Annotated in this window: 53 protein-coding genes and 1 tRNA gene (2 of these 54 running past the window's edge); 29 read left to right on the forward strand and 25 right to left on the reverse strand. The window is 61.0% G+C overall.

Annotation, left to right across the window (positions count from 1 at the left end):
• On the forward strand, positions 1-1,585 hold the 3' portion of the coding sequence (locus ACIP8I_RS06790; RefSeq protein ID WP_096796873.1) for a U32 family peptidase. It extends 404 nt beyond the left edge of the window; only the last 1,585 of its 1,989 coding nucleotides appear in the window; its start codon lies beyond the left edge, outside the window; the stop codon is at positions 1,583-1,585.
• Between the two features lie 27 nt (positions 1,586-1,612).
• Here the strand turns inward: ACIP8I_RS06790 and ACIP8I_RS06795 are convergent, their stop codons facing one another.
• From ACIP8I_RS06795 to ACIP8I_RS06820, 6 genes are all read right to left on the reverse strand, one after another.
• Complete coding sequence (locus tag ACIP8I_RS06795; RefSeq protein ID WP_400759689.1) at positions 1,613-2,575, reverse strand: Dyp-type peroxidase; 963 nt, start codon at positions 2,573-2,575, stop codon at positions 1,613-1,615.
• 68 nt (positions 2,576-2,643) lie between these two features.
• Positions 2,644-3,909, reverse strand: coding sequence for an NAD(P)/FAD-dependent oxidoreductase (locus ACIP8I_RS06800; protein WP_400759691.1), 1,266 nt, complete (start codon positions 3,907-3,909; stop codon positions 2,644-2,646).
• Between the two features lie 2 nt (positions 3,910-3,911).
• The gene (locus tag ACIP8I_RS06805; protein ID WP_400759693.1) at positions 3,912-5,489 is read right to left on the reverse strand and encodes an aldehyde dehydrogenase (NADP(+)); all 1,578 of its coding nucleotides are present in this window, start codon (positions 5,487-5,489) and stop codon (positions 3,912-3,914) included.
• Positions 5,490-5,547: 58 nt separating this feature from the next.
• A complete protein-coding gene (locus tag ACIP8I_RS06810) occupies positions 5,548-6,495 on the reverse strand; it encodes a dihydrodipicolinate synthase family protein (protein WP_041072540.1) in 948 nt (315 codons plus the stop codon).
• Between the two features lie 51 nt (positions 6,496-6,546).
• The gene (locus tag ACIP8I_RS06815; RefSeq protein ID WP_367084701.1) at positions 6,547-7,473 is read right to left on the reverse strand and encodes a 4-hydroxyproline epimerase; all 927 of its coding nucleotides are present in this window, start codon (positions 7,471-7,473) and stop codon (positions 6,547-6,549) included.
• 22 nt (positions 7,474-7,495) lie between these two features.
• Complete coding sequence (locus ACIP8I_RS06820) at positions 7,496-9,124, reverse strand: APC family permease (protein ID WP_400759696.1); 1,629 nt, start codon at positions 9,122-9,124, stop codon at positions 7,496-7,498.
• A gap of 200 nt (positions 9,125-9,324) precedes the next feature.
• On the opposite strand from ACIP8I_RS06820, the gene ACIP8I_RS06825 reads away from it, so the two are divergent.
• Positions 9,325-10,098, forward strand: coding sequence for a helix-turn-helix domain-containing protein (locus tag ACIP8I_RS06825; protein ID WP_400759698.1), 774 nt, complete (start codon positions 9,325-9,327; stop codon positions 10,096-10,098).
• Between the two features lie 10 nt (positions 10,099-10,108).
• On the opposite strand, the gene phnE is transcribed toward ACIP8I_RS06825, so the two are convergent.
• From phnE to ACIP8I_RS06850, 5 genes are all read right to left on the reverse strand, one after another.
• On the reverse strand, positions 10,109-10,876 hold the full coding sequence (phnE, locus tag ACIP8I_RS06830; RefSeq protein ID WP_400759700.1) for a phosphonate ABC transporter, permease protein PhnE: 768 nt from the start codon (positions 10,874-10,876) through the stop codon (positions 10,109-10,111).
• On the reverse strand, positions 10,873-11,700 hold the full coding sequence (locus ACIP8I_RS06835; RefSeq protein WP_400759702.1) for a PhnE/PtxC family ABC transporter permease: 828 nt from the start codon (positions 11,698-11,700) through the stop codon (positions 10,873-10,875). The genes phnE and ACIP8I_RS06835 overlap by 4 nt, the downstream gene beginning before the upstream one ends.
• Entirely contained in the window at positions 11,694-12,491 is a 798-nt protein-coding gene (locus ACIP8I_RS06840; RefSeq protein WP_400759704.1) for a phosphonate ABC transporter ATP-binding protein, read from the reverse strand. Before ACIP8I_RS06840 ends, ACIP8I_RS06835 begins: the two co-directional genes overlap by 7 nt.
• Complete coding sequence (locus ACIP8I_RS06845) at positions 12,488-13,351, reverse strand: putative selenate ABC transporter substrate-binding protein (RefSeq protein ID WP_007969266.1); 864 nt, start codon at positions 13,349-13,351, stop codon at positions 12,488-12,490. The genes ACIP8I_RS06840 and ACIP8I_RS06845 overlap by 4 nt, the downstream gene beginning before the upstream one ends.
• A 270-nt stretch (positions 13,352-13,621) precedes the next feature.
• A complete protein-coding gene (locus tag ACIP8I_RS06850) occupies positions 13,622-14,014 on the reverse strand; it encodes a RidA family protein (RefSeq protein ID WP_400759706.1) in 393 nt (130 codons plus the stop codon).
• A 122-nt stretch (positions 14,015-14,136) separates the two neighbouring features.
• On the opposite strand from ACIP8I_RS06850, the gene ACIP8I_RS06855 reads away from it, so the two are divergent.
• Together ACIP8I_RS06855 and ACIP8I_RS06860 are read left to right on the forward strand one after the other, a co-directional pair.
• Entirely contained in the window at positions 14,137-15,081 is a 945-nt protein-coding gene (locus tag ACIP8I_RS06855) for a LysR substrate-binding domain-containing protein (protein WP_367084695.1), read from the forward strand.
• Between the two features lie 75 nt (positions 15,082-15,156).
• Complete coding sequence (locus ACIP8I_RS06860) at positions 15,157-16,317, forward strand: radical SAM protein (protein ID WP_400759708.1); 1,161 nt, start codon at positions 15,157-15,159, stop codon at positions 16,315-16,317.
• Positions 16,318-16,319: 2 nt separating this feature from the next.
• Here ACIP8I_RS06860 and ACIP8I_RS06865 read toward each other — a convergent pair whose 3' ends face one another.
• Positions 16,320-17,186, reverse strand: coding sequence for a LysR substrate-binding domain-containing protein (locus ACIP8I_RS06865; RefSeq protein WP_400759710.1), 867 nt, complete (start codon positions 17,184-17,186; stop codon positions 16,320-16,322).
• 135 nt (positions 17,187-17,321) lie between these two features.
• Between ACIP8I_RS06865 and ACIP8I_RS06870 the strand changes: the two genes are divergently transcribed.
• The 5 genes from ACIP8I_RS06870 to ACIP8I_RS06890 are packed head-to-tail and all read left to right on the forward strand — an operon-like array spanning position 17,322 to position 22,633.
• A complete protein-coding gene (locus ACIP8I_RS06870; RefSeq protein ID WP_400759712.1) occupies positions 17,322-18,374 on the forward strand; it encodes an agmatine/peptidylarginine deiminase in 1,053 nt (350 codons plus the stop codon).
• Positions 18,375-18,377: 3 nt separating this feature from the next.
• Positions 18,378-19,286, forward strand: a complete 909-nt coding sequence (gene aguB / locus ACIP8I_RS06875; protein ID WP_400759714.1) for an N-carbamoylputrescine amidase — start codon at positions 18,378-18,380, stop codon at positions 19,284-19,286.
• Position 19,287: 1 nt separating this feature from the next.
• Complete coding sequence (locus tag ACIP8I_RS06880; RefSeq protein WP_400759717.1) at positions 19,288-20,391, forward strand: extracellular solute-binding protein; 1,104 nt, start codon at positions 19,288-19,290, stop codon at positions 20,389-20,391.
• A 47-nt stretch (positions 20,392-20,438) separates the two neighbouring features.
• Positions 20,439-21,560 (forward strand): agmatine/peptidylarginine deiminase, encoded by a 1,122-nt coding sequence (locus ACIP8I_RS06885; RefSeq protein ID WP_400759720.1) that lies wholly within the window; start codon positions 20,439-20,441, stop codon positions 21,558-21,560.
• 50 nt (positions 21,561-21,610) lie between these two features.
• Positions 21,611-22,633, forward strand: coding sequence for a GlxA family transcriptional regulator (locus tag ACIP8I_RS06890; protein ID WP_400759722.1), 1,023 nt, complete (start codon positions 21,611-21,613; stop codon positions 22,631-22,633).
• Positions 22,634-22,658: 25 nt separating this feature from the next.
• Here the strand turns inward: ACIP8I_RS06890 and ACIP8I_RS06895 are convergent, their stop codons facing one another.
• On the reverse strand, positions 22,659-23,693 hold the full coding sequence (locus ACIP8I_RS06895; protein ID WP_400759724.1) for an alpha/beta fold hydrolase: 1,035 nt from the start codon (positions 23,691-23,693) through the stop codon (positions 22,659-22,661).
• Between the two features lie 301 nt (positions 23,694-23,994).
• Here ACIP8I_RS06895 and ACIP8I_RS06900 point away from each other — a divergent pair, with 301 nt between their 5' ends.
• On the forward strand, positions 23,995-24,408 hold the full coding sequence (locus ACIP8I_RS06900) for a cupin domain-containing protein (protein ID WP_400759726.1): 414 nt from the start codon (positions 23,995-23,997) through the stop codon (positions 24,406-24,408).
• A 6-nt stretch (positions 24,409-24,414) separates the two neighbouring features.
• On the opposite strand, the gene ACIP8I_RS06905 is transcribed toward ACIP8I_RS06900, so the two are convergent.
• The gene (locus ACIP8I_RS06905; protein WP_400759729.1) at positions 24,415-25,404 is read right to left on the reverse strand and encodes an AraC family transcriptional regulator; all 990 of its coding nucleotides are present in this window, start codon (positions 25,402-25,404) and stop codon (positions 24,415-24,417) included.
• Between the two features lie 120 nt (positions 25,405-25,524).
• Positions 25,525-26,220 (reverse strand): SDR family NAD(P)-dependent oxidoreductase, encoded by a 696-nt coding sequence (locus ACIP8I_RS06910; protein ID WP_400759731.1) that lies wholly within the window; start codon positions 26,218-26,220, stop codon positions 25,525-25,527.
• A gap of 437 nt (positions 26,221-26,657) precedes the next feature.
• On the opposite strand from ACIP8I_RS06910, the gene ACIP8I_RS06915 reads away from it, so the two are divergent.
• The 4 genes from ACIP8I_RS06915 (at position 26,658) to ACIP8I_RS06930 (ending at position 32,871) form a co-directional block, all read left to right on the forward strand.
• A complete protein-coding gene (locus ACIP8I_RS06915; RefSeq protein ID WP_400759734.1) occupies positions 26,658-28,163 on the forward strand; it encodes a diguanylate cyclase in 1,506 nt (501 codons plus the stop codon).
• Between the two features lie 257 nt (positions 28,164-28,420).
• Positions 28,421-28,861, forward strand: coding sequence for a hypothetical protein (locus tag ACIP8I_RS06920; protein WP_400759736.1), 441 nt, complete (start codon positions 28,421-28,423; stop codon positions 28,859-28,861).
• 505 nt (positions 28,862-29,366) lie between these two features.
• Positions 29,367-32,534 (forward strand): beta strand repeat-containing protein, encoded by a 3,168-nt coding sequence (locus ACIP8I_RS06925; RefSeq protein ID WP_400759739.1) that lies wholly within the window; start codon positions 29,367-29,369, stop codon positions 32,532-32,534.
• A gap of 88 nt (positions 32,535-32,622) precedes the next feature.
• Positions 32,623-32,871: a hypothetical protein gene (locus ACIP8I_RS06930; protein ID WP_007969102.1), complete on the forward strand. Its 249-nt coding sequence runs from the start codon at positions 32,623-32,625 to the stop codon at positions 32,869-32,871.
• A 116-nt stretch (positions 32,872-32,987) separates the two neighbouring features.
• On the opposite strand, the gene ACIP8I_RS06935 is transcribed toward ACIP8I_RS06930, so the two are convergent.
• The 3 genes from ACIP8I_RS06935 to ACIP8I_RS06945 form a co-directional block, all read right to left on the reverse strand.
• Positions 32,988-34,211: a zinc-dependent alcohol dehydrogenase gene (locus tag ACIP8I_RS06935; RefSeq protein WP_400759742.1), complete on the reverse strand. Its 1,224-nt coding sequence runs from the start codon at positions 34,209-34,211 to the stop codon at positions 32,988-32,990.
• A 271-nt stretch (positions 34,212-34,482) separates the two neighbouring features.
• Positions 34,483-34,944, reverse strand: coding sequence for a hypothetical protein (locus ACIP8I_RS06940; protein ID WP_007969104.1), 462 nt, complete (start codon positions 34,942-34,944; stop codon positions 34,483-34,485).
• A gap of 147 nt (positions 34,945-35,091) precedes the next feature.
• Positions 35,092-35,616 (reverse strand): GAF domain-containing protein, encoded by a 525-nt coding sequence (locus ACIP8I_RS06945; protein ID WP_367084680.1) that lies wholly within the window; start codon positions 35,614-35,616, stop codon positions 35,092-35,094.
• Positions 35,617-35,833: 217 nt separating this feature from the next.
• Here ACIP8I_RS06945 and ACIP8I_RS06950 point away from each other — a divergent pair, with 217 nt between their 5' ends.
• Entirely contained in the window at positions 35,834-36,064 is a 231-nt protein-coding gene (locus ACIP8I_RS06950) for a hypothetical protein (protein WP_400759946.1), read from the forward strand.
• Positions 36,065-36,654: 590 nt separating this feature from the next.
• Here ACIP8I_RS06950 and ACIP8I_RS06955 read toward each other — a convergent pair.
• On the reverse strand, positions 36,655-36,924 hold the full coding sequence (locus ACIP8I_RS06955) for a hypothetical protein (RefSeq protein ID WP_007969132.1): 270 nt from the start codon (positions 36,922-36,924) through the stop codon (positions 36,655-36,657).
• Positions 36,925-37,285: 361 nt separating this feature from the next.
• Positions 37,286-37,373 (reverse strand) — tRNA-Ser (locus tag ACIP8I_RS06960).
• Positions 37,374-37,496: 123 nt separating this feature from the next.
• On the opposite strand from ACIP8I_RS06960, the gene ACIP8I_RS06965 reads away from it, so the two are divergent.
• Positions 37,497-38,168 carry a Bax inhibitor-1/YccA family protein gene (locus ACIP8I_RS06965; protein ID WP_027613775.1) on the forward strand — a complete coding sequence of 224 codons (672 nt, stop codon included), beginning with the start codon at positions 37,497-37,499 and terminating at the stop codon, positions 38,166-38,168.
• A 64-nt stretch (positions 38,169-38,232) separates the two neighbouring features.
• On the opposite strand, the gene ACIP8I_RS06970 is transcribed toward ACIP8I_RS06965, so the two are convergent.
• Positions 38,233-38,559, reverse strand: coding sequence for a YceK/YidQ family lipoprotein (locus ACIP8I_RS06970; RefSeq protein WP_400759746.1), 327 nt, complete (start codon positions 38,557-38,559; stop codon positions 38,233-38,235).
• Positions 38,560-38,617: 58 nt separating this feature from the next.
• On the reverse strand, positions 38,618-39,055 hold the full coding sequence (locus tag ACIP8I_RS06975) for an Lrp/AsnC family transcriptional regulator (RefSeq protein WP_027613772.1): 438 nt from the start codon (positions 39,053-39,055) through the stop codon (positions 38,618-38,620).
• Between the two features lie 150 nt (positions 39,056-39,205).
• Between ACIP8I_RS06975 and ACIP8I_RS06980 the strand changes: the two genes are divergently transcribed.
• On the forward strand, positions 39,206-40,102 hold the full coding sequence (locus ACIP8I_RS06980) for a DMT family transporter (protein ID WP_400759748.1): 897 nt from the start codon (positions 39,206-39,208) through the stop codon (positions 40,100-40,102).
• Here the strand turns inward: ACIP8I_RS06980 and ACIP8I_RS06985 are convergent.
• The 3 genes from ACIP8I_RS06985 to ACIP8I_RS06995 all read right to left on the reverse strand — a co-directional run bounded on the left by ACIP8I_RS06985 (position 40,089) and on the right by ACIP8I_RS06995 (position 44,770).
• Positions 40,089-41,978: an acyltransferase family protein gene (locus ACIP8I_RS06985; RefSeq protein ID WP_400759751.1), complete on the reverse strand. Its 1,890-nt coding sequence runs from the start codon at positions 41,976-41,978 to the stop codon at positions 40,089-40,091. The two genes, ACIP8I_RS06980 and ACIP8I_RS06985, sit on opposite strands and share 14 nt — an antisense overlap.
• 79 nt (positions 41,979-42,057) lie before the next feature.
• The gene (locus ACIP8I_RS06990; RefSeq protein ID WP_400759948.1) at positions 42,058-43,098 is read right to left on the reverse strand and encodes an FUSC family protein; all 1,041 of its coding nucleotides are present in this window, start codon (positions 43,096-43,098) and stop codon (positions 42,058-42,060) included.
• Between the two features lie 46 nt (positions 43,099-43,144).
• Entirely contained in the window at positions 43,145-44,770 is a 1,626-nt protein-coding gene (locus tag ACIP8I_RS06995; protein WP_400759754.1) for an NADP-dependent glyceraldehyde-3-phosphate dehydrogenase, read from the reverse strand.
• Positions 44,771-45,151: 381 nt separating this feature from the next.
• Here ACIP8I_RS06995 and ACIP8I_RS07000 point away from each other — a divergent pair, with 381 nt between their 5' ends.
• The 12 genes from ACIP8I_RS07000 to ACIP8I_RS07055 all read left to right on the forward strand — a co-directional run.
• Positions 45,152-45,505: a c-type cytochrome gene (locus ACIP8I_RS07000; RefSeq protein ID WP_400759756.1), complete on the forward strand. Its 354-nt coding sequence runs from the start codon at positions 45,152-45,154 to the stop codon at positions 45,503-45,505.
• 76 nt (positions 45,506-45,581) lie between these two features.
• A complete protein-coding gene (locus tag ACIP8I_RS07005) occupies positions 45,582-46,910 on the forward strand; it encodes a D-arabinono-1,4-lactone oxidase (RefSeq protein ID WP_400759949.1) in 1,329 nt (442 codons plus the stop codon).
• Positions 46,911-46,984: 74 nt separating this feature from the next.
• The gene (locus tag ACIP8I_RS07010) at positions 46,985-48,193 is read left to right on the forward strand and encodes a DSD1 family PLP-dependent enzyme (protein WP_400759951.1); all 1,209 of its coding nucleotides are present in this window, start codon (positions 46,985-46,987) and stop codon (positions 48,191-48,193) included.
• Between the two features lie 221 nt (positions 48,194-48,414).
• Positions 48,415-49,026, forward strand: a complete 612-nt coding sequence (locus tag ACIP8I_RS07015) for a transposase (protein WP_400759759.1) — start codon at positions 48,415-48,417, stop codon at positions 49,024-49,026.
• Between the two features lie 57 nt (positions 49,027-49,083).
• On the forward strand, positions 49,084-50,682 hold the full coding sequence (locus tag ACIP8I_RS07020; protein ID WP_027613763.1) for a ShlB/FhaC/HecB family hemolysin secretion/activation protein: 1,599 nt from the start codon (positions 49,084-49,086) through the stop codon (positions 50,680-50,682).
• A 12-nt stretch (positions 50,683-50,694) separates the two neighbouring features.
• Positions 50,695-52,494 carry a DUF2341 domain-containing protein gene (locus ACIP8I_RS07025; protein ID WP_400759762.1) on the forward strand — a complete coding sequence of 600 codons (1,800 nt, stop codon included), beginning with the start codon at positions 50,695-50,697 and terminating at the stop codon, positions 52,492-52,494.
• A gap of 11 nt (positions 52,495-52,505) precedes the next feature.
• Positions 52,506-52,931: a biopolymer transporter ExbD gene (locus tag ACIP8I_RS07030; RefSeq protein ID WP_003224462.1), complete on the forward strand. Its 426-nt coding sequence runs from the start codon at positions 52,506-52,508 to the stop codon at positions 52,929-52,931.
• Positions 52,932-52,934: 3 nt separating this feature from the next.
• Positions 52,935-53,639: an energy transducer TonB gene (locus ACIP8I_RS07035; protein WP_400759765.1), complete on the forward strand. Its 705-nt coding sequence runs from the start codon at positions 52,935-52,937 to the stop codon at positions 53,637-53,639.
• A gap of 39 nt (positions 53,640-53,678) precedes the next feature.
• Entirely contained in the window at positions 53,679-55,376 is a 1,698-nt protein-coding gene (locus ACIP8I_RS07040) for a putative porin (protein WP_400759767.1), read from the forward strand.
• Positions 55,377-55,394: 18 nt separating this feature from the next.
• Positions 55,395-56,024: a DNA repair protein gene (locus tag ACIP8I_RS07045; protein ID WP_367084669.1), complete on the forward strand. Its 630-nt coding sequence runs from the start codon at positions 55,395-55,397 to the stop codon at positions 56,022-56,024.
• 17 nt (positions 56,025-56,041) lie between these two features.
• Positions 56,042-56,512 carry a YbjN domain-containing protein gene (locus tag ACIP8I_RS07050; RefSeq protein WP_400759770.1) on the forward strand — a complete coding sequence of 157 codons (471 nt, stop codon included), beginning with the start codon at positions 56,042-56,044 and terminating at the stop codon, positions 56,510-56,512.
• On the forward strand, positions 56,509-56,565 hold the start of the coding sequence (locus ACIP8I_RS07055; RefSeq protein WP_400759773.1) for a peptidylprolyl isomerase. It continues 891 nt past the right edge of the window; the window shows 57 of its 948 coding nt (coding positions 1-57); the start codon lies at positions 56,509-56,511; its stop codon lies off the right edge, out of view. Before ACIP8I_RS07050 ends, ACIP8I_RS07055 begins: the two co-directional genes overlap by 4 nt.

Below are 56,565 nucleotides of genomic sequence, written 5' to 3' on the forward strand. Positions count from 1 at the left end.
CTCGCAGCTGGTATTGGCCCGTGAGCTGAACCTCAAAGAAATCCGCGCCATCGCCGACGAAACCGATGCCGCCATCGAATTCTTCATCCACGGCGCACTGTGCGTGGCGTTCTCCGGGCAGTGCAACATTTCCCACGCGCAGACCGGGCGTAGCGCCAACCGTGGCGACTGCTCGCAGGCCTGCCGCTTGCCGTACACCCTCAAAGACGAAAAGGGTGGGGTGATCGCCTACGAAAAACACCTGCTGTCGATGAAGGACAACAACCAGAGCGCCAACATCCGCGCGCTGGTCGAGGCCGGTGTGCGCTCGTTCAAGATCGAAGGTCGCTACAAGGACATGGGCTATGTGAAGAACATCACCGCCTATTACCGCCAGCGCCTCGATGACGTGCTCGAAGACCGCCCGGACCTGGCCCGCGCTTCCAGCGGCCGCACCGCGCACTTCTTCCTGCCGGACCCGGAAAAGACCTTCCACCGTGGCAGCACCGACTACTTCGTCACCGATCGCAAGATCGACATCGGCGCGTTCGACTCGCCGACCTTCACCGGTCTGCCAGTGGGCACCGTCGAGAAAGTCGGCAAGCGTGACATGCAGGTGGTGACGCAGGAGCCGCTGTCCAACGGCGATGGCCTCAACGTGCTGGTCAAGCGTGAAGTCGTGGGTTTCCGCGCCAACATCGCCGAGCCAAAGGGCGAGTTCGAAGAAGACGGCGAGAAGCGCTATCGCTACCGCGTCGAACCGAACGAAATGCCCGAAGGCCTGTACAAGCTGCGCCCGAATCATCCGCTGAATCGCAACCTCGACCACAACTGGCAACAGGCGCTGCAGAAGACTTCTGCCGAGCGTCGTATCGCATTGAGCTGGGTCGCACGTCTGCGTGAAGAACAGCTGGAAGTGACTGCGACCAGTGAAGAGGGGATCAGTGCCAGCGTGACCCTGAACGGTCCGTTCGGTGTCGCCAACAAGCCGGAACAGGCGCTGGAGCAATTGCAGGATCTGCTCGGCCAGCTCGGTACCACCCAGTACCACGCCACCGACATCAAGCTCGATGCGCCGCAGGCGTTTTTCATCCCGAACTCGCAGCTCAAGGCCTTGCGCCGTGAAGTGATCGAAGCGCTGACCGCCGCCCGTGTCGCGGCGCATCCGCGTGGCAGCCGCAAGGCTGAAACCACGCCGCCGCCGGTGTACCCGGAGTCGCACCTGTCGTTCCTGGCCAACGTCTACAACCAGAAGGCCCGCGACTTCTACCACCGTCACGGGGTGAAGCTGATCGATGCGGCCTACGAGGCGCACGAAGAGGCCGGTGAAGTGCCGGTGATGATCACCAAGCACTGCCTGCGTTTCTCGTTCAACCTGTGCCCGAAACAAGCCAAAGGCGTGACCGGTGTGCGCACCAAGGTCGCGCCGATGCAGTTGATTCACGGCGACGAAGTGCTGACCCTGAAGTTCGACTGCAAGCCGTGCGAGATGCACATCATCGGCAAGATGAAAGGCCACATCCTCAACATGCCGCAACCGGGCAGCGTGGTTGGCCACATCAGCCCGGAAGACCTGCTGAAAACCATCCCGCGCGCGCCACACTGAGTGACGGGCGGGCGTGGCGCTACGGTGTCACGCCTGCGCGGGCTCGCGCTCGGCCAGCTCTTCGAGCAGGTCGGCTGACGGCACAAAGAACAGACCCCCGGTGACTGCCGTGCTGAAGTCCAGCAAACGGTCGTAGTTACCGACGGGTTTGCCGACAAACATGTTCTCCAGCATCTGCTCGATCGGTTCCGGCGAGCGCGCGTAGCCAATGAAGAAAGTGCCGAATTCACCAGCCCCCGGGCGGCCGAACGGCATGTTGTCGCGCAGGATTTTCTGCTCCTGACCGTCCTTGGTGATGGTGGTCAGGGCGCTGTGGGAGTTGCTCGGCTTGACCTCTTCACCGAGTTCGATGTCGGCCAGCTTGGTGCGGCCGATCACCTTCTCCTGAGCCTCGACGCTCAGCGCATTCCACGCCTCCATCTTGTGCAGGTACTTCTGCACCAGCACATAGCTGCCGGATTCGAATGCCGGGTCTTCGTTGCCGATGAGGGTGAAGTGGTCCGCCTTGCGTCCCACCGGGTTCTCGGTGCCATCGACGAAACCGATGATGCTGCGCATGTCGAAGTAGCGGAAACCCTGCACCTCATCCACCACAGTGATCGCGCCATTTAGCGCGCTGCACAATTGCGTGGCCAGTTCGAAGCACAGGTCCATCTGGTCGGCGCGGATGTGCAGCAGGATGTCGCCAGGGGTGGCTACGGCGCGACGGCCCTCGACGCCGAACTCACGGAACGGATGCAGCGATGCCGGGCGTGGACTGCCGAACAGGGCGTCCCAGGCGCTGGCGCTGAACCCGCAGACACATGACAAGTTGCCGTTGGGCACACGTTTGCCGACCGAGCGGGTGAGGGCGGCGATGTCACCGCACCAGCCGCGCACCTGACTGGCGGCGTCGCTGCCGGGCAGCAGCGTGGCGACGATGAAGATCGCGCTGCTGGTGATCGGGTTGCAGATCGCTTGCGGCTCGGGGATATCCATTGATGAAGTCATAGTCGGTTCCATATGCGCGGGGCCAAGATCGGCGTTCATTATGAAACCAAAAACGTTTCATCGATATCTCAGAAACGATCCAGTCGATAAGCATCCATCGTCGGCACGCCGGAACTGGCCGAGGGAGATGTCAACTGAGCAATCATCTCAGCAGTCACCGCCGCCTGCGTCAGCCCCAGATGCTGATGCCCGAACGCGAGCAGCACCTTGCCGTCGCCGACCTTGTCGATGACCGGCAGCGAGTCTGGCAGCGATGGGCGAAAACCCATCCACGGCGTTGCGTCTTCCGCATTCAAATCATGGCGGAACAAACCCTTGCTCAAGCGATGCAGTTGCCAGGCGCGCTCCATGAACGGCGGGCGCTGCAGGCCGGCGAACTCCACCGTACCGGCCAGGCGCAGGCCGCCGGTCATTGGCGTCATGATGAACTTGCGCTCCAGCGAGGTGACGGCGAACGGCAGGCGTCCGTGTTCGTGCGGCAACATCAGGTGATAGCCGCGCTCGGTGTCCAGTGGCACGCGTTTACCGGTCAGCGCCGCAGTGAGTTTCGCCGAATGCGCGCCACAGGCGATCAGCACCTGCCGCGCGGTGAAACGCCCCTGATCGGTGAGCAACGACACGCCATGCGCCTGCAACTGGCCGCCCTGAACTTCCTGCTGGAAAAACTGCACGCCGGCCGTTTTGGCCGCACTCACCAGTTCACACACCACCTGATACGGATCGAGAAAATGCCCGGTGCGCGGGTAGAACAATCCGCCCTGAATCTGTTCGCTGAGCTGCGGCGCGCTTTCTCGCACGGCGCTGGCCGACCAAAAATCCACCGGCACCTGTTGCTGACGCATGCGCGCCTGCAAGGCTTCGATGGCTTGCCGCGACTCGGCGCGCTCGAACACCAGCAGCGAGCCGTCCTCCTTGAGCAGGTCGGGGCGGGCGATGCTGTGCAGCAGGCGCTTCCAGGCATCGAGGCTGCTTTCGTTGAGCGCGCGCAAACCGGCCACGGTGCGCTGAAATGGCGCCGGGCGCAGGTTCAGCAGCAGTCGGCTGAACCACGGCACGGCACACGGCAGGTACTTCCAGTCCAGGCGCAGCGGCCCCATCGGGTCCATCAACATCGCCGGCAGACGCTTGAGGATCGACGCATCGGCAATCGGAAACACTTGCTCGGTGGCCAGATGCCCGGCGTTGCCGAACGAGGCGCCATGACCGGGCGGTTGCTTGTCGATGACCACCACCCGTTGACCCTGACGTGCCAGTTGCAGGGCGCAGGCGACACCGATGATGCCGGCGCCGATCACCGCGATATCGGCGGTGTCCGCTGTGAGGTTGTCGGGCATGTTCAGGCTTCCCTCTGGCCGTCGAGCAAGCGTCGTAGCTGCAGCGGATTCGCCTGTTTCAGCGGCTGCGGCAACAGGCTGTCGGGAAAGTCCTGATAACACACCGGGCGCAGGAAACGCAGGATTGCCGCCGTGCCGACCGAGGTGCTGCGCGAGTCCGAAGTGGCCGGAAAAGGCCCGCCATGCACCATCGCGTCACACACCTCGACCCCAGTCGGCCAGCCGTTGACCAGCAGACGTCCGGCCTTGCGTTCCAGTGTCGGCAACAAGGCCCGGGCGTGATCCAGATCGGCGTCATCCAGGTGCAGGGTCGCGGTCAACTGACCTTCGAGGTGTTCGCAGACCTGACGGATTTCATCGTCGTTGGCGCATTGTACGATCAGTGATGCGGCACCAAAGATTTCACCTTGCAGACGCACGTCAGCAAGGAAGTCCTGCGCGCGGGTGACGAACAATTGCGCCTGACACTGGTTTGGACCTTCAGCCGCCAGACCGATGGCCTCGCGTTGCGCCTGAGGATGTTCGGCCAACGCGGCGACGGCGCTTGCATAGGCGCGGAAAATCCCCGGCGTGAGCATGGTCTGCGCCGGGCTGCGCTGGACCCCTTCGGCGGCAGCGGCAATGAAACCGTCCAGCGTCGGCCCTTGGCGAGCGATGACCAGCCCGGGATTGGTGCAGAACTGCCCGGCGCCCTGAGTCAGCGAGGCGACAAAGCCCTGCGCCAACGCCTCACCGCGTGCGGCAAGCGCTGCGGGAAACAACAACACCGGATTGATCGAACTCATTTCCGCATACACCGGAATCGGCTCGGGCCGTGCCTGCGCCGCTCGGCTCAAGGCAAGGCCGCCACTGCGCGAGCCGGTGAAACCCACGGCCTTGATGCGCCAATCGCTGACCAACGCAATGCCGACCTCGTTGCCGGAGCCGAACAGCAGCGAAAACACGCCCTCGGGCAATCCACACTTTTGCACCGCGCGACTCAGCGCCTGGCCGACCAGTTCACTGGTGCCGGGATGCGCGCTGTGCGCCTTGACGATCACCGGGCAACCGGCGGCCAGCGCCGAAGCGGTGTCGCCGCCCGCCACCGAGAACGCCAGCGGAAAGTTGCTGGCGCCGAATACGGCCACTGGCCCCAGCGCGATCTGCCGCTGGCGCAGATCCGAACGTGGCAGTGGTTGGCGCTGTGGTTGTGATTGGTCGACCCGCACATCCAGCCATTCGCCGGCCCGCACGGTGCGGGCAAAGGTGCGCAATTGCCCGCAGGTGCGCCCGCGTTCGCCTTGAATACGGGCGCGTGGCAGGCCGCTTTCGGCCACGGCACGGTCGATCAGCGCATCGCCAAGGGCTTCGACCTCATTGGCGATGGTTTCGAGAAATTCGGCGCGAGCCTCCAGGGACGTCTCGCGATAACGGTCAAAGGCTTGCCACGCCAGTGCGCAGGCCTGTTCGACATGCTCGCTGCTGCCACCGGCATAGGCCGGTTCCAGCACTGCGTCGGTGGCGGGATTGATCGCACGGATCGCTTCACGGCTGCCGGCGATGGCTTGGCCGCCGATCAACATGTGGCCTGTCAGAGTCATGACGCTTCCTTGATAAAAGAGGTGAAGCCCCGGCATCACACCGGGGCAGGGACTGCGGTCAGGCGAGGTTCTGTTCGGCGGACCAGTTTTTGTACCACTGGCGGAACAGCGCGTACTGGGTCTCGGCGTAGCGGCGCTGGGCATCGCTCAAGGCGTCGGTTTCGTTGAAATGCAGGGCGTATTCGCGATCGCCGTTGAGCACCATCAGATGCTTGTAATACAGCACCAGATCACAGCCTTCATCGAACGACGACAGCACCGCCAGCGCCGCTTCCAGTTCACGCGCCAGACGTCGGGCCTTGGCGTCGCCCTTGGCCGCTTGCTTGCTCAGCGCCACCAATTGCAGCACTTCGCGGGGCAGGGCGTTGCCGATGCCGGTGATCGCGCCGGTGGCGTTGCAGTTGACGAAACCGTGCACCACTTGCGTATCGACACCGACCATCAGGGTCACGGCATCGTCCTGCGAGGTGATGTTCTCGGCGGCGTAGCGCAAGTCGGCGCCACCGCCGAATTCCTTGAAGCCGATCAGGTTCGGGTGTTCGCGGCGCAGTTCGAAGAACAGCTCGGCGCGGGTGGCGAAGCCGTAGTAGGGGCTGTTGTAGATCACCGCCGGCAGGTTTGGCGCGGCGTTGAGGATCGCGGCGAAGTGAGCTTTTTGTGCGGTGGCCGAAGCGCCACGGGACAGCACGCGTGGAATCACCATCAGGCCATGGGCGCCGACTTTCGCGGCGTGGGCGGCGTGGGACACCGCTTCACGGCTGTTGACCGCGCCGGTGCCGACGATGGTCGGTACGCCAGCAGCCACCAGCCGCGCCACGCCTTCCTGACGCTCGGCCTCGGTCAGCAGCGGCCAGTCACCCATCGAGCCGCAGTAAACCACCGCGCTCATGCCGATATCGATCAGCTCGCGGCCCTTGGCCACCAGGGCGTCGAAGTCAGGTTTGCGTGCAGCGGTGCACGGGGTCATCAGCGCGGGAATGCAGCCAGTGAAGATGTTATCGCTCATTGTTGTAGCTCCTCGGGACATTCATTCGGATCGGTAGAAAAGCGGGGCAGGTCAGATGCCCCACGCGAAAGGATCCTGCTCGTCGATCAGCAGGGTGGCGTCGGCGGTCATGTAGGCGCGGCCGGTAATGAACGGGCGTACGCGCTCGCCGTGCCATTCGAAGCGGCCTTCGAACTGGCTGCCGGTGATGCTCGCTTGCGTCCAGACCTGGCCTTCGGCGAGTTTGCCGTCGGCGGCGAGGCAGGCGAGTTTGGCGCTGGTGCCGGTGCCGCAGGGCGAGCGGTCGTAGGCCTTGCCCGGGCACATGACGAAGTTGCGGCTGTCGGCATTGGCATCGTCGGCAAACAGTTCGACGTGGTCGATCAACGCGCCGTCCTCGCCGTGGATGCCTTGGGCTTCGAGAGCCTTGAGCATCGCCCAGGTGTACTCGGTGAGGGCTTCGACGTTGCTCATCTGCAGGTCCTGACCGTGCTCGGAGACGAGGAAAAACCAGTTGCCGCCCCAGGCGATATCACCGAAGACGCGACCGTAGCCGGGCACGTCCACCGGCACCTGTTTGCGGTAGCGCCAGGCCGGAACGTTGCCCAGGGTCACCGCGCCGTCCTCGTGCAGGGTGGCGCTGACCGGGCCGACCGGGGTGTCGATCTGGTGCACGCCCGGTTCGATGCGGCCCAGGTAATGCAGCGAATTGACCAGGCCGATGGTGCCGTGGCCGCACATGCCGAGGTAGCCGGCGTTGTTGAAAAAAATCACCCCGCAGGTGGCGTCCGGCGAGACCGGCGCGCAGTACAGCGCGCCGACCAGCACGTCGTTGCCGCGCGGCTCCAGCAGACAGGCGCGGCGCCATTGATCGTGGCCTTCGCGCAAGGCATCGCGCTTTTCGGCGATGCTGTTGCCGGGCAGCTCGGGGAAGCCCTTCATCACCAGGCGCGTCGGTTCGCCGCCGGTATGGGAATCGATGATATGCAGTCGTTTCATGGGTTCGTCCCTTGAGTGAAGGTCAGGCGTGAGCAGGGCGTTGGCCCGTTGCCGAAGGGGTGGAGGATTCAGCGGCTTCGCTTTCGTCGTCCTCGGTTTCCAGACGAATCAGGTGTGCCGGTACGCCGGTGGCGGCGCCCCAGTAGTAGATGCCCAGTGCACAGACTGCGACGATCACCGTATCGAACGGATGGCTGAGCACGCCGACACCGCCAAAACTGCCGAGTTTGGAGAGGACGATGGTCACCGCGTAGAAGCCGATCAGCCACGCCGAAGAACGCACTTGCTGACCCAGATTGAGGTGCGCGGTCGGCACCATGCGCCCGCACAGCAGGTAGATGACAAACATCAGGATTTGCAGGCCGAGCAACCACGACACGGTGCCCCAGCCCGACCAGTAGACAATCAGCGCGGCGATGATGAACGACAGCGGCCCAAGCACGCTCATGCCCTTGACCCGGAACGGACGCGGCATGTCCGGCGCGTTGCGGCGCAGTGCGGCGACCGTCACCGGAGCCACCGCATAGCTCAACACCAGCGCGGCGGAGACCACGTTGATCAGCGCTTCCCAGGACGGGAACGGCAGGGTCCAGAACACCGACAGGCCAAAGGTCAGCCACAGCGCCGGGCGCGGGATGCCGGATTTTTCGTCGATGCGAGTAAAAATCTTGAAGAAGGTCCCGGTCTGCGCCCAGCCGTAGATCACCCGTGGCGTGGCGTTCATGTAGATGTTGCCGCAGCCGCTGGGCGAGATCACCGCATCGGCCACCACCAGATACGCCAGCCAGCCGACGCCCAGTGCCAGGGCGATGTCGCGATACGGCAGAGCCAGTTCCTTGGCGACGCCGGCCCAGCCATTGGCGAGCATTTCGGTCGGGATGCCGCCGAGGAACGCGGTTTGCAGCAGCACGTAGATCGCGGTGGACAGCAGCACCGACAGGATCAGCGCAATCGGGATCGTACGTTGCGGATTCTTCACTTCACTGGCCACGGAAATGATCGGCGTCAGGCCCAGATAGGCGAAGATCACCCCGCCGGCCGACACGGCCATTTCGATGCCGGACAGACCGAACGGCGCAAAGCCATGCACTTCGAAATTCGCCGGTTTAAAGAAGGTGAACAGCACGCCGATCACCAGCAGCGGCACGATGAACTTGAACACGCTGACCAGATTGTTGGCCATGGCGAAGGTCTTCACGCTGCGATAATTGAGCAGGAAAAACAGGCACAACAGCCCGAACTGCACGAACCAGCCAAGCACGGTCGGATCGCTGGAGCCGACCTTGGTCAACTCGGGAAACCACGCCGCCGCATATTGCCGCGAGGCGACCACTTCGATCGCCACCAGGCTGGAAAACGCGATCAGCGTGATGAAGCCCATCAGGTAACCGAGCAGCGGCCCGTGGGAGTAAACCGGGTAACGCACCACGCCGCCGGCACGGGGCAATGCGGCGCCCAATTCGCAGTAGACGATGCCCAGCAGCAACACGGCGAAACCACCGAGCAGCCAGGAAAAGATCCCCGCCGGGCCGGCGATGGCCGACACGTGACTGGCGGCGAACAACCAGCCTGAACCGAAGATCGCCCCCAGCCCGATGAACGTGAGGTCTATCAGTGAAAGTTGTTTCTTGAACTTGCCTTGGCCTGTCATAGCGTCGCCTTCTTGTTGGTTGTTGGAGGGGCGTGCAGTGGCGCTACAGTGAACTCATCAGGCGATGGGCGATTGATGTTTTTTGCCGGTGACGATGACGAAATCAGCACAATGGCCAGCGGCAAAGGCCCGGCTCGACAGGCTGTCGGCCATCGGGCAATCTGCGCGCAAGCCAATGCGCAGAGTGGGGAGTGACAGTCATGCTGCAGAACGCGTTTGCGATCCTGAGCCAGCACAACGAAGCGAGCCGACCGCAATGCCTCGACGACTTGCTCGCCAGCATGGCGCTGCTGTTGCCCATGCTGGATGTGATTCCCAACGCGGCGATCTTCATCAAGGATCTGCAGGCGCGCTACGTCATGGCCAACCAGACGCTGGTGCAGCGCTGCGGTTTGAAAGACCTGCGGCCGTTACTGGGCAAGACCAGCGCCGAGGTGTTTCCGGCGCAATTGGGACCGGGCTATACCGAACAGGACCGGCGCGTGCTGGAAGAGGGATTGGTGCTGGAGGATCAGCTGGAGTTGCATCTGTACGGCAGCCGCGAACCGGGTTGGTGCCTGACCCACAAGCGCCCGCTGTACGACCGCGACAACCGGATCATCGGCCTGGCAGGAATTTCCGTCGACCTGCAAACCGCCAGCGAAACCCATCCGGCGTATCAGCGGCTGGCGGCGGTGGACGAGTACATCCGGGCGAATTTCAATCAGCGCGTCAGCCTGAGCGAACTGACGCGCATCGCCGGGATTTCCGTGGCGCAACTGGAGCGTTACTGCAAGCGGGTGTTCCACCTGACGCCGCGGCAGATGATCCAGAAAGTGCGTCTTGAGCATGCGCATCGGCTGTTGCACGGCGACCTGCCGATCACCGAAGTGGCGCTGCAGTGCGGCTATACCGACCACAGCGCCTTCACTCGGCAGTTCAAGGCATCGACCGGATTCACCCCGCGCCAGTATCGATTGGCGACGGCGCAATGAAGTTTGCCCGTCAGGCCTTGACCCAGCGCTGCCGACTCCAGGCACTCAGCGAATCCACGCCCAGCACCAGTATCAGCATCGCCAGAATCACCGTACTCGCCTGCGCTTCCTGAAACAGGCTGAGGCTGACATACAGCATCTGCCCCAAACCCCCGGCACCGACGAAGCCCAACACGCTGGCCATGCGGATATTGTTTTCCCAGCGATACAGGCAATACGCGAGCAATTGCGGGGCGAGGTTGGGCAGGGTGCCGTAGCAGAACGCGAGCACCGGATTGCCGCCCTGCAAGCGGATCGCTTCGGCCGGTTCCGGCGGGGTATTTTCCAGCGCTTCGGCGAACAACCGGCCGAGCACCCCGGTGGTGTGCAGAGCCAGCGCCAGGGTGCCGGCATTCGGGCCGAGGCCGGCGGCGAGTACCATCAACGCCGCCCACACCAGTTCCGGAATCGCCCGCAGACCGTTGAGCAGCAGCCGCGAAGCGCTTTGCAGCGGCCAGCCGAAACGACCGGCGGCAGGCAGCGCGAGCAGGATGCCGAACACCGCCGCGAGCAGGGTGCCGAGGGCCGACATGGCGAGGGTTTCCAGCGCGCCCTTGAGGATCGCCTGCAAGTGCGTGGCGCTCAGGTCCGGGCTGAGAAAGCGCTGCGCATAGGCACCCATCTGCTTGAGGCTGTTGGCGCTGCCGAGTTCACCGAGGTCGAGTTCGAGGTAACCGAACGAGGCGATGACCGCGACGCCAATGCCGACGATCAGCAACAGATTGATCAGGCGATTCATGTCAGCCTCCAGCGCAGCAGGCGGCTGAGTTGGTCGGCGCCGAGCACCAGGATCAGGAAGGTCAACAACATGCTCGCCACTTCACCGCTGGCGAACATGCGCAGCGACAGATCGATCTGCTGACCGAGGCCACCGGCGCCGACAAACCCCATCACCACCGACGCCCGAATCGCGCACTCCCAGCGATACACCGTGTACGACAGCAGCTCCGCCGCGACATTCGGCAGAATCCCGTAGGCGAACGCCGCGAGCCGTCCGCTGCCGGCCTGCATCAAGGCGTGTGCCGGACGCTGGTCGGTGGACTCGAAAATCTCCGCGTAGACCTTGCCGAGCATGCCGCTGTAGGTGATGGCGATCGCCAGCACACCGGCCGCCGGGCCAAGGCCCACGGCACGCACAAACAGCAGTGCCCAGACGATCTCCGGCACGCTGCGCAAGAAGATCAGCAGTCCGCGCACCGGCCAGCGCAGCAAGCGTCCGAGCCGACCGGGAATGCCGCTGCGGGACGCCGCCGACAACGACAGTGCGCGGCTGGCAATCAGACTGGCCGGTACCGCCAGCAACAGCGCCAGAGCCATGCCGGCGGTGGCGATGGCCAGGGTTTGCAGGGTCGCCTTGAGCAGCAACTGGAGAAAGTCATGGTCATGCGCCGGTGGCCAGAACCCGGAGATGAAACGGCCCATTTCGGTCTGGCTGTCGCTGTGCAGCAACACCCCCAGATCCAGTTCGCTGAGCTGGATGCCCGGCCACAGCAAGGCCAGCGCCAGCAGGGTCAGCAATAATCGCGGCGCGGCGGCCGGGTCGCGTGAGTCAGCCCTCAGCATCGCGGGATCTGCACAATCAGCGGCGCACTCGGCGTCGTCGGGCTTTGCAATTGCTCGTTGGCGTACAGCGCATCAAGCATCTCGCGGCTGACCTGTGTGGCGGGGCTGTCGAACAGGATCTCGCCGTCGCGTAAGCCGATGATGCGCGGAAAGTGTGCCAGCGCCAGTTCCACCGCGTGCAGGCTCGCCACCAGCGTGACGTTATGTGCCCGGGCATGCTGCGAGAGGATCGACAGGGTGTGCCCGGCCAACACCGGGTCCATCGCCGACACCGGTTCGTCCGCCAGCAGAATCTCCGGCGCCTGATACAGCACCCGGGCAATGCCCACGCGCTGCAATTGGCCTCCAGACAATTGCTGGCAGTAAGCGAAAAGTTTGTCGCCCAGATCCAGGCGGGCGAGGGCCGCACGGGCACCGGGAATATCCGTCGGGTGCAGCAGATTCAGCAGGCTCTTGCCCAAACTCCACTGGCCGAGTTTGCCGGCCAGCACTGCCGTCACCACCCGTTGGCGCGGTGGCAACGGTGGTGCCTGATGCACCAGGCCGATACGTGCGCGCAGGCGTTGCCGTTGACGAGCGGAGAGGTGCCAGGGGCGTTCGCCCAGCACCTCGATTTCACCGCTGCTGGGACGCAACGCGGTGGCCAGCAGGTTCAACAGACTGGATTTGCCGGCCCCGGACGGACCGATGATCGCCACCTGCTCACCGGCGCCAATCTGCAGGTCGACGCCACGCAGCGCATCGACCCCGTTGGTGTGGTGCAGACGGGCTTGTGTAAGGCTCAGGGTCATTTCAACAGATCGGCAGCGCGAGCAGCTTCCTCGATGCCCTTGTAGTTTTCGGGCTTGGTGTCGATGAAGCGGCTGGCCGCCTGCAGATCCAGAATCTTCTTCTGCTCGGGGTTGGCCGGGTCGAGGTCGAGGAAGGCTTTCTTGATCTTCGCCGCCAGCGCCGGGTCAAGGGTGCCGCGCACGGTCCAGTTGTAATCGAAGTAGGCCGGGGTGGTGGCGAACACATGCACCTTGCTGGTATCGACCTTGCCGGCGTCGACCAGTTTCTGCCAGACGCTGGCGTTCAGCACACCGGCATCGACCTTGCCGGCCTGAACCCAGGCGACGGTGGCGTCATGCGCGCCGGAATAGGCGACGCGGCTGAAATAGGCTTCCGGCTTGATGTTGTCGTTCTTCAGCATGAAGTAACGCGGCATCAGGCTGCCGGACGTCGACGATACCGAGCCGAAGGCAAAGGTCTTGCCCTTGAGGTCGGCCAGGCTCTTCACGTTCGGGTCGGCGCTGATGAACTTGCTGGTGAACTGCGCATCCTGCTCGCGCTGCACCAGCGGGATCACCGGGGTGGTGGCGTCGGTCTTCAGGCGTGCCTGAACAAAAGTGAAACCGCCCAGCCAGGCCATGTCGAGGCGGTCGGTCGCCAGCGCTTCAACCACCGCCGGATAGTCGGCCACGGGAACGAACTGCACTTTCATGCCCAACTGCTGCTCCAGGTATGCACCGAGCGGCTCGAACTTGCGCAGCAATTCGGTCGGGGCTTCGTCAGGAATCGCGCTGACCCGCAACACATCGGCGGCATGCGCCACCAGAGCAGAAAAAGACAGGGCCAGACCAGCAGTCAGTGCCAGGGTTCGTTTGAGCATGGAAATCTCCGTTTCATGAGCGTCGCATTCTAAGCGCCACGACGCGAGGTGTCGCGATCGGGCGCTCAATCAGGTTAGACGAAACGGCGAGGTTATACGCAGGCGTGCGGTGAAAGGCCAGCGCGCTTGTCCGGTGATGTTTTGCTCCACATTTCCTGCAGCCCACTGCCGCTGCAACCACCAAAAACCCTGTAGGAGCTGTCGAGTGAAACGAGGCTGCGATCTTTGCGTTCCTATTGAAGATCAAAAGATCGCAGCGTGCCGCAGCGCCTACACGGGGATTTTGGCAATCACCTTGATCTCGAACTGAAACCCGGCCAGCCAGGTCACGCCGACTGCGGTAATCGTCGGATACGGTGCGCTGCCCCAGAACTCCGGCACTACTTCCCAGATCGTTTCGAAGGTCGATTGCGGATCAATCATGAACACCGTGACGTCCACCGCGTCGGCAAAGCTGCAACCGGCGGCATCGAGAATCGCATTGAGGTTGTTGAAGGCCAGGCGCACCTGGTCCTGCAGCTCCGGTTCGGGCGAACCATCTTCACGGCTGCCGACTTGCCCCGAGACGAACAGAAAACCGTTGGAACGAATCGCCGGCGAATAGCGATGCCGCTCGTAAAGCGCATGGCGGGCTGGCGGGAAAACGACGTCGCGCTGGGTCATGGGTGTCTCCATCATTGTTTGGTGGTTGCTGATGGAGTGACTGTAGGGGCTTGCGCCATGGCGATAAACGCGCAAGCTTGGCGTTCACTGTTTGCAGATTCCAAACAATCCGAGGGCGCAAAGTGGACCGTTTCGATGCAATGCAGGCGTTCGCCCGGGTGGTCGAGGCGGGCAGCTTCACCAAAGCCGCCGAGACCTTGCACATGAGCAAGACTACGGTGACCCAACTCATCCAGCAGCTGGAAGCCCGGCTGCGGGTCAAGTTGCTCAACCGCACCACACGCAAGGTCAACGTCACGGCCGATGGCGCGATCTATTACGAGCGGGTGATCAGGCTGTTGGCCGATATGGACGATGCCGAAACTAGCCTGACCGGCGCGTCGGCCCTGCCCAGGGGGCGTTTGCGGGTGGATGTGCCGAGCCCGCTGGCACGGCTGATTCTGATTCCGGCACTGCCGATGTTTCACCAGCGCTACCCGGAAATCCAGATCGATATGGGCGTCAGCGACCGGATCGTCGACATCATTGATGAGAACGTCGATTGCGTGGTGCGCGGCGGCGAACTGCTCGACCAGTCACTCATGGCGCGGCGGGTTGCCGATCTTCAGCTTGGGGTCTTCGCCGCGCCGAGTTATCTGGCCCGTGCCGGTACGCCGCAGCACCCGCGTGAGCTGGAAGACTCGCATCATCGGGTGGTCGGATTTCTCTGGGCGCGCACCGGCAAGCCGGTGCCTTACGCCTTGCACAACGGCAGCGAACACCTGCAGATCAAGGGCCGCCACGTGCTCGCCGTGGATGACGGCAACGCCTACCTTGCGGCAGGGCTGGCCGGCATGGGTGTGCTGTGGTTGCCCAGGTACATGGCGCACGCACATCATTCTCGGGGCGAGTTGGTGGCGCTGTTCGAGGACTGGCAACTTGAGCCGATGCCGCTCTATGTGGCATACGCGCCGAACCGGCATGTCAGCCAAAAGCTCAGGGTCTTTATCGATTGGGTGATGGAGTTGATGGCGTTGCATGGCAATGGCCCGGAACTTGCTGAAGCGCAAACTAGGACAGTCAAATAAATAGCGCTTTGACGGCGAATACCGCCACTGGCGGCTCTGGATGCATCGCTATTCACTCAAGGAGTTTCATTCGTCATGAATATGTACATCGATATTGTGGGTGCGTGCAATTTGAGCTGCCCCTCGTGCCCGATGGGTAACTCGGAAAACGTCAATTTCAAGAAAGCCATGCAAGTCGACATGTTCAGGAAGATCGTCGAGAAGGCCCGGGTCGAGGGGGTCAAATCGATTTTTCTTTATAACTGGACAGAGCCGTTGATTCATCCGCGAATCGGTGAGTTTGTCGAGATCGTCAATGCCGCTGGCTTGCGTTGCGGTATCAGTTCCAATCTGAATCTGGCCAAGAACATGGAAGTTGCGTTGCTCGCCAACCCATGGTTTTTCCGTATTTCTCTCTCTGGGTTTTACCAGGAAACCTACGAGAAAGGGCATGCGGGTGGCGACATCGAAGTCGTCAAACAGAACATGCTCAAATTGCACGAGATCAAGCAACGAGAGGGGCTGGATACTCTGGTCGAGGTGTACTACCACCGCTATCTGGACAACATCGACGAAGAAGCGCTGATGCGCGAATTCAGTGAAGGCCTGGGTTTCAAGTTCGCGACCGGTTATTCAGTGATGATGCCGCTGGAGAAGACCCTGGCGATTGTCGAGCGTGATGTCTCTGTCACGGATGTTGATCATCAAACGCTGGAAAGACTGGCGTTGCCGCCTTACGACGATCTGGTCAATCTGATTCGGCATTATCCTAAAAAGGCGTGCTCGCTCAAGGACGATTGGCTGGTGCTGGACTGCAACGGAAATACAGTGCTGTGTTGCAGTATTTTCAATCAGACTGAATATCAGGTCGGCAAGTATCTGGACCTGCCTTTGCCGCAACTGACTCGACTCAAGTCGACTCAAGAAAACTGCGTCGATATGTGCAATCGTTGCGCAGCAAATGGCTTGCACCACTACGCAATGACCCCGAGTCAGGGGGCAATGGAAGCTCACGCAGTCAACCGCATCATCGATTTTCGCAAGCGTAGCGCCATTGGCCTTCCAGTCGCGAGTGACAAGCTTGGGCGCGACGGTGAAGTCAGTGCCGAGAATTTCGACGAAGCGCAATATCTTCAGATGAATCAGGACGTCAAGAACGCGATCTCCATGGGTGCCTTTACCAGTGGTTATCAACATTACCTGCTGTACGGACGTCTGGAAGGCAGGCTCGGTGCGGGTTATCTCACGGTCGTCTGAGATTATTGATCGGGCGTTGCCAGCCGAGTGCTCAACCACTCGGTGAAGCTGCGCGCCATCGGGTCATTCTCGCTGTCACGATGGGTCAACAGCGCCCAGTTCGGGCCACGAATGGTTTGCTCCACCAACGGTTGCAGCAACCCCGTGTCCCGCGCCTGACGGCTGAGCAACTGGCTGACCAACGCAATCCCAAGTCCTGAACACGCCGCGTCCAGCAACAAACCCGGATCGGAAAAATTCAGCCCCTGATCCTGCTGCCCGACATCGACCCCGGCCTCCACCGCCCAGTGGCTCCAGTCCATTTCCCGTTCGCCGTGCAGGGTCGTGCGTTGCGCGGCAGGTTGCGCCAACACGCTGGGGTGACACGCCGGAAGCAGGCGGTCGGCATGCAGCACCTTGAAGCTGCATTCAGCCTGGGAGCTGATGTCGTCGCGCACCGCCAGATCGATGGTTTGCGTGGCCATGTCCGGCACCTCGTCGGTGCTGAAAATCCACAGGTCGACTTGCGGATGCTGGCGCCGAAAATCTGCCAGACGCGGCAGCAGCCAGTGCCGGGCGAACGCTGGCGTGGTGTTGAGCACCAGTTGATTGGGTTTCTGATATTGCCCCAGACGGCGGATGCCGACCGCCAGTTGCTGCAACATCGCCTGGGTGGTGCTGAGCAGATCGTGGCCGGCGTCGGTCAGCGCGACGCTGCGGCCGCTGCGAAAGAACAGCGGTTGTTCGAGGTACGCCTCAAGGCTGCGGATCTGCTGGCTGATCGCCGATTGGGTGAGGCTCAGCTCATCGGCGGCCTTGTGAAAACTGCCCAGACGAGCAGCCGCTTCGAAGCCGCGCAGGGAGCTGAGCGGCGGCCAGTGTTTGAGCATATCGATAAGTTCCTCTAATCAGTTGTGCGCTAAATCCATCGTTTGTTGCTGCGATTTCAGCGCCGTAGCATTCATCTCACGCCGAATCCCGGCAATTTCCATTGAACACAATGGCTTAATCGAGAGGTGCTTGTCATGCCGCGCAACGAGAATAACAACAACGCTTGGATGATGCCTGCCGAATGGGTAACGCACGCGGCGACGTGGATGGTCTGGCCGCATAACCAGGCGCTGTGGGAGTCGGGCTGGCGCGTGACCTTGCCGCTGGTGCAGGAGGATTTCGCCCGGGTCGCCAACGCCATCGCACGATTCGAGCCGGTGAAAATGGTCGTTGATCCCTCGGTGGTGGCGAGCGCCAAAGCCCTGTGCGGGCCGAACATCGAGGTGATCCCGCTGGCGGTCAACGACAGCTGGTGCCGCGACTCCGGTCCGAGCTTCATCTGCCACCCGCAACAAGGTCTGGCCGGTGTCAGCTGGCGCTTCAACGCCTGGGGCGGCAAGTCGGCGCATGAGCTGGACGAAAGCCTGGCGCGGCGCGCGCTCAATCATCTGGGGCTGGAATGTTTCGGCACGCCGCTGAGCAACGAGGGCGGGGCGATTCATGTCGATGGCGAAGGCACGCTGATCACCACCGAGTCGGTGCTGCTCAACCCCAACCGCAATCCGGGGATTGGCAAGGCTGAAATGGAAGAGATTTTCAGTCGTCTGCTCGGCGTGAAGAAAACCATCTGGCTGCCGGGTGATCCGGATTACGTCACCGGCGACATGACTGACGGTCACGTTGATGGCGTCTGCGCCTTCGCCCGCCCCGGCGTGCTGCTGGTGGATGCGACCCACGACCAAAGCTCGGTGTACGCCGACGTGGTGCGCGAAAACCGTCGTGCGCTGGAGTTGGCGACCGACGCACAGGGCCGCAAGTTCGAGCTGATCGAACTCTACGAAGCCAGCGAAGCGGTGGACAGCGAAGCTGAAGTGTTCTGCGCCTCGTACACCAATTTCTACATCGCCAACGGCGCGATCATCATGCCGGCTTACGGCATCGAGGCCGACGCGGCGGCGGCGAAAGTGCTGGCGCAGGCATTCCCCGGACGCGAAGTGGTGCCGGTGCGTATCAATCATCTGGCCCATGGCGGCGGCGGGGTGCATTGCATCACTCAGCAGCAACCGGCCTGGCCAGTGGAGGGTTGAGCGATGAGCCATTTGACTATCGCCACCACCCAGATGCCGTGCACCTGGGATCTGCCGCGCAACCTCGATCAAGCCGAGCAACTGGTGCGTGAGGCGGCCGCGAAGGGCGCGCAGGTGATCCTGTTGCAGGAGCTGTTCGCCACGCCGTATTTCTGCATCGAACAGAGCCACAAGCATCTGGCGCTGGCCGAGGAGTATCGCGACAGCCGCGTGCTGCAGCGTTTCGCCGCGCTGGCCAAAGAGCTGGGCGTGGTGCTGCCGCTGAGCTGGTTCGAGCGGGCCGGCAACGCGTATTTCAATTCGCTCACCGTGGCCGATGCCGACGGGCGTCTGTCGGGGGTGTATCGCAAGACCCACATCCCCAACGCCATCGGTTATCAGGAGAAGGAATATTTCAGCCCCGGCGACAGCGGTTTCCGTGTGTGGGACACCGCGTTCGGTCGCCTCGGCGTGGGTATCTGCTGGGATCAGTGGTTTCCCGAGACCGCGCGTTGTCTGGCGTTGATGGGCGCTGACGTGTTGCTGTTTCCTACGGCCATTGGTTCCGAGCCGGGCTGTGCAGCACTGGATTCCCGCGACCACTGGCAGATGACCATGCGCGGCCATGCCGCTGCCAATCTATTGCCGGTGGTGGCGGCCAACCGGGTCGGGCGCGAAGTTGCGAGCACCGATCCGTCGCTGCAGATGAGCTTCTACGGTTCGTCATTCATCAGCGATCACAAAGGCAAGTTGCTCGCCGAAGCCGACCGCGACAGCACGGGCGTGCTGGTGCACGGCCTCGACCTCGAGGCGATGCGCGAAGAACGCCTGAGCTGGGGCATCTACCGTGACCGGCGCCCGGACATGTACGGCGCACTGCTCAGTCAGGATGGTCGCAACCTTCACGCACGCTGGAACGCACAAGGGGTTTGATATGGCTACGCATCACAAACGACTGCTCGGCGTTCTGGGCCTGGCCCTGACTTGCGTGATCCCGGCGCTGCATGCCGAGGACAAAACCCTGCGCCTGTACAACTGGGCCGATTACTTTGCCGAAGACACCCTGAGCCGTTTCACCGCGGAAACCGGGATCAAGGTGATCTACGACGTCATGGACGGCAGCGAAACCCTTGAAGCGAAAATGCTTTCTGGCGGTAGCGGCTACGACCTGATCTTCCCCGGCGATACCGTGGCCGAGCGCCTGATGCGTGCCGGCAGCCTGATGCCGCTGGACCCATCGAAGCTCACGGAGACGGCCGACATCGAACCCGGTCTGCAGAAATTGCGCAGCCACTACGAGCATTCCAGCAAAGCCACCGTGCCCTACACCTGGGGCACCATCGGCCTTACCTACAACGCGGCGCAGATCAAGCAGCGTATGGCCGACGCGCCGGTCAACAGCCTGGATATGCTGTTCAAACCGGAGCTGGCGGCGAAGTTTGCCGATTGCGGGATTTCGCTGATCGACTCGCCGGATGAAGTGCTGGCGGTGGTGCTCAATTATCTGGGGCGCGATCCGCGCAGCGCGAAACCGGCGGATCTGGCGGCGGCCAGTGAGGTGCTGATGAAGTTGCGGCCTTATGTGCGCAAGTTCCAGTCGCAACCGGTGACCGATCTGGTCAACGGCAACCTGTGCCTGTCGCTGGGTTACAGCGGCGACATGACCCAGGCTCAGCGCACCTCGGACAGCGCTGGCAAGACCACGAAATTCGAGTACCGCATCCCTCGCGAAGGCACCACGGTGTGGATGGATACCATGGCGATTCCGGTCGACGCGCAACACCCGGAATACGCCTACGCATTCATCAACTTCGTGATGCGCCCGGAAAACATGGCGGCGATCAGTAACTTCACCGGTTACCCGACTTCCAACGCCAAGGCGCGGGACAGCGTCGACGCCGCGATGCGCAACAACCCGGACATCTATCTCGACGAGGCGACCTATGCTCGATTGATCCCGGGCAAGGACATTCCCCAGGCCGACATGCGTGCACGGATGCGCACCTGGACCAAATTCAAAACCGCCACTCAGCCATGATTCAACCGCCGGCACCCGGTCGCCGGCCCTTTTCAGGAAAACCAGAGATGTCGACACGTCGTGAGTTCATCAAACAGCTATCGGTTGCCGCCGGTGTCAGCGCCGCGGTCATGGGCCTTGGCCTGGCGCCGGGCAGACTGCTGGCGGCCAGCGCGGGAGATTGGTTCATGCCCGACGAGGGTGACAGGCACGAACGCGCCTTCATCGCTTTCGGCGCACAGGACGCAATCTGGGAAGATTTCACCGCGGATGTGCAGGCCGCGCTGGGCCGCATCGCCCGCACCATCGCCCGGTATGAACCGGTCACGGTGTTGTGTCGCAGTGGCGAACGTAGCCTCGCCGAAGAGTATTGCGGCACCCGCAACGTCACCTACGTGACCGCCGCGCTCGACGACATCTGGATGCGCGATATCGGCGCCAATTTTGTCATCGATGACAAGGGCGGGCTTGGCGCGGTGGACTTCAATTTCAACGGGTGGGGCGACAAACAGCGGCACAGCAAGGATGCGAAAATCGCCGCTCGAGTGGCCGCCGATGCACAGGCGACCTACCTGCGCAGTGAACTGGTGGGCGAGGGGGGTGGCATCGAAGTCGACGGCCACGGCACCGGGATCATGACCGAGAGCAGCTGGATCAACAGCAACCGCAATCCGGGCTGGAGCAAGGCCGATGTCGAGGCTGAATTGAAGGCGCGTCTGGGCCTGCGCAAAATCATCTGGCTGCCGGGGATCAAGGGCAAGGACATCACCGACGCCCACGTTGATTTCTATGCGCGGTTCATCAAGCCCGGCGTGGTGATTGCCAATCTCGACAACGATCCTGAATCCTACGATCACCAGGTCACGCTGGCGCACCTGGAAATTCTCAAGAAAGCCACCGACGCTGACGGTCGCCCGCTGCAGATCCACACGATCTCGCCGCCGCTCAAGCCGCGCAAGAGCAAGTTCAACCAGAACAACCCGGATTTCGCCGCCGGTTACATCAACTACTTCGTGATCAACGGCGCGATCATCGCCCCAGAGTTCGGTGACAAGGAGGCCGACAAAAAGGCTTATGACCTGTTATCGAAGCTGTACCCGGAGCGCAAAGTCGAGTTGCTGAACATCGATGCGATCGCTGCCGGTGGTGGCGGGATTCACTGCGTGACCAGTCATCAGCCGCAAGCGTGATTGACTCTTTGGCCCATCGAGCCAACTATCGGCGCATAACAACATGACCGATGGGCCAGACCTTGATCGAACGACGTCAATTCAGCGGAGGCATGAAGGGCAAAAACCTTCGCTATCTGAATGAGCAATCTGCAGATTCACGCCTCACCCGCACGGGTTTTCTGTTGCTGGAACACTTTTCGCTGCCGGCCTTCACCCAGGCGCTGGATACGATCATCACTGCCAACCTGTTGCGAGCCGGACTGTTCAGCTCGCGCACGTTCGGGCTGGGCGAGGGTGAGGTGATCAGCGATCTGGGGCTGGTGATTCGCCCGGACGCGCGAATTGATATGGCCAGTCTTGCGGATCTGGACTTGCTGGTGGTGTGCGGCGGCTACCGCACTGAGCTGAAGGCCAGCGAGGAGTTGATCAACTTGCTGCGCTCGGCGGCGGAGCGCGGGGTCAGTCTGGCCGGTTTGTGGAACGGTGCGTGGTTTCTCGGCCGCGCCGGACTGCTCGATGGTTATCGCTGCGCGATTCACCCGGAACATCGCCCCGCACTGACGGAAATTGCCAAAGCCACCCAGGTCAGCAGCGAACCTTATGTGATCGATCGCGACCGGCTCACGGCGTCGAGTCCGTCCGGGGCTTTCCATATGGCGCTGGACTGGATCAAGAGCCTGCACGGCAAGGCGCTGGTCGAAGGCATCGAGGACATTCTGGCGTTCGAGGAGTCGCGCTATCGGCGGATCAAACCGGATGAAAACCTCTGCGTCAGCGCACCGTTGCGCGAGGTGGTCAAGCTGATGGACGCCAACCTCGAAGAGCCGCTGGAACTGGAACAACTGGCGGTGTATGCCGGTCGCTCGCGGCGACAGCTGGAGCGTTTGTTCAAGGAACAACTGGGCACCACGCCGCAGCGCTATTACCTGGAATTGCGCATCACCGAAGCCCGGCGCCTGTTGCAGCACACCGAGCTGTCGCAGATGGAAGTGCTGGTGGCCTGCGGTTTCGTTTCGCCGAGCCATTTCAGCAAATGCTACAGCGCGTTTTTCGGTTATCGCCCGTCCAGGGAAAAACGCCTGGTCAAATAGACCGAGGCGTTTTCTGCCTTCGACCTCAGAGGTGATCGGCGTCGATCACTGCCTGAGCAAACGCCTGCGGATCTTCCTGCGGCAGGTTATGGCCGATGCCGCCGTTGATCAGGCGGAACTGGTACTTGCCGGTGAAACGCTTGGCGTAATCCTCGGGCGCCGGGTGCGGCGCGCCGTTCGCGTCACCCTCGAGGGTGATGGTCGGCACGCTGATCGGCGGGGCGCTGGCGAGTTTCTGCTCCAGCGCCGCGTATTGCGGTTCTCCCTGCACCAGGCCCAGACGCCAGCGGTAGTTGAACACGGTGATCTCGACGTGATCGGGGTTCTCCAGCGCTTTGGCGCTGCGGTCGAACGTGGCGTCATCGAACGTCCACTTCGGCGAGGCGAGCTGCCAGATCAGCCTGGCGAAGTCGTGGGTGTTTTTGCGGTAACCGTCGCGGCCACGTTCGGTGGCGAAGTAGAACTGATACCACCACTGCAATTCGGCCTTGGGTGGCAACGGATTTTGCCCGGCAGCCTGATTGCCGATCAGATAGCCGCTGACCGACACCAATGCCTTGACCCGTTCCGGCCACAGCGCCGAGACGATGTCCGCCGAGCGTGCGCCCCAGTCGTAGCCACCGAGCACTGCTTGCTTGATGTTCAGGGCATCCATGAAGTCGATCACGTCGCTGGCCAGCGCCGCAGGCTGGCCGTTGCGCGGTGTCTGGTCCGAGAGGAAATGCGTGTCGCCATACCCCCGCGCGTACGGCATCAGCACCCGATAACCCTTGGCGGCGAGCAACGGCGCGACCTCGTCATAACTGTGAATGTCGTACGGCCAGCCGTGCAGCAGAATCACCACCGGCCCCTGCGCCGGGCCGGTTTCGGCGTAGGCCACATCCAGCAGGCCGGCCTTCACATGCTTGAGCGGGCCGAACGGCGAGGGTGCGGAATAGCTGATGTTGTGGTCGCCGGGTGCCGGCTGCGCGGCGGCAGCCGTTGGCATTTGCGTCGCCGCCAGCGCGCCGAACAGCGCCACGGCGAGGATGTTCATACGGTTGGATGCTGCGTTTTTCATGCTGAAGTCTCCTTGGCAATCCTGTCGGGGGCAGGTGCGGGCTGAGCCCGGCAAACCTTGCAGGCATTTGAACGCGGGGACGTATCTGGCCCATGTCGAAAAAGCGCCATGATTCAAGTTCATGTATCGCCGGGGTGTCTGTACACACTGGGATACACAGCCGGTGTGCTTTGTATGGCCGTGTATCCAGCATTGCGCGCGATACACGGCGAGACCAAACGCGGGTCTTTCGACACATCGCCGCTACACCCGGCAGTCACCCTGCAGGCCTTCACACCATGACTGTCGAGAGGGCATTTGCATGCAACGCACACTGATTCTGGCCACCGTGGCCGCACTGGTTTCATTCACCGGCCTGGCACAGGCGGCGGACGCTCAGGCCATGAGCTGGCAGCAGGGTCTGAGCCGTACCGACCTGATTCATCAGGACCTGGGCGACGCCGATCACGAGGTGCTGCAGGCGCGGATCGATTTCGACCCGGGCGTGGCTGCGCCGCGACATGCGCATCCGGGTGTCGAGGTGGCGCACGTGCTCAGCGGCACGCTGGAGTATCAACTGGAGGGGCAGCCGGCGGTCACGCTGAAGGCCGGTGACTCGCTGTTCATCCCGGCAGGCGTGGCCCATGTGGCGAAGAACGTCGGCCAGGACCAAGGCGTGGAACTGGCGACCTATGTGGTGAAAAAGGGTCAGCCGCTGCTGGAACTGAAGCCGTGACCGGGCTTATCTGGCGCGCAGCAACTTGCGGTAGTCCACCGGGGAAATCCCGCGGGCCTGACGAAAGGAATGGCTGAAAGAACTGGCCTGCGAGTAACCCAGCATCAGGGCGATGTTCATGATGCTGGTCTCGGTCCGGCGAAGGTAATGGTCGGCCAGTTCCATGCGCATGGTTTCCAGCACCTGATTGAAGTTTTCCCCTTCAGCCGCCAGTTTGCGCTGCAAGGTGCGCGGCGAAATCGCCAACTGCCGGGCCAGGCTTTTCAGGCTGAAATCGCCGGTCGGCAATTGTTCGGTGAGCAGCGCGCGCAAGCGGTCAGTCACGGAAAATGCCGGGTACGTCAGACACAACTGCCAGTCGGCCTCCAGCAGCATGCTGCGATGCATGCGCGGGTCGGCGCCCTGGATCCGCGTCGAGAGTGTCGACTCGGCAAACACCAGCGCATTGCAGCCGGCCTCGAACTGCACCGGACAGCCAAAGAAGTGTTCATACAGCGCCGGTTCGCCCACCGCCGGATGCATCATCCGCACTTCCAGCATTGGCTGATTGCTGGCGATCAACCAGCGGCCGAACGCTGCCCAGCCGACCATCAGCGCTTCCTGATGCAGGGCGCAGTAAGGCTCCAGCTCACTGATGCGTTGATCTTCGAGCGTCACGCGGCCGTCACCGATGACGATCCGGGTCTGGCTGGACGGGCTGTCGTAAACGATCTTGCCGAATCGCAAAATCATGTTCAGCGACTCGCCGAGTGTCGCGCTGGTCATCAGCACATAACCCAGCACGCCATAGGTGCCCGGGCGCACGGCGGCGCCGACCAACAGGCCGAAATGCGGCAGGTTGCTGCTCAGTGCCGCCAGTTCCAGCAAGGCACGCAGTTGGCGCATGGGAATGCGCACGATCGAGTCGGACAACTGCTCGCGTGAGAGTCCGGTCTGCTGCAACAGCCAATCAACATCGCAGCCGTATTGTTCGGCGACATCAAGGACGTGGTTCACGAAGGCAGCGCTGGAAGTGGCGGGTCGCATGGGGGGAGGGGAAGTCCGGTAATCCGGTGATCTTGCTTTTCCGAAAGGTGAAGAAAGCGACGTCGCCAAGGCGCGCGGCGTCAATAGATCCTACATGCGCCCGATCACCGGAATGCCGGTACCGGTGACCGCCGACGCTTGCTCCGAAATCAGAAACAGAATCACCGCCGCCAGCTGCGCCGGTGTCACCCAGCGCTGATGCTCGGCGTCGGGCATGGCTTCCCGGTTTTGCGGGGTGTCGAGAATGCTCGGCAACACGGCATTGACCGTGATGCTCATGTCTTTGAGTTCTTCGGCGAGGCTTTCAGTCAGGCGCAGGACGCTGGATTTCGACGCGGCGTAAGCGCCCATCCCCAGTCCGGCCTTCGCCGCCATGCTCGCGCCGATATTGACGATGCGCCCGGCCGAGGACTGCAGCAGCAACGGCAGCAGGGCTTTGCTGGCGTTCAATGCGGTTCGAAGGTTCAGCGAGTAGAGCCGATCCCAGGCCTCGAGCGCACCGCCCAGCAACGGTTCCCACGCATAGCCGCCGGCGCCGTTGACCAGTGCATCGAGACGGCCGAAATAGCGGTTGATCTGGTGGGCGACTGCCTGGCAATCGGCAACGGAAGTCAGATCGATACCGGACAGGACCAGTCGATTGTGCGAGCTGGGCAGCATAATCGTCGCCCGATCGATCAGCACCAGATCCGCGCCCTGGGCTGCGGCCATGTCCGCCAGGGTCTCGCCGAGATTCCCCAGGGCGCCGGTAATCGCCACAACGCGCCGTGAGAGTGACTGAGTCATCAAGAGTCCTTTCCTTTTTAAGGGCGCATACTCTAATGATATCGGTGGCCCGTGGCATGCTTTTGGATGTCAACTTGTTGCGCAAAAGTGCCAAAATTTTATGCCTGGCAAAACAACGGGAAAGGGTCGTGAAACAGGCGTCAGAAAGTTGGCTTCAGACGGGTGGCGCCAAGCGGATTCTGAAAGCCTGGCGATGATTTGGTCTGGCATTCTTGTCGTTGTTTCGCCAGGCGCAAATCCTGTCCTGAAGTCTTTAGCACAGTTTTTCCGGGCGACGCCGCGCAAATCGGAAGTACGTTTTTTGCGCCACATAATCTGTTGCTGCAGCCAGCCAGTGCTACTTGTATCCTTGCGCGCGACAAGGACACGCGGCTGCAGTCATCGAGTCGCTCGACCCGCCGCAGGAACGGAAACCGGACTTTCCCAAAGGTAGTAATGTGAAGCGTGATACCCGCCTGGTTGTGCTTTTGTTGTTGGTGATCGGTTGTTCCCTCGCGTCACTGACGGTGTGGAAAGTGCTGGCCTCTCGAGAGCGCGCGCTGGAGGAAGTCAACGTTCATGGCTTGAACCTGACCCAGGCGCTGGCAACTTACTCCGAAGGCATCGTCCGCCAGAGTTCGTTGCTGCTGCTCGGGCTCGTCGAACGCCTGGAAACCGAAGGCAGTGGCCCCGCGCAGATCCAGCGTCTGAGCGCACTGGTCAATCGTCAGGAACCGCTGATGCCGCAGCTCAGCGGCATCACCATCTACGATAATCAGGGCCGTTGGCTGATGTCTTCCAATCGACCGATTCCGGCCGGGGCCAACAGCAGTGATCGTGTTTATTTCATCCATCATCGCGATGATCCGAGCCGCGAAACTTTTATCGGTCCGCCGATCCAGAGTCGCTCCAATCAGGAGTGGGTAATCACTGTCAGCCGCCGTTTCAATGATGCGCACGGCGAGTTTGCCGGTGTGGTGGCGGTAACCCTGGGAATCGAAAACTTCCTGCGCCTGTTCGGCAAGATCGATGTGGGCCAGGAGGGTGCTATCGGCTTGTCCTATACCGACGGTACGTTGCTGGTGCGCTATCCGTTCCGCGAGCAGGACATGGGCCGCAATTTTTCCAAGTCGCCCATCTATGCGAAGTATCTGGTCGATCGATCGGTCGGTACCGCGTCGTTTACTTCCAGTCTGGATGGCGTCGAGCGGCTCTATGCCTTTCGCAAGAGTGACCGGTTGCCGCTGATCACCACGGTCGCCCTCGGCAAGCGCGAAGCCCTCGCTGCGTGGCGCATGGAAGCCTGGCTGTCGGCAGTGGTGGTCGCGGGGTTGCTGGGGCTTACCGGGCTCATCGGCTGGCTCCTGATTCTCGATATTCGCAGGCGTACCAGGGCTGAAGACCAATTGCGCGGGACGCAGCAGCAGTTGCTCTCATCCAATCGTCAGCTTGAATTGCTGGCGATGAAAGACTCGCTGACCGGTCTGGCCAACCGGCGCTGCTTCGATGAGAGCCTCGCCATGGAAGCCCGGCGCGCCCAACGTGACGGCACGACGCTGGCGTTGCTGATGATCGATATCGATTACTTCAAGCTGTTCAACGATTCGTTCGGGCATGTCGCCGGCGATGCCTGCCTGCAGAAGGTCGGCACAATCCTCGAAGGTTGTGTACGGCGTCCGTCGGATCTGGTGGCGCGTTACGGCGGCGAGGAGATGAGCGTGATCATGCCGGCCACCGACAGTGGCGGTGCTGCGGTGGTGGCGCAGATGATCCTCGATCGCTTGCAGCAGGAGCACCTCCCGCACCCGTCCAGCCCGTTCGGCAGGCTGAGTGTGAGTATCGGCATCGCTACGGCCTCGGGGTCGCAACTGGAAACCCTGCGAGGGTTGATCGAGGGGGCGGATCAGGCGCTGTATAACGCCAAGGCGCTGGGGCGCAACCGGTTTGTGCAGGGAACCTGGTGATCTGCGTCGGTGCCAACTATTCGAACTTGTCATGCTGCGCAACTAAAACCGTTGGTCAGCTCCCGGTGCAGTCCGACAGCCAAGCGACTACTTTTGTGGCTGGTCGATAAAGTCACAGGAGCTACCAGGAACTATTGAAGTGTTGATTTCAGGAAGGATCTTGAATAAGGCGCGGTGCATCGCTCAGGCGATGTGTATCCAGACTCCCGGTCTGTAACGCAGGGCCCGCCACCTTTTGCTTGTCAAGGAGAACACAGATGGCAATCAGCCGAGTAACCGAAACATCCGATAAAGCCGCTCTCGTCGAAGCCGAGGTATACCGTTGGTACAACCTCTTTTTTCCGTGGTCACGCGGTGTGGCTTGCCAGTCCGAGGGCGCCATCAAACCTTTGTACGATGCGCTGGCGAACGACTTTCGAGTGGTCCTGACGGATGGCCAGATCATGGACCGGGCGGACTACTGGGAGCGACTTTGGGGACTGTACGGCAAGCGCGTTGGCAGCCCCGAATCGCACATCATCAATCTTTCCATCACGCCTCTGCCGGGGGATCTTTTCCTCACGGTATTTGATCTGGTCAAAGACGGCATCACCAAGAAAAAAGTCGATTCGGCGCTCATGCGGCTGGACCCCACGTCGCCATCGGGTATCTCCTGGGTTTATGTGCATGAAAGTGAGCATGAGAGCGCTGCCGCGTAATTGCCGAGGACGCGCAAGTATTCTAAGTCCCGCAATCGAGATGCGCATGATGTAAACGCCAAAGCCCTGATTATTCAGGGCTTTGGCGCATAAAGAGGGCGTGCGCCGTGGTATTTGGCGTTAAGTATTTCTAATCATCGATGAAATCTACTTCGTTTTGCTTCTTTTAATGATGGATCTGTCCAATCATGACGCATGCCGACTCGATAAGGCCAGACGGCCTCTCCCTTCGCCCCGAGCGAGCCATAAAAAGACTCGCAGTCATTTTTCTGCCCCTCAGCCAGTTATAGACATTCCTCTGTATTTTCAGATTTTCCCGACATTGGTTTGATGCGGCAGTTTTCCTGGATTCACCAGAATTTCATGTTTTGTTCAAGGCTTGTGCAGTCGAATTAGTTCATTAATTCGAGCGCTGTTACCTGCGCGGGTTTTGCGTGTGGAAATACATAATGGACGTTTGTCTCCAAAGGATTTTAGAGATCGAAGTTGTAAAAGGTATTGCAAAATGAAAACCGAAAAAGTGCTGGTTCTGAGGACATGCGCCAATAACATGGCCGACCATTGTGGTCTGATATGGCCTGCTTCAGGATCGGTGGAATGCCGGTTTTGGGAGCCGACGAGGAAACTTGAAAACGGCCTGACAGGCGTACTTTGGGGTCAGGGTTCAGACGCCCATCTGAGCCTGCAGGCGGATGCGCGATGGGTTGTGTGTGAAGTGGCGGTAGGCGACTTGATATTTCTCGACGATGACGAAGGCGTGAAATTTTCCCGTGCGGAAGTCGTCCATGTGGGGACACGAAACAGCGCATTGAATTACATCGCGGAGAATGCGGCGGATTATGAGGCGTCAACCACGAATTTGATCGAGACGTTCGAGTTTCCTCAAGTGCAACCAGAGACAAGTGAGACTTTTCCCGCGCTCCCGGTTATCGCTGGCGTTCCTGTTGATGTGGTCAAACAGCGTACAACCGTCCGGGCAATGCAAAAGCTCGAAACAGCGATTTATGGCAGTACGCTAACGGGCGCCAGTCAGAGTCAGCTCATTGCCGGTTATGGCAGTACTGAAACCGCCGGAGACAGCAGCACACTTATTGCCGGATACGGCAGTACCGGAACTTCGGGGTCCGACAGTTCGATCATTGCAGGCTACGGCAGCACGCAAACTGCCGGAGATGAGAGCTCGCTGATGGCGGGTTACGGCAGCACCCAGACTGCCAAGGCAGGTAGCGATCTCACTGCTGGTTACGGCAGCACCGGCACCGCAGGCTCCGACAGTTCGTTGATTGCCGGGTATGGCAGTACGCAGACTGCAGGCGGAGAAAGCTCGCTGACCGCCGGTTACGGCAGCACCCAGACAGCCCAAGAGGGCAGTGATCTCACTGCCGGCTATGGCAGCACAAGCACCGCCGGTACTGACAGTTCGCTGATCGCCGGGTATGGCAGTACGCAAACGGCTGGCGGCGAAAGCTCGCTGACCGCCGGTTATGGCAGTACGCAAACAGCCCAAGAGGGCAGTGATCTCACCGCCGGTTACGGCAGCACCAGCACCGCCGGCTCCGACAGTTCGCTGATCGCGGGTTACGGCAGTACGCAGACTGCTGGCGGCGAAAGCTCGCTGACCGCGGGTTATGGCAGTACGCAAACCGCGCAGATCGGTAGCGATCTCACCGCCGGTTACGGCAGCACCGGCACCGCCGGCTCCGACAGTTCGCTGATCGCGGGTTATGGCAGCACGCAGACTGCGGGTCAGGAAAGCTCACTGACCGCCGGTTACGGCAGTACACAAACGGCTCAGGAAGGCAGTGATCTCACCGCCGGTTACGGCAGCACGGCCACCACCGGACCAGACAGCATGGTGACTGCCGGTTATGGCAGCTCACAAACCGCCGGGCATGGCAGTGCTCTGATTGCCGGTTATGGCAGCACCCAGACTGCCGGCTACAAAAGCATTCTGACCTCGGGTTATGGCAGCACTCAGACTGCCCAGGAAAGCAGTGACCTCATTGCCGGTTACGGCAGTACCGAAACCGCGGGTTACGACAGCTCGCTGATCGCCGGTTACGGCAGCACGCAAACTGCCGGCCACGGAAGCATCATGACTGCCGGTTACGGCAGTACCCAGACCGCACAGGAAGGCAGTTCGCTCACAGCAGGTTATGGCAGCACGAGCACCGCCGGGCCTGACAGTTCGCTGATCGCAGGTTATGGAAGCACCCAGACTGCCGGACACGAAAGCACCCTGACCGCGGGTTACGGGAGTACCCAGACTGCTCAGGAAGACAGTTCCCTCACTGCGGGATACGGCAGTACCTCAACCGCGGGATTCAACAGTTCGCTGATCGCCGGTTATGGCAGCACGCAAACAACGGGGTACGAGAGCACCCTGACTGCCGGCTACGGCAGCACGCAAACCGCGCAGGACAACAGCTCGCTGACCACTGGCTACGGCAGTACTTCGACGGCGGGCTATCAAAGCTCGTTGATTGCCGGCTACGGCAGTACGCAAACCGCAGGCTATGGCAGCACCCTGACCGCCGGCTACGGCAGTACGCAGACCGCTCAGGAACAAAGTTCGCTGACCACCGGTTATGGCAGCACTTCGACCGCAGGGTACGAGAGCACCCTGATCGCCGGATATGGCAGCACACAGACCGCAGGTGACGACAGTATCCTGACCGCGGGTTATGGCAGCACGCTCACCGCACTCGACAGCAGCACCCTGACCGCCGGCTACGGCAGTACGGAAATCGCAGGATCTGGCAGTTCGCTGATGGCTGGTTACGGCAGTTCGCAGACCGCCGGCTACGAGAGCACGCTGACCGCGGGTTATGGCAGTACCCAGATGGCGGCGCGTGACAGCACATTGACCGCCGGTTACGGCAGCACCGGGGTTGCAGGGCAAGACAGCTCGCTGATTGCCGGTTACGGCAGCAGCTTGACCAGCGGCATTCGCAGCTATTTGACCGCCGGTTACGGCAGCACACTGATCAGTGGACTGCACAGCGTCCTGACCGCCGGGTATGGCAGCAGCCTCACCTCCGGGATACGCAGCAGCTTGACCGCCGGATATGGCAGCAACCAGATCGCCAGTCATAAGAGCTCGCTGATTGCGGGTCAGGAAAGCACGCAGATTGCCGGGCATAAAAGTATGTTGATCGCCGGCAAGGGCAGCTCGCAAACAGCGGGTTCGCGCAGCACGTTGATCGCCGGCGCCAACAGCATCCAGATGGCGGGTGATCGCAGCAAGCTGACGGCCGGTGCCGACAGCACTCAGACAGCCGGCGACCGCAGCAAACTCCTGGCTGGCAGCAACAGTTACCTGACGGCGGGCGATCGCAGCAAACTCACCGCTGGCGACGACTGTGTGCTGATGGCTGGGGATCGCAGCAAGCTGACCGCCGGCAAAAACTGCGTGTTGACCGCCGGTGCCGACAGCCGACTCATCGGCAGCCTCGGCTCAACGCTTTCAGGCGGGGAGAATTCAACCCTGGTTTTTCGCTGCTGGGATGGCAAGCGCTACACCAATGTAGTGGTCAAGACCGGAATCGACGGGGTAGAGGCTGACGTGCCGTATCAGATTGACGAGGACAGCAATGTTCTGGTCAGGGCCGAGGACACCGACAAGATGCCTGAAGAGATCCATATCCCACCTGAACCGGGCGAGGAGCGATAAGGCCTGACGCGTCGCGGTTCCTCGTCAGATCTTTTGAACCTGAGCAGAAACCGGTTACTCAACCGGGAAATGTTCGGGGATGACGGTAATGAACGCTTTCAAGAATCAGCTGACACTTGAGCAAGAATCACGACTGCATGCCCTGGATGCCTGGTATCGGGCGTTGGAAAATCGAGAGCTGCGCATGGATTGTCCCGATGCCTATCACGAGGAACTGTTGCGCAAGTCTGACGAGATGGATCGATTGGGTATGTTGACCCTGACCGAATTACGCGACCTGCGAAGGGACGCGGACGCAGCCTATCTGCTTGCGGTCGCCGGCAAGGATTATCACTGAAGGCCGTGCCGTCGTCGCCCGAATACAGTCCCGGGCGGGCGAGGGCAGGCTTGACGCATAAATCCGCACGCCATTTGACGTGCGGATTGATTTGTCCGATCCACGTATCGCCAGCTTCAGGTCGTCAACAATGTTGCGCTGCTGTCGGTCTGTGGCACGGCGATGTGGCTGTCACCGGGTGTCAGAATGACTTTTCGGCAGTCCTCTTGTTTTTTATCGAAGATCTTGTATCCCTCGGCGGCCTGCTCCAGTGACAGGCGATGGCTGATGATGACTTCCGGTGCAAGACGACCCGTTTCGATGTGATCCAGGAGCTCAGGCAGGAAACGGTGCACATGGGTCTGCCCCATCTTGAAGGTCAAGCCCTTGTCGAATGCATCACCGAACAGGAAGCCATGAATGAACCCGGAATAAACGCCCGGGACGCTGACAACACCTCCACGCCTGACTGCAGCGATACACTGCCGCAGCGCTTTGCCGCTACTGCCCTCAAGTTTGAGGGTCGCGAGCACCGTCTCCGTCGTACTTCCCTTGGCTTCGAACCCGACCGCATCCACGACGCCGTCGACGCCGCGCATCCCTTTGGTTTGCCGAATGATCGTATCGGCAGGGTCGTCGTCTTCGTCGAAGTTGATCGGAATTACGCCATAGGTTTTCTGCGCGTAGGCCAGGCGATAAGGATGGTGATCGACCATGAAAATCTGCTCGGCCCCGAGCATCCTCGCACAGGCCGCGCTCAGCAAACCGACGGGGCCTGCGCCATAAATGGCGATGCTCGAGCCGGGACCAATGCCGGCGTTGGTCACGGCCTGATAGGCAGTGGGGAGAATATCGGAAAGGAACAGGACTTTTTCATCCGACAGCGTCCCCGGCACTTTGAACGGCCCGGTGTTGGCCTTCGGTACGCGCACGTATTCAGCCTGACCGCCGGGCACTCCGCCGTACATATGGCTGAAGCCGAAGAGAGCAGCGCCTGGGGGTATTGCCTTTTTATTGATGATCGCTCCACGCCCGGTGTTGGTTGTTTCGCAGGCGGCGAACAGATCCATTGCGCAAAAGAAGCAACTGCCGCAGGCGATGACAAAAGGAATGACCACGCGGTCGCCGGGTTGCACAGCGGTCACTGCCGAGCCTGCCTCCTCGACGATTCCCATGAACTCATGACCGAAGATATCGCCGTGCTCGACGGTTGGAATTTTCCCTCGGTAGAGATGAAGGTCAGAGCCGCAGATCGCCGTTGCTGTGACTCGCAGGATGATGTCGTCATTGTCCTCGATAACCGGATCCGGAACGGTGTCGACCTTGACGCTGTGCGCGCCGTGATACGTGAGTGCTCTCATGACCGCTTGCCCCTTGCTTCATCTGAATGTAAGTGGGAGAGGACTGCCGGCCAACGTAAGTTCACAGTGATAGCGCCACAAGTGACTAGCGGTCGACAGGCGAGCACCTGGCGCAATTTTTTCAAACCTTAGGGAGTAGAGAAGGGTCGACTGCAGGATCCGCAACATCGGGACTGCCTGCTCCGAGGGTCGCAGGAGAGTGCCGGCGTTTTCTGTAAGAAAAAATCCATTCGACGACTTTTCGTGCAGATCCGCCCTGGCAGAAGGAGACTCAGTTCACCACTGACGGCTGGGTAGCGATCGAGACCGTGAGGATCACGACAAACAGCACGACGAGTGTCCAGAACATCACCACGACTGTCAGCATGACGGCCTTCAGGTTTTGGTAAAGCCAGCGCACCCAATGGCCTTCCGGTTTTGCTCCTGCGCGGGTTCTGAGCACGCCTTTCAAATAAAAGCCGAGGAGGGCAAGCAGCGCACCATCAATCAACAGCGCAGGCAGGCCGGCTTCGGGGAAAATGCTTGACCATCGATAGAATGACGACCGGCTCAAGAACACTACATAACAAGTGATGCCGCCGTAGGGGATGGCTCTCCACCATCTACCGGCGAGTGCTCCAACCATCAGGCACATGACTACCATAAACGGGTTGAGGAGAATATCGACCATCCATTCCATGACGTTGGGGAAGTAGCCCGGTGAATGGATGCTGCGCCAGATGTGTTCCAACATTGTTCAGATTCCTGCCTTCCTTGGAGTAAGTGCTGCTGCCGTGACTCGGTGTCCCCGCACGGTATCGGCATCTTGTCTGTTTACACACGCGACAAATGCAACAACCCTGAATATTCAGGGCTGTTTTTTTAGTTATTCGCTAACGCCTTAGCCGTTCTTGCTGTAGCCGCTGCCGGACTCCGACAGATTCGAGTAGAAGATGCAGCCGATCAACCTCGCGAACAGGCCTAACGTATCTGCCAGATCCGGATCGTCGAAGATGACTGCCCTGGAGTCCAATGCACACAGCGCGCCCCAAAGTTGTCCGTCGGGAAGGAAAATGGGCGCGCCTGCGTAGCTTTCAATCAGATATTGCTTCACCACAGGACGTGTCGAAAACCTGCCGTCGCAACTTATCTGTGGCACGAAAAGCACCTGAGGGTCTCTGCGAAACTCGCTGCACAGCGTGGTCTCCAGTTCCAGGGTGTCGCCGGTGTTGATCCCAAGCTCGATCGGATCGTAGGCGGAACAGACGATCCATTCCGTGTCAGTGAATTTCGCGATCGCCGCGAAGCGCGTTCCGGTCATGCGAGTGACGAGCTGCAGAATATTGGTTGTAGCTTCAATTTCAGCGATAGAGGAACGTTCCTCCGCGCTTAGCAACGCTCTGTGAATGGTCTCACTGAGAGGCATGCATTGTTCTCCGGTAATGATTGATCGAGCTGGCGATGGCTAAACGCTTTTGAAACTGCCCGTTTTGATATCAAGCAAAAGGAATTCGTTCACCTGAAAGGTTCCTGATGGCTGCGATAGCGAAGGATCATTGGTTTGCGGCTTGAGGCGCCGTTATCGGCGGCGTAGCCTTGATCATACAATTTGTTGGATCTCGCATTGAATGCAGGGTGAGGAAGTGGAAGGCGTAGTGTTGAACGAAAAGATGCAGCGTGAAGCTGATCGGCTTCTGGCGCAGATTGTCCGGGCAGACTCGATGATCATCGCGGTGAAGGCGGGCGCTCGTGCGGATGGCTTCGTGCTTGGGCTGGAAACCAGCGGGGTTTTACGTGCCGGCGATGCTGAAAGGCTTTACGTCATCTTTGAAGCGGCTGTGGTCGAGCGTCTGAAAATGCTTTCGCGGCCTTGAGCTGCGTGTCAGTCGCGCGCGGGTGGGCGGAAGGGAAAAGGCGTAGCGGGGTAGTGGGGCCGGCGGTGGAGGCTTGGTCCGAGCCACCGGCAACGAGCATGGTTACTCTACGATGCAAATCCAGCGGTGGTTCTGCCGGTATGGCGCGCGAGTGAAGTGAACATCTGAAACCAGATTCATTCCTTGCTCTTGAAGCGCTTCGGTCAGTTGTACGAGTGTCTCTGCCTGGATAGTCATTGCTGTCACCTCGTCAGATTTTCTGCGTTCATAATTCTTGACCAAGAGGACAACTGGCTAATTCAATTTTTCTACCTGATTGATATGCAAATCACCCCGATCCGCTACTGGCGTCGGTCTGGGTTTGTAGCATCAACTTGTCGACGTGCGAGGGGGGCGTACTTCATTTGGCCGATGCGCGATGACATCGATGGCCCAATGTGTCGCCAATTGAGAAATGCGGGTTGCATTCAGAACAGTGACCAGCCACTTCGACCTCAACGGAGTGCAGTAGAAACTCTTGATCGCGGTAGCGGGATGGCTTGATCGATCTTCGGGCCTTAGACTGCGAAGACCCGAAGATTGGAGCTTCTTTAGATCCGATGGATCTGAGTGATGTGCGGCTTGCCATTAGTTGGCGCATAGATTTCTACGATCGCTTGCCAGCCGTTTGGCGAACCCGGAAGCGTAGCTTTCGACTTGTAGCGATAGTTGGTGCCATTAACGACTTGGCTGGAAACCTCTTCGGGCGTGTAGCTCACGCCAACGAAGCCGGCCAGTGCTTCTTTGAAGACTTCCTGATCCTTGGGAGTCAGTTTGTGGTAAGGGGTCCATCCACCAACAAGATGTTCTTGAGCTGTCATGAATTAAATCTCCCTATTTAAATTCCTACTCGTTTGGCTTTTCGGAGTACGCCCCGTTTATTCAATGGTTTCCGGAATCCATTTCCTGAATAGTTTTCCGTTCATCCCTGACTGCATTGAGATGATTGTCCAGGAAAACACCGATACGAGCTTACTGCCGGTGCCGGGGAGTGTAGGTGAAGAGGGAGGGAGGTCAAGGCGATCGCAGCGAAGAGGTGCGACCTGAAATTCGAGATATATCTATGCCTTGGGTAGCTAACGGCCAGAAGCGGATGGTTGAATTCACAGCCGATAGCGGTCACTTTTCAGGACGCCAGAAACAACAAAGCCCTGAATAATCAGGGCTTTGTCGTACATAAGATGGCGGAGGCGATGGGATTCGAACTCATGGACCTGTTACAGTCGACGGTTTTCAAGACCGTTGCCTTAAACCACTCGGCCACACCTCCGTTTGCGTTGCGGGCGCCATAATACCTGAATGAAACACACTGTCAAACTCTGTGCATGGCTTGTTACAGAGCGTCTGTTATGATCTTTGCCACTGAACGTTTCAAACCAACAGGAGTGTCGCCATGCGCGAACAGGATTACGCAGTTCACAACAGCGTGCAGGCTGAGCAGCTAGAGGTTAGCCGCGTCCTGCGCAACACTTACGGTCTACTGGCGCTCACCCTCGCATTCAGCGGTGTGATGGCGTTCGTGGCGCAGCAGATGCGCGTCGGCTACCCGAATATTTTCGTGGTGCTGATCGGTTTCTACGGGCTGTTCTTCCTCACCAACAAACTCCGTGATTCCGCGTGGGGCCTGGTGTCCGCCTTTGCGCTGACCGGTTTCATGGGTTTCCTGCTCGGCCCGATCCTCAACCGTTACCTGGGCATGCAGGGCGGCGCTGAAGTGGTCAGCTCGGCATTTGCGATGACCGCGCTGGTGTTCGGTGGTCTGTCGGCCTACGTGCTGATCACCCGCAAGGATATGAGCTTCCTCGGTGGTTTCATCACCGCCGGTTTCTTCGTGTTGCTGGGTGCAACGCTGGCGAGCATGTTCTTCCAGATCAGCGGCCTGCAACTGGCGATCAGCGCCGGTTTCGTGCTGTTCTCGTCGGTGTGCATTCTGTTCCAGACCAGCGCGATCATCCACGGTGGCGAGCGCAACTACATCATGGCAACCATCAGCCTGTATGTATCGATCTACAACCTGTTCATCAGCCTGTTGCAGATCTTCGGCATCATGAGCCGCGACGACTGATCGCTGTTTGTGAATCAACAAAAAACCCGCTTAGGCGGGTTTTTTGTTGTCTGCGAAAAGCGGATCAGTTGATCACGATGCTGCCATCGGCCTGTTGCTTGTAAATCGTGTAGGGCAGCAGAAACGTATCCAACACGCCGGAAACTGCCGCATCGACCACCAAACCAAAGGAAGCGTTGTGGTAATTGAACGCGTCGACGTCATCCGGCTTTTCGGCGTGCAGCATGCAGAAGTCGTAGGTTGCACCGCTGTAAATGCGCGGCACCGCGCCGCAGTAGCTTTTCTTGGTTTTCAGTTGATCCACGGAAGCCTTGTCGCTAAGCACAACGGTCTGCACCGTACCGCACCCGCCGAGCATCAACAACGCCAGCATCACTGCCTGAATTCTCATTACCGCCAATCCTTCGCCGGAAAAACCTCAATCTACGCCGAGCAGGCGCAAAAAGCACTCACGCCATCGGCGGTAACCGGCGTTTGACCGGGGTTTTCTTGACGATCGCGGTGTTGGTTTCGGCCAGCGTATTGAGGCGGTCGAGCAGGGTGTCCAGCTGTTCCATCGAGCGCACGTGCAGGCGGGCGATGAAGCAGTCTTCTCCTGTGACCTTGTCGCACTCGGTGAACTCCGGAATCGACATGATTTGCCGCTCCACCTCCTGCAATTGCCCCGGCAGTGGTCGCACCCGGACGATCGCCTGGAGCTGATAGCCGAAGCATTTGGGGTCGATCTCGACGGTATAGCCCTTGAGCACGCCGCGCTCCTCGAGGCGACGCAACCGTTCGGCCACGCTGGGTGACGACAGGCCGCTGATCTGCGCCAATGCCTTGAGCGAGCGGCGCGAGTCGTCCATCAAGGCGCTGATGAGGATCTGGTCGATATCGTCAGTCATGGCGCAACTCCGGGATTAGGCACTTGCGGTAAACCACCCGCGATAAAAAAGGCAGAAGTCGAGTTTAGCCTGCTTTTTGCGCTGGAGGCGTGGGGTGTCGGCTTGGCATACTTTTGCCACGCTTTCGTCAAATGCTTAGGGAGATCGATGATGGACAACACAATCCGCCGTGGTTCATTGGAAATGACCGCCGCCATGCTGATTTCCGGGACCATCGGCTGGTTCGTGCTGGTGTCCGGGCAACCGGTGCTGGATGTGGTGTTCTGGCGTTGCGTGTTCGGCGCCGGCACCTTGCTGCTGATATGCGCGGCTTTCGGCTTCTTGCGTCCGGGCATTTTGACCCGCACCACGTTCCTGCTGGCGGTGCTCAGCGGAGTGGCGATTGTCGGCAATTGGGTGTTGTTGTTTGGCTCATATTCCCGGGCCTCGATCGCCATCGGCACGGCGGTCTACAACGTGCAGCCATTCATGCTGGTTGGCCTGGCGGCACTGTTTCTCGGCGAGAAAATCACCTTGCAGAAGCTGTTCTGGCTGGCGATTTCCTTTCTCGGCATGCTGGCGATCGTCAGTGCCCATGGCGGGCAGGGTGAGCGCGGTAGCGAATACCTGCTGGGGATTGCGCTGGCGTTGGGCGCGGCGTTGCTCTACGCGATTGCAGCGCTGATCATCAAGCGCCTGACCGGCACGCCGCCGCACCTGATCGCGCTGATCCAGGTCTGCACCGGAGTGCTGTTGCTCGCGCCGTTCGCGCACTTCAACGGCCTGCCGCAAACCAACGGCGCCTGGGCCAGTCTGGTGACGCTGGGCATCGTTCACACCGGTCTGATGTATGTGCTGCTGTACGGCGCGATCCAGAAATTGCCGACTGCCCTGACCGGTGCGCTGTCCTTCATCTACCCGATTGCGGCGATTTTCGTCGACTGGTTCGCCTTCGGCCATCGCCTGGAGATCCTGCAATGGGTCGGTGTCGCGGCGATTCTGCTGGCCGCCGCCGGGATGCAACAGGGCTGGGGCCTGAAAGCCCGGCGCCAGCTCAAATCGGCTTGATCAGATCCTTGAACAGGCCTTTGAGCTGCTGATTGCCGGCATCCACCAGATGGTTGTCGTCAAAGTACAGCGGCACGCCGTCCATGGAACCCATGCAGTTGCCGTTGGGGCACAGGTACGGTGTCGGGTCGATCACCGTCGCGTTGCAGCGGCTGGCAGCGGCTTCGATGGTTGCGATGGCGATGCGGTTGCGCTTCTCATAGGCCTGCAATGGCAGGGAAATGTCCGTGGTTTGCCGGAACAATCGCTGATTCAGATTCAAGCCCTTGTAGACGCTGAAGGGCATCTCCGGGATCGGTTTGACGATATACACCGGATGGTTTTCAGCGATCGAGCAGACGGTGCTGACGTATTCTTCGGTAAAGGCGTCAGCAAACGATGCCTGGCGCTCGGGGAAAGAAATCCGATAGCTGTTTTCCCGCCCCGGATCCGCGTACAGCGCCGCGCGGCTGAACAGCACCACCGGGAGCCCGGCATACCCGGTTTTCAGTTGTTGCAGCTTTTCCTGATTGAAGCCCCGGCACTGGCTTTCGACGGTCTTGTCGTGCATGGCGAAGTGCGCCAGGGTCGGGCAACCGCCCCGTGACCAGGACAGCGCCGCCTGCGGGTTGTGCATTTGCACCGCTGCTGCGGTGGATTGCGCGTGACTGTCGCCATACAGAATCACTGACACCTCGCCTGTGCCCAACTTGCAATCCGCCGCCGCATAGGCGTTGGGGTAGCACTCCTGCGGATACAGTTTGCTGGTGTATTGCGGCTGCCCCAGTTCGACCAGCGCCGGGCGCCAGTCGGGGTGTTGCTTGACCAGCGACGACGTTACTGCCGACACCGCAACCATAGCCACCGTCAGCGCTGCGAACTTGATCACCGTGCGTGTGGCGGTCGTACCTTTTTTTACCTTGGATTCAATCAGGTAGAAGGACAGGGTGCCGAGGGCGAACGAGGCGATTATCGCGCCAATCACGTGTGGCCAACTGTTCAGCAGGCCGCACAGGTACAGCAGCACCACCAGCGGCCAGTGCCACAGGTACACCGAGTAGGAAATGCTGCCGACAAACTGCAGCGCAGGATTGCGGCTGAACACCGACCGGGTGTCGCCATGAATCACCAGCATTGTCCCCAGCACCGGCACCAGTGCCAGGTAGCCGGGCCACAGATCCGCTTCAGAAAAGCCCAGCACGCTGAAGGCAATCGCCAGCAGGCCGAGCCCTTCGAAAATCGCGCCGCCGCGCTGGCCGAGTCGTAGCGGAAACACGAAGACCAGCCCGCCAGCAACCATTTCCCACGCGCGGGTGGGCAGCATGTAGAAGGCGAGCGTCGGGTTGAGGCGGGTCACGACGATGGACGCGGCGAGCGAAATCAACGCCAGGGCAACCAGGGCAAATCGGCTTTTGTCGGCACCGAAAAACGTGTGTAGCCCCATGATCAGCACGGGATAGAGCAGGTAGAACTGCCACTCCACCGACAGCGACCAGGTGTGCAGCAACCAGTTTTCATGCAGCGGCGCCGCGAAGTAATTGCCGCTTTCGGCAAAGCTGAAGTTCGAGCTGAACAGCAGGCTGCTCTTGATCGTGCGGATGGTTTCGCGCAAGTCGTCCAGTGGCAGGTAAAGGTAGCCGAAGATCAGCAACGCAATGCACAAAACCAGCAGGGCGGGAATGATGCGTCGGGCGCGGGAGGCGTAGAAACCGAGGAGGGAAAAGTTCTGCTGCTGCACGCCATTGACGATGATGCCGGTCATCAGGAAGCCGGAAATGACGAAGAACACGTCTACGCCGACGAATCCGCCCTCAAACCCTGGCACCTTGAAATGAAACAGCACGACCGCGAGCACGGCCAGTGCCCGCAGGGCGTTGATACTCTTCCTGAATTGCATTTATGCGTCCATGTCACATCCGTTGTGCGGCGCATTGTAGTGATGATGTCAGCTTTGTTACATGGATTTTTCCGCTGATTCAGATGTTCCAGCGCGGCGCCGTCATCGCCAGGCGTTGGCGCAGCTCGCCAATGTTCGCGGCCAGTTGCCGGGTCAGCAACCGGTAACCGTCCAGCGTGTTGTAGACCGGTGTGTCGAGACTGGCGTCCGGCAACTCCAGCGGGCGCTGCAGGCGTTGAGTGGCGCCGGACTTCAAGGCCCGGGCCATGCCGATCAGCTGCACGCGGATCACCCGGTGTTCGGCCCGCAGTGCCGATTGCAGGTGGGCCATGGCGTCGGGGTCGTTGGCATCCGGGCAAGTGTTGCCGAGGATTTCCAGGGTACTGACGCACATGCGCAGGTTGCGTTGAATCGCGTCCAGTTCGGTCATGGAGATTTTCACTTCCTTGGACACCGAAGGCATCAGCGAACGCAGTTGCACCATCACTGTGGTCACCCGGCCCATCAGCTTCAGGTGTTCATCGGCGCTGACCGGTTGGCCGCCAATGATCCGCCCGTACAACGTGGCGCAGTCGCGCAAGGCATCGGCCAGGTTGTAGCGCCACGAATACACCGCGTACAGCGGCAGGGCGAAGGAAAACGCCAAGGCCAGGGCGATGCCGATCAGGATGTCGACCCCGCGCCACAAGCCGTCGGTGATCGGGTTGTCACCATGTCCGGCAACGATGAACACGGTAATCGCCGAGAGCAGGGCGGTGTACCCACCCTTGCCGATCGCGTGATAGGAAAAGAAGCCGCAGACCACCGCCATGGCAAAGTAGGTCAGCCACGGCAGGCCCAGCCACGCCTGCTGCGCCACCAGCAGCAGACCGACGCCGGCACCGATCAGGGTGCCGGTGGCGCGTTCGGCGGCTTTCTTGCCGATGTTGCCGTGGTGTTGCAGGCCGCCGATCACCACCAGCATGGTCACCGAGGCCCACTCGCCATGGGGCAGGTTGATGCCGGTGGTCAGCAGGATGGTCGCCAGCAGCCCCAGCGCTACCCGCACCGCGTGAATCAGTCGGGCGTGCTGGTAGCGGCGGTACGGGGCCAGCAACGGACGCAGGATTCGCCGCAGCAGCGGCGGCAGTCGTTGGGTGCTGAAGGTGCTCAGTGCAAAGTCCTCGTCAGAAGATGTAATCGGTGGTGAGGAAGCTCGAATCGCGGCCGCGAATGATCTCGCTGATCAGATCCTTGTTGCTGTCCTGGAACTTGGTCGCCACCAGTGTGCGGATCGAAAACACCCGCAGGGCATCGTGTACCGACAGCGTGCCTTCGGCGGAGTTCTTGCGCCCGTTGAACGGGTAAGTGTCCGGGCCGCGCTGGCACTGGGCGTTGAGGTTGATTCGCCCGACCTGGTTGGCGAAGGTGTCGACAAGTCGGCCGATCGCCACCGGGTTGGTGCCGAACAGGCTCAGTTGCTGACCGAAGTCCGATTCCAGCACGTAATCGATCACCGTATCGAGATGCCGGTACGGCACGATTGGCACTACCGGGCCGAACTGCTCCTCGTTGTAGACGCGCATCTGTGGCGTCACCGGGTACAGCACGGCGGGGTAGAAGAACGACTCCCGCGCTTCGCCGCCATTGGGGTTGACCACTTTGGCGCCCTTGCTTTGCGCGTCGGCCACCAGACCGTGCAGGTAATCGACCTTGCCCGACTCCGGCAATGGCGTCAGCGCCACGCCGCTGTCCCACGGCATGCCCGGCTTCAGTGTGGCCAGTTTGGCGTTGAATTTTTCGATGAAAGCGTCGACCACATCCTCATGCACGAAGAGGATCTTCAGCGCGGTGCAGCGTTGGCCGTTGAACGACAGCGAACCAGTCACTGCCTCGCTAACGGCGTTGTCCAGATCGACTTCCGGCAGCACGATCCCGGGGTTCTTCGCATCCAGGCCCAGCGCGGCGCGCAAGCGGTGTGGTTTCGGGTGCAGTTTTTTCAGGTCGCTGGCGGCCTTGTTGGTGCCGATGAAGGCGAAGATGTCGATCTTGCCGCTGGCCATGAGGGCGCTGACGGTTTCGCGGCCGCTGCCGTAGATCACGTTGATCACGCCGCTCGGGAAACTGTCGCGAAAGGCTTCAAGCAGAGGACGGATCAGCAGCACGCCGAGCTTGGCCGGTTTGAACACCACGGTGTTGCCCATGATCAGTGCCGGAATCAGCGTGGTGAAGGTTTCGTTCAGCGGATAGTTGTAAGGCCCCATGCACAGTGCAACGCCGAGCGGCACGCGACGGATCTGGCCGAGGGTGTCCTGTTCCAGTTCGAAACGGCTGGAACGGCGGTCGAGTTCTTTCAGTGCGTTGATGGTGTCGACGATGTAGTCACAGGTGCGGTCGAACTCTTTTTCCGAGTCCTTGAGGTTCTTGCCGATCTCCCACATCAGCAACTTGACCACGGCTTCGCGCTGCTGGCGCATGCGGCCGAGGAACGCTTCGACGTGCTGGATGCGTTCGGCCACGCGCAGGGTCGGCCACAGGCCCTGACCACGATCGTAGGCACGCACGGCGGCATCGAGGGCGGTGAGGGCGGTGTCGGCGTCGAGCAGCGGGGTGCTGCCGAGAATCACTTGTTCATCGCCGTTTTCGCCGTGCAGATACACCGGGCTGCGCACCGTGGCCAGTGGGCCGTCCCAGCGCCGCAGTTGGCCATCGACGAGATATTCGCGTTGCTCGACCTGAGCGTCGAGGCGGTATTTTTCCGGGATGTCGCTGACAGAAGGGAACAGATTGCCAAGGATGTTTGCTGTGGTCATGTCGCTACCCCGTGTTGATGTCCGTATACAGATCAAAAAGTCTTTACAGGTTATACGCCTGAATACGCCGACATTTAAACCCGCGAATGTCACGCGAATGTCACGCAGAGATGCGGAACAGAGGGGGATCAGCTACGCCGTTTACCCTGTGGGAGCTGGCTTGCCAGCGATTAGGCCGGCACTCCCGCGGCTTTCATTGGCTGACACTCCGCTATCGCTGGCAAGCCAGCTCCCACAGGTTTTGTGGTGCTGTCCGAGCCCCAGCTCAATCCTGGGTGGCCCCGTTTGGCCCCCTCGTTGTCCCGCAATGCCCTCAACCCGCTGCCGTGCCTGCCTTAAGGTGTGCTCACAACAATAAGCGGTACCCAGGCGAGGATCCTTATGCGGGCAATCCCATTCACTTTACTGCTGGCGCTGTTGATGACGCTGTTCGGTTGCGGTGAGAAAACCGAACCACCGGCAGCTACTCGCAACGCCACACCCACCGACCCGGCTCTGGCGCAGATCTATTCCAACAGCTGCCAGCTGTGCCACGCCAACCCGGCGGCGAACGCACCGCTCACCGGTGACCGCAAAGCCTGGGAGCCGCGCATCCGCCAGGGCACCGACACGCTGCTCGACCATGCCATCAACGGCTACAACGGCATGCCGCCGATGGGCCAGTGCGTCGAGTGCAGCGAAGAACAATTCCTGCAACTGATCGGCTTCATGGCCGATCAGCCCCTCCCACAATAAGGGCGCGCGCATGAGCATGGATCTGACACGGCGTCAGTTGTTGCAACGGGCAAGCATCGTCGGCGCTTTCACCGCAATGACGGCCAACCCCGCGCTGGGGCAGTTGATGCGTGCACCGCGGCTGATACCGTGGCGCAACTGGTCGGGCGGGCAGAGTTGTCTGCCGGCGGCGCGGCTGGCGCCGAAGAATCTTGATGAACTGACCGCCGCGATCCGCCAGGTCCAAGGCAAAATTCGCCCGGTCGGTTCGGCACATTCGTTCAGCGCCCTGGTGCCCACCGACGGCACGCTGCTGTCGCTCAGCTACTTCACCGGTTTGCTCGACCACGACCCGAAAACCCTGCAGGCGGAATTCGGCGCCGGCACGCCGATGTCACGCATGGGCGTGCCGCTCAAGGACATCGGCCAGGCCCTACAGAACATGGCCGATATCGACTACCAGACCCTCGCCGGGGCGATTTCCACCTCGACCCATGGCACCGGCAAAACCTTTCAGTCGTACTCGGCACACGTCTGCGGCCTGCAACTGGTGACGGCCAGCGGCGAGGTGCTGGACTGCGACAGCCAGCGTCACCCCGAAGTTTTCAACGCCGCGCGGGTGTCGCTCGGAGCGCTGGGCGTGGCGACGAAAATCCGTCTGCAGAACCGCCCGGCCTATCGTCTGCGCGAACGCCAGTGGATCGCCAAGACCGAAGAGCTGCTCGAAGACCTCGACAAGAACACCAGCGAAAACCAGCACTGGGAAATGCTCGTGGTCACCCATTCCGATTACGCCTTGTCCATCGCCCTCAACGAAACCAGCGACCCGGCCACGCCGCCGATTCCGCCCGAAGAGGAGGGCGGTAACGAGTTCGTGACCCTGATCGAGAAGATCGACAAGTACGGCAGCGACTTCCCCGAGCTGCGCCGCACGCTGCTCAACAGCCTGCGGCATCTGGCGAGTTTCGATGATCGGGTCGGCGACTCGTTCGACATCTACGCCAACGTGCGCACCGTGCGCTTCAACGAAATGGAATACTCGGTGCCCGCCGAACACGGCCCGGCGTGTCTGCGGGAAATCCTCAAACTGATTCAGGACAAGGACCTGCGCACCTGGTTTCCCATCGAGTACCGCTACGTCAAGGCCGACGACATTCCGCTGAGCATGTTCGAGGGCCGCGACAGCTGTTCGATCTCGGTGCACCAGCATTACCAGATGGATCATCACAACTTTTTCGCCGCGGTCGAGCCGATTTTCTGGAAGTACAACGGCCGCCCGCACTGGGGCAAGTTGCACACGCTTAACGCGAAGAATCTGCAGCCGCTGTATCCGCGTTGGCGCGAATTTGTCGACGTACGTCAGGCGCTGGATCCGAGCGGACGTTTTCTCAACGCGCATCTGGCGTCGATTCTGGGGGTGAGCTGATGGCGGTCAATCGACGCAATTTTCTCCTCGGCACGCTGGGTGTCGGCGCTTTATTGGTGGGCGTGGGCGCCTGGCTGCGGCCGGGTGATCGCGGTGCGCCGTACAGTGAGTATTTCCGCGCGCTGAATAAAGAACTGAAGGACAAAGGCCCGATGCGCCCGGTGCTGCTGATCGATCTGGATCGCCTCGATCACAACATCGACGTGGTGATGCAGTCGGTCAAGCGCGGCGGCAAGCAATTGCGTCTGGTGGAAAAATCCCTGCCGTCGCCGGGCTTGCTGAGCTACATCGCGCAACGGGCCGGGACGCAAAAACTCATGTCGTTTCATCAGCCGTTTCTCAATCACGATGCGCTCACGTTTCCCCGGTCCGACATCCTGCTCGGCAAGCCGTTGCCGGTGCGTTCGGCCGAGCTGTTCTATCAAACTCACAAAGGCCCGTTCGACCCTTCCAGGCAGTTGCAATGGCTGATCGATAACCCCGAACGTCTGCAGCAATACCTGGCGTTGGCGCAGGGGCTCGGCACGCGGATGCGCATCAACATCGAACTGGATGTCGGCCTGCATCGCGGCGGGGTCAGTGATGTGAATGTGTTGGGGCAGATGCTGACGCTGATCAGCGCCAACTCGCAGCACTTGGAGTTCGCCGGGTTCATGGGCTACGACCCGTTCGTGGGCATGGGCGTGCCGGGGATTCTCGGATCGCCCGAGGAGCTGTTCGCCAAGGTCATGGTCATTTATCAGCGTTGTGTAGATTTCACCCGGCAGCAGTTTCCGGCGTTGTGGAATGACCACCTGTGCTTGAACACCGCCGGCAGCCCGAGTTACCGCATCCACGAAAACGAGAAGCTCAGCACCGAGGTGTCGGTGGGCACGGCGATGCTCAAACCGACGCATTACGACCTGCCGTCGCTGGCTGAGCACGTGCCGGCGACCTACATCGCCACGCCAGTGCTGAAGAGCACCGGTGCGGTGAACATCCCGGCGCTGGACGACAAGTCGAAGTTGTTCTCGTGGTGGGACGCCAACCAGCGCCAAACCTTTTTCATTTACGGCGGCAACTGGATGGCCGAGTTCGAATCGCCCGCCGGCTTGCAGAGTAATGGCGTGTATGGCCGCAGTTCGAATCAGGAGATGGTCAACGGTTCGAATGCCGTGGGCCTGACCGTTGAAGATCAAGTGTTCCTGCGACCCACCCAGACCGAAGCCGTGCTCCTGCAATTCGGCGATCTGCTGGCGGTGCGTGGCGGCAAGATCGTCGACACCTGGCCGGTTTATTCCTGAAGCAAAAGATCGCAGCCTTCGGCAGCTCCTACTGGGTCTACTCGATCCCGGTGTAGGAGCTGCCGAAGGCTGCGATCTTTTGCTTTTACTCTCTCATTAATGAAGCTTTCATGACAAAAGTTCGGTAGCACATAGCCAGTCCGGTCATGCCTATGTAACGCGCTTGAGGGGCCCAACGGGGCGCTTTTCACAAGCCGAGGCGGGACGCCGGGAGTGAGGCAATGGGGACTATGGAACGCTACTCGAAAGTGGGCATGCAGGAACTCGATCAACGCCTGTCGAAGATCGTCGAGGCCGCGCGCAAGAAGCCGGTTTCGGTCTATCGCTACGGCGCGCCGTGGGTCTGGATCGTGTCGCAGGATGACTGGCAGGGCGCCTTGAAAGAGGTCTCCAGCTACATTCCGCCAGGCCATTCGCTGGTGTTGCTGCGCCCGCAGATCGACGACTTGCTCGATGCCCACCAAGGCCTCCTGCACGAACTCAATACCGAACCCGGCATGCTCATCCCCGCGCAAACCGTCATGCACATCCTGCTCCTGCAACTGCTGTATTCGGTGCCCAGCGAGCAGCAACTGTATGAACAGCTCAATTACAACCTGCTGTTCCGCTGGTTCGTCGGTCTTGGCCTGAACCAGAAAGTCTGGAGCTTCAACGTCCTCAGTCGCGACATCGCCACGCTGCTCAACAACCCGCGTGCGGTGCTGCTCATTCAGAAAATCATCGGCGAAGTATTCTGCGGTGCCTTGCTGCAAATGCCCGAGTTCTCCTTGAACTTCGCGCTGCTGCACACCTGGCTCGGCAAGCACAGCGGTGCCTCGACAGTCAGCAACTGACGCAACACACAAGGCGCGCAACCGCGCCAACAGGTCATCGCGAATTCAGGGGGTAGTGTGGATCAGATTTTCACGTCACGGCTGGCGCTGTGGGGCTGGCTGCTGGTGACGGCCGGCGCGCAACCGGCATTCGCCGAAGAGGCTGCCCAAGGCGCTGCGCCGCAACGTCTGGTGGACGTCAACGAATACTTCGTGCGCGGCAACACCGTGCTCGACGCCCGGGCGATCGAAGAGGCGGTGTACCCGTTTCTCGGCCCGCAAAAAGCCATGACTGACATCGAAGGCGCCCGCGATGCGTTGCAGAAGGCCTATCAGGAGCGCGGCTACCAATCAGTATTCGTCGAGTTGCCGGAGCAAGCGGTGGCCGACGGCATCGTCTACCTGCAAGTCAGCGAAACCAAGGTTGGCCGGGTGCGCGTGGTTGGGGCCAAACACTATTCGCCGCTGGACATCCGCGACAACGTCCCGGCGCTGAAAGAAGGTGAGGTGCCGGACTTCGCCAAGGTTCAGGGCGAACTGGCGCAGCTGAATAAAACCCCGGGCCGTCAGGTCATGCCGCTGGTGCGCGAAGGTCAGCGCCCCGGCACCATGGACGTGGACTTGCAGGTCGAAGACCAGAACCCGTGGAGCGCCAGTGTCGGCCTCAACAACGACTACAGCGCCGACACCGAAAAGCTGCGCGCCGTCACCAGTCTCGGCTACAACAACCTCTGGCAACTCGGCCACAGCATCAACCTGACGTACTTCACCGCGCCACAGGACACCGACAACGCCAAGGTCTGGTCGGCTTCCTACACCGCGCCGCTGAGCGAGCGCTGGAGTGTGCAGTTTTCCGGTTACCAGTCCGACAGCAACGTCGCCACCATCGGCGGCAGCAACGTGCTGGGCAAGGGCCATTCCTATGGTGTGTCGGCCATTTATACGCTGCCGTCCAGCGGCAACTGGTCGAACTCGCTGTCGGCCGGCATCGACTTCAAGGACTTCGACGAACGCCTGACCCTGTCCGGCGAGAGCGACAAGGTGCCGCTGAAATACGCGCCCTTCACCTTCGCCTACAACGGCTTTCGTTACACCGAAAAGAGCCAGCTCGGCCTCGGCCTGAGCCTGGTGGCGGCTACCCGCAGCATCTTCGGTTACGGCAGTTCCGACGAAGACTTCGACTACAAACGCTACCGCGCCAATCCGAGCTTCGCCGTGCTCAAGGGCGACAGCAACTTCACCTGGACCTTCGACAACGACTGGCAGAGCGCGAGCAAAGGCGCGTTCCAATTGGCGTCGGGGCCACTGGTCTCCAACGAACAGTTTTCCGCCGGCGGCGCTACTTCCGTACGCGGCTATCTGGCGGCGGAACGCACAGGCGATGACGGTGTGCTGCTCAGTCAGGAACTGCGCACGCCGTCGCTGGCGAAATACGCCGGCAGTTGGATGCAGGAATGGCGCTTCTACGCCTTTGCCGAAGGCGCGCAACTGTACCTGCGCGACGAGTTGCCGGACCAGGACGCCAGTTACGCCCTGGCCAGCGTCGGCCTCGGCACCCGCGCCAGCCTCAGCAAATGGCTGTCCGGCAGCCTCGACTGGGGCTACCCGTTACTCGAAGGGCCGAACACCTCGAAGCAGGAATCGCGCCTGCACTTCAATCTTCAAGCCACTTTCTAAAGGAGCACGTTCATGCAGCGCCTCATTCTTTCGTTGTTGATCTGCCTGGGCTTCGTGCTCCCGGCCACGGCGCAGGCCTGGTGGCAGGACGACTGGCATTACCGCAAACAGATCGCCGTCGACACCACGCCGCAGGGCGCCGGGATCAATCAGGCCCTCGGTCGCACCGCGCTGCTGGTGCGCCTGCACACCGGCAACTTCACCTTCGACGGGGTCAAGGAAGACGGCTCGGACCTGCGCTTCGTCGCCGCCGACGACAAGACCGTGCTCAACCACCAGATCGAAAGCTTCGATGCGCTGATGGGCATGGCGCTGATCTGGGTCGACGTGCCGAATGTCGAGGGCGGGCAGCGTCAGGACATCTGGATGTACTACGGCAATCAGAAGGCCCCGGCCACCGGCAACGGCCAGTTGACCTTCGACCCGAATTACACCGCGCTGTATCACTTCGACGGCGCCACCGGAACCCCGGCCAAAGACACCACCGCTTACGGCAACACCGCACAAAGCGCCACCGGCGCGGCGATTGACGGTGTAGTGGGGCGCGCCTTGCAGTTCAGCGGCCAGCCATTGCTGCTGCCGGCCAGCCCATCGTTGCAGCACAACGCGGGCAGCGCGTTCACCTTCAGTGCCTGGCTGCGGCTGGATCAGGCCAATGGCGAGCAGTTGATTCTGGCCCGCCGCGAAGGCGCCAACAGCCTGCTGCTCGGGGTCAATCAAGGCGTGCCGTTCGTGGAGATCGACGGCCAGCGTGCGGTCGCTACTCAGCCGCTGAATCCAGGCCAATGGCAGCACCTCGCGCTGACCGCTGAAGGTTCGAAAGTCAGCCTGTACATCAACGGTCGTGAGAGTGCGACCCTCGCTCAAGCGATGCCGGCGTTCAATTCGGTGATGGCGATTGGCGGCGATCTGGCCGCGGGTCCTTTCCAGCCTTTCGTGGGTGCCATCGACGAACTGCGCCTGTCGAAAGTCGCGCGTCCCGCGCCGTTGCTGCTGGCCGACGCCACCTCGCAAGGCGCGGAGTCGAAACTGCTGGCCTACGGCGTCGACGAAGAGCAGTCCGGCTTCGGTTTCGGCAGCCTCGGTTTCCTGCTCAACGCCGTACCGGTGGACGCCTGGGTGATCATCGCCGTGCTGGTGCTGATGATGTTCCAGTCGTGGATCATCATGCTGCGCAAGAACCGCACCCTCAGCCGTGTGAGCAAGGCCAACGAGGATTTCCGCGAGCAGTTCGCCAAGGTCGGTACGCGCCTGGAGATGTTCGCCGACGACGCGCAACTGGCCCAGCGTCTGCAGCACTCGCCGCTGTGGCGCCTGTACGCGGTGGCGGTCAAGGAAATCCGCACCCGCCGCGAGCAGGGCGCCGATACCTCCTCGGTGTCTGCCGCGACCATCGAAGCCATCCGTTGTTCGATGGACGGCGTGCGCACCCGCGAGAACCAGGCGCTCAGTTCAAAACTCTCGACCCTGTCCAACGCTATCGCCGGCGGCCCTTACATCGGCCTGCTCGGCACCGTGCTGGGGATCATGGTGGTGTTTCTCGGCACCGCGATGGCCGGCGACGTCAACATCAACGCCATTGCGCCCGGCATGGCGGCGGCATTGCTCGCCACCGCCATGGGCCTGTTCGTCGCGATCCCCGCGCTGTTTGGCTACAACCGCCTGATCACCCGCAACAAGGAAGTCAGCGCCGACATGCGCGTGTTCGTCGACGAGTTCATCACCCGTCTGGCGGAGTTGCACGGCGAGAGCCAGTCCAGTGAGGCGTCGCACCCGCGCGGCCATCACGCCAACCACTCCGTACCGGCCTGAGGAGCACCGACATGGCGTCCGTAAATGCCTCCCACGACGATGATGAAGATGCAGCGGTGGACAGCATCAACATCACCCCATTGGTCGACGTGCTGATGGTGGTGCTGGTGATGTTCATCCTCACCGCCACCGCGCAGGTCTCGGGGATCCAGATCAACCTGCCCAAGGCCAGCGCTTCGGTGTCGCTGTCGGAGGCCAAGACCAAGGCGATTTCGGTCAACGACGGCGGTCAGGTGTTCCTCGATGCCTACCCGGTGACCCTGGCCGAGCTGGAGGAACGTCTGCGTATCGAGAAGGCGCAGAGCCCGGACTTCCCGGTGATCGTGCGCGGCGACGCGACCGTGCAATACCAGAAGGTCATTGAAGTGCTGGATCTGTTGCGCCGGCTCGAACTGTCTCAGGTCGGTCTGGTGACCGGCAAACCGACGCAGGGCTGAGTGATGACCGCACAACTTCCGATCGAGCCGCTGCCGGTGAAGCGTTCGCCGTTGCGTTACCTGAAGTGGGGCGCCGGGCTGCTGCTCGGTGCGCTCGCCGCGTGGTTCCTGTGGCAGTGGGCCAATGACATGAGCGGCGTGCGCCGTGAAGCGCCGAAGGTGCCGACGATCATTCCGTTGCCGCCACCGCCGCCGCCACCTCCGGAAAAACCACCGGAGCCGGAAACCCCAGTGGAAGAAAAAGTCGTCGAGCCCGAACCGACGCCTGAGCCACAGGAGGTCAAGCCTGAGGAAGAGGCGCCGCCATCGCCGGCGGACGATCTGGCCAACCCGATGCAAATGGACGGCGACGCCCAGAGTGGCAACGACGCGTTCAACATCGGCGCGGGCAAGGGCGGCGGCATGGCCGGGGCGGGTGGCGGACGTTTGGGCACCGGCACTTACAGCCAGTTCCTCGCGTTCACTTTCCAGAAGCTGCTGCGCGAGAACCCCGACCTGCGCAACCTGGCGTTCTCGCTGCAGGCCGAGGTGTGGCTGAGCAGCGTCGGCGAAATCACCCGGGTCGAGCTGATCAAGTCCAGCGGCAAGCCCGAGATCGATACCCAGGTGCTGGCGGCGCTGCGTAACGCACCGCACCTGAGCGAACGGCCACCGGCCTCCATCACCTTGCCTGTGCGCCTGTCCCTGCAAGGACGGCGTCCGGGTTAACCGAATTCATAAAGCTGTATGAAAAGGAGTTGTGTGCAGATGATTTCCAACGTGAATCGATTGTCCCTGGCGGTCGGCATGGTCATCGCGACCCTGGTCGGTCAGGCTGCGGCAGCGCCTGCGCCCTCGGAGAACGCCACGATCAATCTGATCCGCTTGCTGGTCGAGCAGGGCATTCTGAAACAGGACAAGGCCGACGCGCTGATCGCCCAGGCGCAGAACGAAGCGGCGCAAGCCAAGCAGGCCGCCGCTTCCACCGCCATAGCGGCCGGACCGGTGGCGGCACCGGGCGATGTGCGCGTGCAGTACGTGCCGGCCGCGGTGCGCGATCAGATCCGCGATCAGGTCAAGGCCGAAGTCATGGCCACCGCCAAGCAGGAAAACTGGGCAGCGCCCAACACCTTCCCGGACTGGGCTTCGCGCATCAGCTTCGACGGCGACATCCGCCTGCGCGATGAATCGCGTTACTACTCGGGCAGCAACAGCAACGAAATCGTCGACTTCGCCAAGCTCAATAACAATGGCCCGTACGACGTAAACCCCAACAGCAGCACCAGCCTGCCGCCGCTGCTCAACACCCGGGAAGACCGCACCAACCTGTTCCGCTTGCGTGCGCGGTTGGGCATGAAAGCGGTGATTTCGCCGGAATGGACCGCCGGCATCCGCATCGGCACCGGCTCGGACAACAACCCGGTATCGACCACGCAGAACCTCGGCGGCGGCTTCGCCAAGAAAGACATCTGGCTTGATCAGGGCTACCTGAACTGGAAGCCCACCGACGAGCTGACCCTGACCGGCGGGCGTTTCGCCAACCCGTTCATGTCCACCGACATGCTGTATTCCAACGACCTCAACTTCGACGGCGTGGCAGCGATCTTCGACCACAAGCTCAACCGCGACTGGGGCGTGTTCGGCACCGTCGGCGCGTTCCCTGTGGATTACACCAACGACACCACCACCAGCAACGGCTTCGACAAGGAAGAAAGCGACAACAAGTGGCTGTACGGCGCGCAGATCGGCGCCAAGTGGGCGATCAACAGCAACAATCGTCTCAAGGGCGCGTTGGCCTACTACCGTTTCGACGACATTCAGGGCCAGCGCTCCAGCCCTTGCGAACCGTGGGCTGGCGCCCCGGGCTGCGACACCGACGGCACCCGTGCGGCGTTCATGCAGAAGGGCAACAGCGTGTTCCTGCTGCGCGACATCACACCGAACCCGGCCAACCCGACCACCACGCCGCAACCGCAATTCGTCGGTCTTGCGTCGGAGTTCAACCTGCTCGACCTGAACCTGGTGTGGGACGCTGACCTGCCGCAAGACTTCAAATTGCGCAGCCAGGGCAACTACATCCACAACCTCGGTTACGACGAAGGCGACATGCGCAAGCGTTCCGAGGGGCAGATCGTCAACAATCTCAACAGCAGCGGCGACATCGAAAGCGGCGCCAATGCGTGGATGGTGCAGTTCACCCTCGGCAACGCGCTGGACCTGAAGAAGCAGGGCGACTGGAACCTGTTCGCCGGCTACAAGTACATCCAGCCGGATGCCTTGCCCGACGGCTTCAACGATTCCTCGTTCCACCTCGGCGGCACCAACGCCAAGGGCTATATCCTCGGCGGCAATTACGGTCTGGCGAAGAACGTCTACGCCACCGGTCGCTGGATGAGCACCGAAGCCGTGTACGGCGCGCCGTTCGACATCGACGTCTTGCAGCTTGAGATCAACACGCGCTTCTAAGGCGCCGGGAGTACGGTCATGCACGCACGAGTTTTACTGTTGGGGCTGAGTTTTTTCATCGCACATGGCGCGCATGCCGAAGGCATGGAAGAGCGTCTGCGTACCCAGTTGCGCAGCACCACTCAGCAGTTGCAGGCCCTGCAAAGTCAACAGGCTCAGGCCAGCGCCGCGCAACTGGCGGCGCAGAACGAAGCCAAGGCCGCGCAGGCGCAGATCAAGCAATTGAGCGCCGAACTGGCCAAGGCCAAAGGCCTCGCCGAGCAGTTGGCCGGCCAGCAGCAGAATCTGCACAGCCAGGCCCAGGCGCAAGTGGCCGCCAGCAACGAGCAGGTCGGCAAGTTCAAAAAGGCCTACGACGAGTTGCTGGTCATGGCCCGTGCCAAAGAGGCAGAACGGTCTAAGCTTCAAGCGCAATTGGCTGAACGTGACACACAAGTGCAGCAATGTTCAGTCAAGAATCAGCAGATGTACGGCGTCGCCAAGCAGATCCTCACGGCCTACGAAAACATCGATGTCGCCGAGGTGATGAAGATCCGCCAGCCCTTCGCGGGCAGCGCCCGGGTCAAGTTCGATGAACTGGCCCAGGGGTTTGGTGACGAGCTTTACAAGACTCAATTCGACGCGCCGCAAGCTGCGCTCGCGCACTGATAAACAAGGAAGAAGTAATGACTCAATTGATCAGCCATGTGTCTCCGCAATCCCTGACCGACGTCCTGCAAGCCGCCGGTTATCGCGTCCACCAGACCGAACAGAACGGCATCGTGCAGTTGCTCAGCGCCAGCCAGGGCATCGGTTACGCCGTGCGTTTTGGCAACCCGGCGGTGGAGCAGGGCAGCTACGTCGATTTCACTTTCAGCTGTGCGCTGCGGGTGCAAGGCGAGTTACCACAGGGTGTGGCCGAACAGTGGAACGCCACCCGGCGTTTTGCGCGGTTGTCGTTGCAGGGCGAGTTTCTGGTGATGGAAATGGACGTGGTGCTGGCGGCCGGTGTGAGCAACGATCACCTGCGCGGCAATCTGGAGTTGTGGGATCGCCTGTTGCAGGAGTTCATCGTCTACCTGCGTGATTTCAGCCAGGCTGCGCAAGCCTCGACGGCCAAAGTCGCTACCGCTGAGCAAGAGGAAGTCGCGCTGTGAAAAAGCCTGCCATGGTGATCGGCGCCGGGGCAGTTGCGCTGTTGGTGGTAGCC

Origin of the sequence: Pseudomonas sp. NPDC088414 (assembly GCF_044753325.1) — a bacterium.
Classification (GTDB): Bacteria; Pseudomonadota; Gammaproteobacteria; order Pseudomonadales; family Pseudomonadaceae; genus Aquipseudomonas.

Excerpts from the sequence above, each read along its gene's own strand:
- ACIP8I_RS06920 (WP_400759736.1), top strand. The coding sequence starts at position 28,421 with ATGGCAATCAGCCGAGTAACCGAAACATCCGATAAAGCCGCTCTCGTC.
- ACIP8I_RS06975 (WP_027613772.1), bottom strand. The coding sequence starts at position 39,055 with ATGACTGACGATATCGACCAGATCCTCATCAGCGCCTTGATGGACGAC.
- aguB (WP_400759714.1), top strand. The coding sequence starts at position 18,378 with ATGAGCCATTTGACTATCGCCACCACCCAGATGCCGTGCACCTGGGAT.
- ACIP8I_RS07015 (WP_400759759.1), top strand. The coding sequence starts at position 48,415 with ATGGGGACTATGGAACGCTACTCGAAAGTGGGCATGCAGGAACTCGAT.
- ACIP8I_RS06980 (WP_400759748.1), top strand. The coding sequence starts at position 39,206 with ATGGACAACACAATCCGCCGTGGTTCATTGGAAATGACCGCCGCCATG.
- ACIP8I_RS07035 (WP_400759765.1), top strand. The coding sequence starts at position 52,935 with ATGACCGCACAACTTCCGATCGAGCCGCTGCCGGTGAAGCGTTCGCCG.
- ACIP8I_RS06885 (WP_400759720.1), top strand. The coding sequence starts at position 20,439 with ATGTCGACACGTCGTGAGTTCATCAAACAGCTATCGGTTGCCGCCGGT.
- ACIP8I_RS07040 (WP_400759767.1), top strand. The coding sequence starts at position 53,679 with ATGATTTCCAACGTGAATCGATTGTCCCTGGCGGTCGGCATGGTCATC.
- ACIP8I_RS06995 (WP_400759754.1), bottom strand. The coding sequence starts at position 44,770 with ATGACCACAGCAAACATCCTTGGCAATCTGTTCCCTTCTGTCAGCGAC.
- ACIP8I_RS06890 (WP_400759722.1), top strand. The coding sequence starts at position 21,611 with ATGGGCCAGACCTTGATCGAACGACGTCAATTCAGCGGAGGCATGAAG.
- ACIP8I_RS06820 (WP_400759696.1), bottom strand. The coding sequence starts at position 9,124 with ATGACAGGCCAAGGCAAGTTCAAGAAACAACTTTCACTGATAGACCTC.
- ACIP8I_RS06880 (WP_400759717.1), top strand. The coding sequence starts at position 19,288 with ATGGCTACGCATCACAAACGACTGCTCGGCGTTCTGGGCCTGGCCCTG.
- ACIP8I_RS06945 (WP_367084680.1), bottom strand. The coding sequence starts at position 35,616 with ATGCCTCTCAGTGAGACCATTCACAGAGCGTTGCTAAGCGCGGAGGAA.
- ACIP8I_RS06910 (WP_400759731.1), bottom strand. The coding sequence starts at position 26,220 with ATGACTCAGTCACTCTCACGGCGCGTTGTGGCGATTACCGGCGCCCTG.
- ACIP8I_RS06840 (WP_400759704.1), bottom strand. The coding sequence starts at position 12,491 with ATGACCCTGAGCCTTACACAAGCCCGTCTGCACCACACCAACGGGGTC.
- ACIP8I_RS06845 (WP_007969266.1), bottom strand. The coding sequence starts at position 13,351 with ATGCTCAAACGAACCCTGGCACTGACTGCTGGTCTGGCCCTGTCTTTT.
- ACIP8I_RS06815 (WP_367084701.1), bottom strand. The coding sequence starts at position 7,473 with ATGAAACGACTGCATATCATCGATTCCCATACCGGCGGCGAACCGACG.
- ACIP8I_RS06805 (WP_400759693.1), bottom strand. The coding sequence starts at position 5,489 with ATGACTCTGACAGGCCACATGTTGATCGGCGGCCAAGCCATCGCCGGC.
- ACIP8I_RS07050 (WP_400759770.1), top strand. The coding sequence starts at position 56,042 with ATGACTCAATTGATCAGCCATGTGTCTCCGCAATCCCTGACCGACGTC.
- ACIP8I_RS06955 (WP_007969132.1), bottom strand. The coding sequence starts at position 36,924 with ATGACAGCTCAAGAACATCTTGTTGGTGGATGGACCCCTTACCACAAA.
- ACIP8I_RS07030 (WP_003224462.1), top strand. The coding sequence starts at position 52,506 with ATGGCGTCCGTAAATGCCTCCCACGACGATGATGAAGATGCAGCGGTG.
- ACIP8I_RS06985 (WP_400759751.1), bottom strand. The coding sequence starts at position 41,978 with ATGCAATTCAGGAAGAGTATCAACGCCCTGCGGGCACTGGCCGTGCTC.
- ACIP8I_RS06870 (WP_400759712.1), top strand. The coding sequence starts at position 17,322 with ATGCCGCGCAACGAGAATAACAACAACGCTTGGATGATGCCTGCCGAA.
- ACIP8I_RS06970 (WP_400759746.1), bottom strand. The coding sequence starts at position 38,559 with ATGAGAATTCAGGCAGTGATGCTGGCGTTGTTGATGCTCGGCGGGTGC.
- ACIP8I_RS07000 (WP_400759756.1), top strand. The coding sequence starts at position 45,152 with ATGCGGGCAATCCCATTCACTTTACTGCTGGCGCTGTTGATGACGCTG.
- ACIP8I_RS07045 (WP_367084669.1), top strand. The coding sequence starts at position 55,395 with ATGCACGCACGAGTTTTACTGTTGGGGCTGAGTTTTTTCATCGCACAT.
- ACIP8I_RS06935 (WP_400759742.1), bottom strand. The coding sequence starts at position 34,211 with ATGAGAGCACTCACGTATCACGGCGCGCACAGCGTCAAGGTCGACACC.
- ACIP8I_RS06810 (WP_041072540.1), bottom strand. The coding sequence starts at position 6,495 with ATGAGCGATAACATCTTCACTGGCTGCATTCCCGCGCTGATGACCCCG.
- ACIP8I_RS06825 (WP_400759698.1), top strand. The coding sequence starts at position 9,325 with ATGCTGCAGAACGCGTTTGCGATCCTGAGCCAGCACAACGAAGCGAGC.
- ACIP8I_RS06800 (WP_400759691.1), bottom strand. The coding sequence starts at position 3,909 with ATGCCCGACAACCTCACAGCGGACACCGCCGATATCGCGGTGATCGGC.
- ACIP8I_RS06965 (WP_027613775.1), top strand. The coding sequence starts at position 37,497 with ATGCGCGAACAGGATTACGCAGTTCACAACAGCGTGCAGGCTGAGCAG.
- ACIP8I_RS06860 (WP_400759708.1), top strand. The coding sequence starts at position 15,157 with ATGAATATGTACATCGATATTGTGGGTGCGTGCAATTTGAGCTGCCCC.
- ACIP8I_RS06940 (WP_007969104.1), bottom strand. The coding sequence starts at position 34,944 with ATGTTGGAACACATCTGGCGCAGCATCCATTCACCGGGCTACTTCCCC.
- ACIP8I_RS07005 (WP_400759949.1), top strand. The coding sequence starts at position 45,582 with ATGACGGCCAACCCCGCGCTGGGGCAGTTGATGCGTGCACCGCGGCTG.
- ACIP8I_RS06895 (WP_400759724.1), bottom strand. The coding sequence starts at position 23,693 with ATGAAAAACGCAGCATCCAACCGTATGAACATCCTCGCCGTGGCGCTG.
- ACIP8I_RS06865 (WP_400759710.1), bottom strand. The coding sequence starts at position 17,186 with ATGCTCAAACACTGGCCGCCGCTCAGCTCCCTGCGCGGCTTCGAAGCG.
- ACIP8I_RS06835 (WP_400759702.1), bottom strand. The coding sequence starts at position 11,700 with ATGCTGAGGGCTGACTCACGCGACCCGGCCGCCGCGCCGCGATTATTG.
- ACIP8I_RS06850 (WP_400759706.1), bottom strand. The coding sequence starts at position 14,014 with ATGACCCAGCGCGACGTCGTTTTCCCGCCAGCCCGCCATGCGCTTTAC.
- ACIP8I_RS06795 (WP_400759689.1), bottom strand. The coding sequence starts at position 2,575 with ATGACTTCATCAATGGATATCCCCGAGCCGCAAGCGATCTGCAACCCG.
- ACIP8I_RS06925 (WP_400759739.1), top strand. The coding sequence starts at position 29,367 with ATGAAAACCGAAAAAGTGCTGGTTCTGAGGACATGCGCCAATAACATG.
- ACIP8I_RS06930 (WP_007969102.1), top strand. The coding sequence starts at position 32,623 with ATGAACGCTTTCAAGAATCAGCTGACACTTGAGCAAGAATCACGACTG.
- ACIP8I_RS07025 (WP_400759762.1), top strand. The coding sequence starts at position 50,695 with ATGCAGCGCCTCATTCTTTCGTTGTTGATCTGCCTGGGCTTCGTGCTC.
- phnE (WP_400759700.1), bottom strand. The coding sequence starts at position 10,876 with ATGAATCGCCTGATCAATCTGTTGCTGATCGTCGGCATTGGCGTCGCG.
- ACIP8I_RS06900 (WP_400759726.1), top strand. The coding sequence starts at position 23,995 with ATGCAACGCACACTGATTCTGGCCACCGTGGCCGCACTGGTTTCATTC.